This is a genomic window from Thioclava litoralis (genome assembly GCF_045278885.1).
Taxonomy (GTDB): domain Bacteria; phylum Pseudomonadota; class Alphaproteobacteria; order Rhodobacterales; family Rhodobacteraceae; genus Thioclava; species Thioclava litoralis.
Genome location: NZ_CP135443.1, coordinates 2,636,250 through 2,693,112, shown reverse-complemented (window position 1 = coordinate 2,693,112; position 56,863 = coordinate 2,636,250). Strand labels below are relative to the sequence as shown.

Sequence of the window (56,863 nt, the reverse complement as noted above, 5' to 3'; positions counted from 1 at the left end):
CCGGGCCCACAGAGACTGCGGCGCGGGGTTGAGCCAGATATGGCGCGGCCATTGCTGGCGGGCGCGCTCCAGCCAGATCTGGCCCGGCTCGTCGTTCCAATGTTCATTGGCGCCACCCGCAACCGCGATTTCATATGGCGACATGGCCGCATCGCCGACAAAGATGCAGCGGTAATCGCTGCCATACTGGTGCAGGATGTCCCATGTCGACAGCCGCTCCGTGAAGCGGCGGCGGTTCTCTGTCCAGACATATTCGTAAAGACAGTTATGGAAATAGAAGTGCCGGAACTGCCGGAACTCGGTCTTCAGGGCCGAAAACAGCTCGTCCACCAAGGTGATATGGTCATCCATCGAGCCGCCCACATCCAGAAACAGCAACAGTTTCACACCGTTGCGCCGCTCGGGACGGGTTTTGACATCAATATAGCCCGCATCGGCGGAGGCGCGGATCGTGTTGGGCAGGTCCAGCTCGGTGGTGGTGCCCTCGCGCACCCATTGCCGCAAACGACGCAACGCGATTTTCATATTGCGCGTGCCAAGATCGAGACCATCATCGAAATCCCGAAATTCCCGCTTATCCCAGACCTTTACGGCACGTCTTTCACGTGATCTATCCTGCCCGATCCGCACCCCTTCGGGATTATAGCCATAGGCCCCGAAGGGGGACCGACCCGCCGTGCCGATCCATTTGCTGCCTCCCTGATGGCGGTCTTTCTGTTCGGCCAGACGCGCGCGCAGGGTGTTCATCAGCTCTTCGAAACTCCCCGCACCCTCCATCATGGCCTTTTCCTGCGGGCTGAGCGTGGCCTCGGCAAGGGCTGTCAGCCACTCTTCAGGCAGATCGAAGGCGGTAAGGACATCGTCTAAAGAAAGCATCTCAAGCCCTTGAAAAGTGGCAGAGAAAGCTTTGTCGAACCGGTCGATATGGGCTTCGTTCTTTACCAGCGCGCTGCGGGCGAAATAATAGAACGCCTCGCTGTCATACAGACATAAACCGCGCGAGAGACCTTCCAGAAAGGCCAGATATTCCCGCAAGGATACGGGCACCTGATGCTGGCGGAGGCAAAGAAGGAAGGGACGGAACATCTCGGGTATCTTTATGGGCGGGTCGGGAGCCAGTGTGGCATATCCGGTTGCAAAAGACAGCCGTAATAGACGGGCCGCTACAGGAAAATGCAGCGGCCCCGTCGGGATCATTCCGCGAAAGCCATCATCGCGCCGCCGCTCTGTCCCAGCGTTTTTTGCGCCTGCTTGCGGATCGTTTGCAGCTCGTAGGCCAGCTTTCCGTTGCCCGAAGCGCTGGAATTCTGCAATCCGCGTGTGCTGAGGCGGATGGCCTGATCGGCGCGTCCGGACCCCAGCGCAAAGGTCGCAAGCTGCATATCGGTATGCGCTGTCTGCATATAGGCCCGTGGCGTGATCGCAAAATATTCGCTGGCTTTCAGATAGGCCTGAAGCGCCTGATTGGGATCATTGGGCGACAGCCGTCCCAGAAGATACCATGCAAACCCCATGCGGGTATCCGTCCAGCCCTGCGCCGCCGCGATCTGGATCGCCTGCCGCGCCGCCGCCTGCCGGCGACCGGCCCCGCCCGAGGCCATCGCGCGGTTCACGGCATCCTCGTAGCTGCGCGGTGTCGGGTCCGACAACACGCGGCTGAACTGCCCGCCCGAGGGATTGATCCGCGACAGCACAGCGGGCAGCGCCGCCATGACTTCGGGCTGGCTCATGCCCGAATGCAGTGCCGGATCATACCAGGCCCGCAGGATCGTCATGTCATGACGGGTGAGGGTGGAGACGAAGTTATCATCATTCCAGACCGAATCCGGAATGCGATACAGATCGTTCAGCGGCCCGAGCCCCTGACTGATTTCCTCGTTCAGGCAGTCATGCAGCTCTTGCGCGGACACATCTGCCGGAATGAACACCGCCGCACGGGTCCGCTGCTTCACGCGCGTCCAGTCCGAGACCGCGGAACGCCGCGTTTTGCGGTATTCCTCCCAGGAGGTGACATTGGGCGTCACGAAACAGGCGACACTTGGCACCAGGCTGCGCATCTCGCGTCGTGGCACAAATTCGACCGTTATCCTGTTGGAATTACCGGTTTTAGCCGAAATCGGTATGCCCGCTTCGCGTTGCAGCCGCGAGATCAGCGTGCCCAGCTCGCTGGGCGCTCGCGCGGGAACCTTGCCGGTGAGAACCACCGAAATCGGCCCCTCGAAACGCGTGAACTGTGCCAGAGGCCGCCCCGATTCAAGCTCGAACCCGAGTTCGAGGAAATCGGTGGCAAGCTGGCTGTTGCTGGCCATATTGCTGGATGACACACGCGGCGCGACCTGTCGTGACAGGTCATCATGCGAGGCCGCAAATGCGGCAGTTGAAGCCCGCGCGGATGGCGTGACTTTCGGGTGATCGACCGTGCATCCCGAAAGAAGCGCAGCCGTCGTGCCAGCGGTCAGACCCGCTAGAACACGTTTTGTAAAGTTGCTCTTGGGCATAGCCAATGAGCGCAGTGGACACGACCCCTCGTGTCTCACTGCATTACGCAGAAATTGGAACCGCATGGCAGTGCGTTCCCCCAGTTATTTTACCCCACTACACGCTAAAACGTGCATCTTCGTGAGTAAACGTTTGGTTTACGATTGTATAAACTTTAAGGCAAATTTGGACGAAATCCGTCGGTCGCATCTTCATTTTGCCGCAATGAGACCATCTTTTCCGATGATGCCCCTGAAATCGAGGGTTTTGGTCACATTCCCGCCATAAAGCCCTTTGATCCTTGGGTGAAATCTTGGCAATTCAACGGTTTGTTTCTCAAACTTAAGCTAATATTTAACGATCAGAGCCATAGATTTCCGCTTTTTCACGGGATGTAGGCTGACCGTTTTCTGAGCAAGCTCAAAATGTTCCGTTTACGTTCCTGATGGGCCTTCAGAATCAAGACGTTCATTCCCGCCCGAACAGGCTGCCATCAAGTGCGGGCGGGAATGAGAGCGCTTCGACGGATCGCGTAATGGGGTGAAGAGCGACGCCGGAACGCTTTACGTAAGGAGAAGATCGCGCATATCGGTTACGGTATTATAAACATGCTTATTGTGAGTTGATCTTTCCCGTTAAAATGCAATTAAAGGTTTAGTTTCCCTAGGGGCCGGAAGTCAAGCGGTGCCTGCGGATCGTTTGCGCAAACAAAAACGCGCCCGAAAGGGGGCGCGTTCTTTCTCACTGTGAAAGCCTGCTCAGCCGCGGCCACGATAGGGCGGAACGCCCTGATCGGGGATCCAGACGCCCTCGGGCTGGGGGCCGGTCTGGAAGAAGACGTCAATCGGAATGCCGCCGCGCGGATACCAGTAGCCACCAATGCGCAACCATTCGGGGTCCAGTGTTTCGGCAAGGCGCTTGCCGATGCCGACGGTGCAGGCTTCGTGGAAATCGCCATGATTGCGGAACGATCCCAGAAAGAGCTTGAGCGATTTCGACTCTACCAGCCAGTCGCGGGGAATATAGTCGATCACCAGATGCGCGAAATCGGGCTGCCCTGTCATCGGGCAGAGCGAGGTGAATTCGGGGGTGACAAAGCGCACGGTATAGCGCGTGCCGGGATGTGGGTTGGGCACGCGTTCCAGAACCGCCTGATCGGGCGAGAGCGGCAGCTTGGTCTCGCCGCCGAGCTGTGTGAGATGGCTATAGATGTCTTCGGTCATGTTAGATCTCCTGTTGGTCTTTTTCTACGGGATGGGCGGCTGAATGGGAATATCGCAGCGCGGCCTATTCGTGATTCGATGCGCGGACCCGCGGATCGCGCCAGAGGATCACGCAAGAGATCCGGAGCCGGACAGGCCACTGCCGCATTCGGGGCCGTAGCCAGTGTCATTTCAGGTGTGGACGGTCTGGCTATTCGCGGGGCGGATTTGCTTTGGCTCTCTTGATACTCCGGAGGGGAGTGGATAGATTGGAGGCAACTTGAAATCGGAGGGCGTGACCATGACGCCCAAGCGTCCCAGGGCTGCGGGCGCGTTCCCGAATATATCGGTAGAGCACCCCGTGCGCCCGAGTCCAGACTCCAACGAGCTTTATGCTGCGCTGGATCTGGGCACCAATAGCTGCCGCATGCTGATTGCCCGTCCGAAGGGCTCTCAGTTCCATGTGGTCGACAGCTTCTCGAAAGCTGTCCAACTCGGTCAGGGGCTGGAAGCCTCGGGTCGGCTGTCGCGCTCTGCGATGGCGCGAACGGTGCAGGCGTTGCAGATCTGCCGCCGCAAGATCGAGAAACACCGCGTCAAGCGAATGCGGTTGGTGGCCACCGAGGCCTGCCGCCGTGCCCGCAACGCGCGTGACTTCATCCGCTATGTCCGGCGCGAGACCGGCCTGCCGCTGGAGATCATTCCGGCGGAAGAAGAGGCCCGCCTTGCGGTGATTTCTTGCGGGTCTTTGGTGCGGCCCAATACCGAGCAGGTGCTGGTGGTCGATATCGGGGGCGGCTCGACGGAACTCGTGTGGATCGACCTCGAGGATGTCCCGCCCGGAGATCGGGCGCGGGCCATCATGCGGCTGGCGAACGGATTTGACCAAAGCAACATGCCGGGGCCTGCCGCGCGGGTGGTCGACTGGATTTCGGTGCCTTTGGGGGTGGCCACGCTGAAGGACCAATATGGCGATGTCGAGGATGATGCGGCGCGCTTTGCCCTTATGAGCTGGTTCTTCGAGGAAAAGCTTGCCGATTTCACGCCCTATGCCTCGGGCAGCCCGCAGGAAGGCTTCCAGATTATCGGCACCTCGGGCACGGTCACCACGGTTGCTGCTTGCCATCTGGGCCTGCGTCGCTATGACCGCAATCGGGTTGACGGGCTGATGATGAACACCTCGGAGATTGACGGGGTGATCCGGTCCTTCCTGCGGCTTGGGCCTGACGGGCGGCGGCTTGACCCGCGCATCGGGCGGGACCGTCATTCGTTGATCATGTCGGGGGCGGCAATCCTGCAGGCCCTGATGCGGGTCTGGCCCACCAACCAGCTTTCCGTGGCCGACCGTGGCCTGCGCGAGGGCCTGTTATATGCACAGATGGCCGCCGATGGCGTCCTTGAAGAACTGGAGTAGAGTATGGTCAAGACACCTACGGGCAAGAACACCTCGGGTCGGGGCCAGCGCGATCTGCGCGTGCGGGTCAAAACGGCAAAGGGCCGCAAGCTGAGTTCGACGCTCTGGCTTGAGCGCCAGTTGAACGACCCCTATGTCGCGCGGGCGCGCAAGGAAGGCTATCGCGGGCGGGCGGCGTTCAAGATCCTCGAGCTTGATGACAAATACCGCTTCCTCGTGCCGGGGGCGCGGGTGGTTGACCTTGGCTGTGCGCCGGGGGGCTGGTGTCAGGTGGCGGTCAAGCGTGTGAACGCGCTTGGCGAGAAATCGGGCAAGAAGGTGGGCACCGTTCTGGGCGTCGATCTGCAGGAGGTCGATGCGATTGCGGGGGCCGAAGTGCACCAGCTGGATTTCCTTTCCGAGGGTGCTGACGATAAGGTGAAGGCGTGGCTGGGCGGGACGGCCCATGTGGTGATGTCCGATATGGCGGCGGCTTCATCGGGGCACCAGAACACCGACCACCTGCGCATCATCGCCTTATGCGAAGCGGCCGCCTATTTTGCCTTCGATGTGCTGGAAGAGGGCGGCACCTTTGTGGCTAAGGTCTTGGCAGGTGGGGCAGAAAACGAATTGCTGACCATCTTGAAAAAGAATTTTACGAAGGTTGCCAATGTCAAACCTCCGGCGTCCCGCTCGGATAGTTCGGAGAAGTTCGTGGTGGCGCAAGGCTTCCGCGGCAAGCGCCATGAAGGCGAGGATGACGAAGACGGAGAGCTTTGATCTCCTTGACTTCGGGTCTGAGCGGCGCCCATCGCTCAGACAGCGTTTGCATTGAAAAGCGCTTCCGGCCTATCCTTCGCTTGTGCAGGGAAGAGAGGGGAGGCTTTTCAATTTGCGTATTATGCAAGAGTCCATGAAAGACCGTCATAGCGATCGTATTCAGGCTGTGATTGCGTCGAATTCTGCGGCAGGACGTTCGGGCGTCGCTGCAAGCTGGCGCCGTTCGTTTATTCACCACAAACTGGACCCTTCGGTTGCACCGGGCCGCGAGCGCCTGACATCCAACGAGATTCGTGACCGGCAGGAGATCGTCGGCCCGATGATCCGGCTGGCGGCCTCGCATCTGGACCGGCTCGCCGCGACCGTGGCCGATAGCGGTTGTAGTGTCTTTCTGTCGGATGCGCATGGTGTCGTGCTGGATGAACGTATCCGCAGCGCCGATATCGACGGGTTTCAGTCCTGCAATCTGGTCACCGGCACCGATTGGTCGGAGCAGGCCGAAGGCACCAATGGCATCGGCACCTGTGTGGCCGAGGAACGCCCCGTCACGATCTGGCGGGAGGATCATTTCCGCGAGAGCAATACCGTGCTGTGCTGTAGCGGGGCCCCGATTTTCGGACCGAGCGGGCTGCTGTCGGGGGTGATCGATGTCAGCTCCGCGCGTCTGGATCTGGATGCCTCTTATGCGCGGCTGCTGGCGGTCAGCGTTCAGGACACCGCGCAGCGAATCGAGACGGCGCTGTTCCGGTCGCAATATTCCGATGCGCGGATCGTGTCGCTGGCCGAAGAGGAAAGCGGTGGCCAGAGCGTGGCGTTGCTGGCGCTTGACCGCGATGATCTGGTGGTTGGGGCAACCCGCGCGGCACGGCGCAGGCTGAACCTGAACTGCGGTGTGCTGGGGACGATTCCCGCCGCCGATCTGCTGGATCTGGCCCCCAAACAGGGGCTGGATGCCGCCCAGCGGGCCGAGATGTCGCGTGCTCTGGCGCGCAGCGGGGGCAATGTGACCGCTGCCGCCCGTGCCTTGGGGATCGGGCGCGCAACCTTTTATCGCAAGGCAAAATTTCTGGGCCTGAAGGTCTGACGCGGCCGCGTGTCTAACCGCGTGTCTGACGGCGGGCAGAAGGCGGGCTGTCTCACCTGTGAGACATCTACGACTTTCTTCCTATGCATAGCGCCTATGCAAAGCGGTTGTTTGTTGTAAAGATACATCCAGACCGGCGCATATGCCGGAGTTCTTTGGGAGGAGACAAAAATGGCCAATGATCTGGCATCCGAATTCAAAGGCGTGATGGTTTCGCCTTTCCGTCAGCGTTATGACAACTTCATCAACGGTCAGTTCAAAGCTCCGAATGCGGGCCGTTATTTCGAGAATATCACGCCCCTCACCGGCGGTGTGATCGGCGAGATCGCCCGCTCCGACGCTTCGGACGTCGATGACGCGCTTGATGCCGCCCATGCCGCAAAAGAGGCTTGGGGTCACAAAACCTCGCCCGCACAACGCGCCGCTGTCCTGCTGGCCATCGCGGACCGCATGGAAGCCAATCTCGAACTGCTGGCAACGGCAGAGACCTGGGATAACGGCAAGCCGATCCGTGAAACCCGCGCGGCAGACGTTCCGCTGGCCATCGACCACTTCCGCTACTTCGCAGGCGTCCTGCGCAGCCAGGAAGGCACCATGTCCGAGATCGACGAGGACACCGTGGCCTATCACTTCCACGAGCCGCTGGGCGTTGTCGGCCAGATCATCCCGTGGAACTTCCCGCTGCTGATGGCGGCATGGAAAATGGCACCGGCACTGGCGGCAGGTAACTGTATCGTTCTGAAGCCGGCAGAGCAGACCCCCGCGACCATCATGGTCTTCGCGGAACTGGTCGCCGACATCCTTCCGCCGGGCGTGCTGAACATCGTCAACGGGTTCGGCCTCGAAGCCGGTAAGCCGCTGGCCTCGTCCAAGCGTATCTCGAAGATCGCCTTCACCGGTGAAACCACCACCGGCCGTCTGATCATGCAATATGCGTCGGAAAACCTCATTCCGGTGACGCTGGAGCTGGGCGGCAAATCGCCGAACATCTTCTTCTCCGACGTCTGCCGCGAAGATGACGCTTTCTTCGACAAGGCGATCGAGGGCTTCGTTCTCTTCGCGCTGAACCAAGGCGAGGTCTGCACCTGCCCGTCGCGTGCGCTGATCCAGGAAGACATCTACGAGCAGTTCATGGAGCGCGCCATCAAGCGCACCCAGGCGATCATCCAGGGCGACCCGCGTGATGCGGCGACCATGATCGGTGCGCAGGCTTCGGCCGAGCAGAAAGAGAAGATCCTGTCCTATATGGATATCGGTCGTAAGGAAGGCGCGGAAGTGCTGACCGGCGGTGCGGCGGCAGAAATGTCGGGCGAGCTGGCCAATGGCTACTACATCCAGCCGACCATTCTGCGCGGTCACAACAAGATGCGCGTCTTCCAGGAAGAGATCTTCGGGCCGGTTGTCTCGGTGACCACCTTCAAGGATGCCAATGAGGCGCTTGAAATCGCCAATGACACGCTCTTCGGTCTGGGTGCGGGCGTCTGGTCGCGCGATGCGAACACCTGCTACCGCTTCGGTCGCAACATCCAAGCGGGCCGCGTCTGGGTCAATAACTACCACGCCTATCCGGCGCATGCGGCCTTCGGTGGCTACAAGCAGTCCGGTATCGGCCGCGAGACCCACAAGATGATGCTCGACCACTACCAGCAGACCAAGAACATGCTGGTCAGCTACAACCCGAACAAGCTGGGCTTCTTCTAAGCGCCGCTTGAGGGTAAAATGTTCCGGATCGCCCGGCCCGCGAGGGTCGGGCGGTCTGCCAAGAAGGGAAAGAGCATGACACAGGTCAGCGCAACCGAACCCGCCCTGACGCTTTTGGCGGAGATCGTGGCCGAGCATGGTCCGGTTCTGTTTCACCAATCCGGCGGGTGCTGTGATGGCTCTGCGCCAATGTGCTATCCGCAGGGCGAGTTCCGGCTTGGCGAGAATGACGTGAAGCTGGGCGAGATCGGCGGAATGCCCGTTTACATGTCCGGCAGTCAATACGAGGGCTGGAAGCATACGGATCTGATCATCGATGCGATCCCCGGTCTGGGTGGCGGCCAGTTCAGCCTTGATAACGGGCGCCCGATGCGGTTTCTGACGCGCTCCGATATCTGTCGCCTGCCCGAAGAGTAGGCAGCGCGGCCCGGAAATGCACGTTTGGCGAAAGTAAGTTTTCGTTATAACGGGGTTTGGCTGAAAACTGTTAAATGCTTGTTAACTGTTTCATGTAACCTCCTGACTGTAACCAGTCGAAACTGGCTTGCAGTAGGGAGGAAGTGTGTATGTACCAGTCCCGTATCTTGTCGCGGGAGAGTGCGACAGATCCTGTCTTGGAGGATGACCGATCCTGTGTGGATCGCGAGATCCGTTCCCATGACGATCATGGCCGCGCTTTGCGCCAGATTACCCATCATACCCGCCGTATTCAGGCGACAGAGCTGCATGTCGACGCGCAGCGCCGCAAGATCAGCCTTGAGTTGGGGCTGATACAGCAGGGGCTAGGGCTGGGCATGGGCACGAAACGCTAAGTCACGCGAGACCTGCGCCCCTAGGGGCGTGGTGTTTCCGGTCCTTTCTGGAGCCATGTCTCCGTTGAACATGCCCCCCTGAAAGGGTCGGGCGGGCAGGGGAACGCCTTGGCAGAGCCTTTTTGCAAGGTGTTCACCAAAGAGAACTGCCAAGGGCGGGGGCAGCCGTTTCACTCTCTATCGCCACCGGAGTGATATCCGGTCAAGCGCGTTGAAGGGCGCAATACGTGAGGGCTGGCTCATTGCTCTGCGCTATGCCCGAGGGCAAAATGGCCGAGGTGTCAGGGCCTTGTCTGCCGGAAATGACTGGGCGTGCTCCCGGTCTGGCTATGGAAACTGCGCGCGAAATAGGTCTGGCTGCGGAACCCCAGCCGCGCGGCGATGTCCTTGATGGGCATGTCGGTATCGTGCAGCAGTTTGCGGGCCTCGTAAAGCCGCCGCTCCTGCAGCAGATCCGAAGCCGGACGGCCACAGGCATCACGGCAGGCACGCGACAGATGGGTGGGCGTGACCCGCAGCTTCATCGCGTAATCCGAAACGCTTTGGGTCGCGCGGAAGTCGCGCTCCACAAGGGCGGTGAAACGGTTGACCAGTTGCCGCGTGGCCTTACCGCGCAGATCGTCGCGCGGTGACAGCGCGATCTGACGCTCCAGCCAGACCGATAGCAGGCCGAGATAATGCTGGGCGGCGCGGGGTGCGGCGGGTCTGGTAGAGCAGGTCTCGCGCCCGAGATTGTCCAGCAGGCCCGTCAGTTCGCTCTGGTCCTGAAGGTCGCGTATACGCAGGTGGTGGGGATGCGCCGGAAAGGAGGGGTCGTGATCTTGCCCGAGAAACAGTGCAAGCCCTTGTGTTGTATTGCTGATTTCCAGCCCATGCATGATACCGGCTGGCAGATAAAGCGCGTTATGGGCCCCATAGCCTCGTTGGATGCCGCCGATTGTCACACGGCCCTGACCGCGGGTGATCCAGTAAAGGCAGGGTTCGGACAGGGCGCGCAGGGCCTCCATCCGCCAGCGTCCGGCCTGCGACAGATGCGCGATGGGCTCCAGCCGGTAGGGCGGCGGCGCAGAGGATGTGCCGGAGAGCGGGGGAGAGCGGACATCTGGGGGGGCAATCGGTAAAGAACGTCCGGTTGCAGAAAACGGCCTTGCAGAAAAAATTGCCATAACAAACTCCGAGCACTCGGATACACCCCGTCTGGAAGACTAAGACCGGTGTCGCGCTTTGACCAAGCGTTTTTTGCATTTCGCCAGGGCTGGGCGGTCAGGGGCGCGGTATCTTGTGCCAGAGCTTCATCCGGCTACGAAACCATGTGCGCTGACGTTTGGCATATTGGCGCGAGGCCGCCTGCGCCAGTGTGCGCGCCTCCTCTAGCGTCATGCGACTCAGCAGATGTTCCACCAGTTCGGGCGCACCGATGGCTTTGGCCCAGAGCGCCTGCGGGTCCCAATAGGGCAGCACGGCGCGGGCCTCGTCGATTGCGCCCTGTTCCAGCATCAGATCGAACCGGCGGTCGATCCGCTTGGCAAGCCAGTCGCGATCGGCCTCGATCACCAGACAATGGGCCTGATCACGCGGCAGCAGAGGCGGCGGGGTGTCATCCTGCCACGCGGCCAGTCCGCGCCCTGTGCTGCGCTGCACCTCCCATGCGCGCTGGATGCGCATCGGGTTGAGCGTATCGATGCGGGCGGCAGTGGCGGGGTCCAGCTCGGCCAGAAGGGCTTCGGCGCCTTCGGTTGCGCGCCGCTGGTTGGCTTCAAGCCGGATGGCCTCCGGCGTTGCGGGAATATCGGCCAGCCCCTCGGTCAGCGCGCTCAGATAAAGGCCCGTGCCGCCAACGATGATCGGGCGCGGCCCGCCCGCACGATGCGCGTCAAGGATCTGCGCCACCTCCCGCAACCAGTGCCCGACCGAGTAGTTTTCTCCCGGTGTCCTATGGCCGTAAAGCAGGTGAGGGGCCTCGGCCTCTTCTGCGGGGCTCGGGCGGGCCGATAACACGCGCCAGCAGGACCAGACCTGAAGCGCATCGGCATTCACCACCACGCCCCCTTGCGCCTTGGCAATCGCGATCGCCAGCGCCGATTTTCCGCTCGCAGTCGCGCCGCCAATCACAACGGGACGATTTTCTTCAAGATTTTCCACGATATCGCCCGTCTGCACGAAGTTACCTCAAGTCGGATGTTACCAAATATCGCCGAAACCGCCATTCGGCGCATTTCCCGAGTTGAACCCGACGCGCATTTGCGACATTTTGCGCCCCGATGACAACTGACAAATGAGGAACCCGAGATGTCTGCGGACCAACACCCGGCAGCGAAGTATAAACGTGTCCTCTTGAAAATCTCGGGGGAAGCCCTGATGGGCGACCAAGGCTACGGCCTGCACCCGCCAACCGTTGCCCGTATCGCCAGCGAAGTGAAATCCGTCCATGATCTGGGCGTCGAGATCTGCATGGTGATTGGCGGCGGCAATATTTTCCGCGGTCTGGCAGGCTCGGCCCAAGGCATGGAGCGCACCACCGCCGACTATATGGGGATGCTGGCCACCGTGATGAACGCGCTTGGCATGCAGGCGCAGCTTGAGGCGCTTGGCATCCATACCCGTGTGATCTCGGCCATCCCGATGGATGAGGTCTGCGAGCCCTATATCCGCCGCCGTGCCGTGCGCCACCTCGAGAAAAAACGCATCTGCATTTTCGCGGCAGGCACCGGCAACCCCTATTTCACCACCGATACCGCCGCGACGCTGCGCGCCAACGAGATGAACTGCGAAGCCATCTTCATGGGCAAGAACGGGGTCGACGGGGTCTATGACAAAGATCCGAAGAAATTCGACGATGCCAAGCGCTATGACCATGTGACCTATGACGAGGTGCTGCAAAAGAACCTCAAGGTGATGGATGCCTCGGCGATTGCGCTGGCACGCGACAATAACCTGCCGATTATCGTCTTCCCGCTGGACGAGCCGGGCGGCTTCAAGGGGATACTGGCAGGTCAGGGGACCTATACGCGCGTGCAGGGCTGACCCGCCCGCACCCGCGCGGCCTATACATTTGCGTGATTGCGCGCTAGATACTGTTCAAGCAAGACAAAGAAGCAGACGGAGACGACATGTCTGACGATTTCGAAATCGACACCGATGATCTGGAGCGCCGCATGGAAGGCGCAATGGGCGCGCTGAAAACCGAATTTGCCTCGCTGCGCACCGGTCGTGCGGCGGGCTCCATGCTCGACCCGATCACGGTTGATGCCTATGGTCAAATCACCCCCATCAACCAGCTTGGCACGGTCAACGTGCCCGAGCCGCGCATGGTCACCATCAATGTCTGGGACAAGGGCATGGTCGGCAAGGTTGAAAAGGCCATCCGCGAATCCGGTCTGGGCATCAACCCGCAGCTCAACGGCACCATCATCATGCTGCCGATCCCCGAGCTGAACGAGGAACGCCGCCGCGAGCTGACCAAAGTGGCCGCCTCCTATGCGGAATCCGCGCGTGTGGCCGTGCGCAACGTGCGCCGCGACGGGATGGACCAGATCAAGAAAGCCAAGGGCAATGGCATGTCGGAAGACGATGTGAAGCTCTGGGAAGGCGAAGTTCAGGAACTGACCAACAAATATACGGCGATGGTCGACAAGGCGCTTGAGGGCAAGCAAGCCGAGATTATGCAGGTCTGAGCCTCGACGGAATGCAGTGCGAAAGGCGGCCCAAATGGCGCTGAGCAAGCGAAAGCAGGGCAAGGACCTGTCGGCTTCGACGCAAGGTGGCGATATCGATTACGGTGTACGCCATGTTGCCATCATTATGGATGGCAACGGGCGTTGGGCCAAAAACCGGGGCTGGCCGCGTCTGGCCGGTCACCGGCGCGGTGCGGAACGGATCAAGGAAATCACCAAGATCTGCCCCTCGCTCGGCGTGCGCTACCTGACGGTCTATGCGTTTTCGACAGAGAACTGGAAACGCTCGACCGAGGAAGTGCTGGGCCTTATGGCCATTTTCTCGCGCTATATCGAGAAAGAGGCGGATTCGCTTTCGGCGCTTGGTGTCAGGATGCGCTTTATCGGTGCGCGCGGGCGGCTGGATGGCAAGCTGGCGCGGCTGATGGCCAGTATCGAAGACCGCACGAAACATAATGACCGCCTGACCATGACGGTGGCGATCAATTATGGCGGACGGCATGAACTGGGCCGTGCGGCAGCGCAGATGGCGCGGGATTTTGCTGCCGGTCTGATTTCCGAGGAGGCGCTGACAGCCGCCGCAGAGGCCACGCTTGAGGCCCGCCTCGATACGGCGGGGCTGCCCGATCCGGATCTGGTGATCCGCACCTCCGGCGAGACCCGTACCTCGAATTTCCTGCCTTGGCAGGCCGCTTATGCGGAATATGAATTCACCCAGACACTCTGGCCCGATTTCACACCGGCAGAGCTGGAAGGGATTTTGGCGCGGTTCGGCAATCGCGACCGGCGCTTTGGCGGGGTGAAGGCATGACCCAGACGGCTGGACGCTGGGGGGATCTGCGCAAGCGGGTCGCATCCGCGATTGTCATGGCGGCGATCGGCGCGGTCGCGGTGGGCTGGGGCGGTCTGGCCTTTGCCACCGTCTGCTGCATCGTGACGGGACTGATGATCTGGGAGCTGTCGGCGATGACGGCCCCCGACCGCACCACACGCGCCATCCTTCTGGGGCTGATCGCAGCGGGGACGCTGGCGCTGATCCTGTTCATGCATTCGCCCTTCTACCTGCCGCTTCTGATCCTGCCGCCCATCGCGGGGCTCTGGCGTCCGCGCCGCGACCGGCGCTTTTTCACCAGCTATGCGCTGGCGATCATGCTGACGGGCTACGGGCTTGTGGCTCTGCGTGAAGGGCAGGGTGTGGGGGCGATCACCTGGATCATCTGTGTGGTCGTGGTTTCCGACGTGTTGGGCTATTTCGTGGGCCGCATGGTTGGCGGGCCGAAATTCTGGCCCAAGATCAGCCCCAAGAAAACATGGTCCGGCACCGTGGCAGGCTGGGTCGGGGCGCTGGTTCTCGGCTTCGGCTTTGTGCAGCTGGGCGGAGGCGCCGCACTGATCTGGATGTCCCCGCTTCTGGCCTTTGCCGGTCAGCTGGGCGATATTTTCGAGAGCTGGCTGAAGCGGCGCTCGGCGGTCAAGGACAGCTCGTCGCTGATCCCCGGTCACGGGGGGGTGCTGGACCGTTTCGACGCGCTGATCGGCGTGGTGCTGGTGCTTCTTCTTCTTGCACAATTCGGAGAGCTGCCGCTGACGGCAGCCGGTTAAACAATGCGCATTTCAGTTTTCGGGTCGACGGGGTCTATTGGCGAAAGCACTTTCGATCTCTTGCAGCGATCCGATCATCAGGTCGTGGCGCTGACGGGCGGGCGCAATGTGCGGCGTCTGGCCGAACAGGCCATCGCGCTGAAGGCCGAACTGGCGGTGACCGCCTATGACGACTGTCTTCCCGCGCTGCGCGAGGCGCTTGCAGGCACCGGCATCGAGACCGCCGCAGGTACACAGGCCCTGATCGAGGCTGCCGAGCGCCCTGCCGACTGGGTGATGTCGGCGATCGTGGGGGCTGCGGGTCTTGCACCGGGGTTCCGCGCCCTGAAACAGGGGGCCACGCTTGCGCTGGCCAATAAGGAAAGCCTGGTGACCGCAGGGCCTTTGCTTCTGGCCGAGGCCGAGCGTCACGGTGCGCGCATCCTGCCTGTCGATAGCGAGCATTCTGCCGTGTTTCAGGCGCTGGTGGGCGAGGATATCTCGGCGGTCGAGCGCATTATCATCACCGCTTCGGGCGGGGCGTTCCGTGACTGGCCGATGGAAAAGCTGGCCACCGCGACGGTGGCGCAGGCCTCCAGCCATCCGAACTGGAATATGGGGCAGCGGATCACCATCGATTCCGCCTCGATGTTCAACAAGGCCCTGGAAATCATCGAAACGCGCGAGTTTTTCCGCGTGGCTCCCGAGAAGATCGAGGTGCTTGTCCATCCCGAAAGTATGGTGCACGCGCTGGTCGGGTTTCGCGACGGGGCGCTGATGGCGCATATGGGCGCGCCCGATATGCGCCATGCCATCGGCTATGCGCTCAACTGGCCCGAACGGGCCGAGCTGCCTGTCGAGCGTCTGGATCTGGCCAAGCTCGGTGCGCTGACCTTCCGTGCGCCCGATGCCGCGCGCTATCCGGCGCTGCGGCTGGCCTATGAGGTCATGGAGATCGGCGGCACGGCGGGGGCGGCCTTCAACGCCGCCAAAGAGATCGCGCTTGACGGGTTTATCGATGGCCGGATCGGTTTTCTGGATATGGCCACCGTGGTCGAAGAGGTGCTGGACGAGATGTCGGCACGTCAGGGGCTTTGCAATTCGGCGCTAAGTCTGGATACCATCGCTTATACCGATGCCGAGGCCCGTGCGCTGGCGTCGCATTACCTGACCAAAGTCACCAACTGACGTAAAGCAAGGAATTGATCGCGTGGATTTGCTGCCGGATCTGGGGAATTTCGTCTTTACGATCGTGAGCTTCGTGGTCGCCCTGTCGATCATCGTCACGATCCATGAATTCGGGCATTATATCATCGGACGCTGGTCGGGGATCAAAGCCGAGGTGTTCTCGCTGGGCTTCGGGCCGCGTCTGATCTCGCGCACCGACAAGCATGGCACACGCTGGCAGATCGCGGCGCTTCCCTTTGGCGGCTATGTCAAGTTTCTGGGCGATGCCAATGCGGCCTCGGCCAAGGCCAATGACGCGGAAATGGCGCAGCTCAGCCCCGAAGAGCGCCGTCACACCATGCATGGCGCGCCGCTCTGGGCGCGGGCGGCGACGGTGATCGCGGGGCCGCTGTTCAACTTCATCCTGTCCATCGCGGTGATTGCGGGGCTGATGCTTTACACCGGCACCGCCACCGATAAGCCGGTGATCGGGACGCTGTTCGAGCTGCCTGAAGGCACGGGCGATCTGCAAAGCGGCGACCAGATCCTGTCGGTTGCGGGCAAGGCCACGCCCGATTACCCCGCATTCAGCGAGGCGCTGGATACGGCGCCCACCGGTCCGGTGCTGCCGATGCAGGTAGACCGTAACGGCCAGACGATCGATCTCGACGGGCCGCAGCTTTTCCCGCCGCGCTTTACCGGCGTGACCCCCAAATCCGCCTCTTATGCGGCAGGGCTGGGCGAGGGCGATGTGGTTACCTCGATTGACGGCACGCCGGTCTGGACCTTCGAGGATCTGCGGCAGGCGGTCGCGGGTTCGAATGGCCGGACACTGAAGCTGACGGTCTGGCATCCGGAAACGAAAGAGACCACCGAGGTGGCCCTGACCCCCAAACGCACCGATATTCCCGCGCCCGATGGCGGCTTCGAGACGCGCTGGATGATTGGCGCGACCGGCGGGTTTGTCTTTGCCCCCGAAACCCGCCCGACGCGGCTGGGCGAGGCGCTGAACGGAGCGGTAAGCCAGACATGGGGCATCGTCACGCAATCGGTCTCGGGGCTGGCCAATATGGTGGCGGGCAATATTTCCTCGTGCAACCTGCAAGGGGCCATCGGCATCGCGCAGGGCTCTGCGGCGGCGGCCAAATCGGGGCTGGAGAATTTCATCTGGTTCATTGCGGTGCTCTCGACCGCCGTGGGCTTTCTGAACCTCTTCCCGATCCCCGCCCTGGATGGGGGGCATCTGATGTTCTATTGCTATGAGGCGATCGTCGGCAAACCGCCCTCAGACCGCATTATGAACGTGCTGATGTCGATCGGGATCGCCGCTGTGCTGAGCCTGATGGTCTTCGGTCTGTCCAACGACATTTTCTGCCCCTGATTGACGGGAACCGGCCAAGGCTCGGGCGCTGGGGCAGCCGAAGCGCCGAATTGATGAAAACCGTCTGGACAAAGGGGTTCTTCGCTTTGACAACCCCTCACAGACTCGGTATCGACAGATTAACAAAGAAGGCTGCCGAAAGGGTGGAGAGGGCGATGTTGAACAGGCAAGAAGGCCGGCAAGGTCTTGGACAAATTTCCGGTATTCTCGCACCAGCGGCCCTGTCGCTTGCTGTGGCACTGACAAGCGTGGCACTGCCGGACTCGGTTCTGGCGCAAAGCTACAGCTTCTCGTCGGTGTCGATCTCGGGCAACGAGCGCGTGGACAACGCCACCGTTCTGGGCACCGCAGGCATCAAGGCGGGCGAAAGCCTCAGCGCGGGCCAGCTCAATGAAGCCTATCAGAAGCTGCAATCCTCGGGTCTGTTCGAGAAGGTCGATCTGGAGCCGCAAGGCAGCACGCTGAAGATCACTGTGCAGGAATATCCGACGATCAACGTGATCAGCTTCGAGGGCAACCAGCGGATGAAGGACGAGGCGCTTGCCAAGATCGTCCAGTCGCAAAGCCGCCGTGTGTATAGCCCCGCCACCGTCGAGGCCGATGCCCAGCTGATCGCCGAAGCCTATGCTCAGGGCGGTCGCGTCAATGCCCGCGTCGAGCCCAAGGTCATCCGCCGCTCCAATAACCGCGTGGATATCGCCTTCGAGATCAAGGAAGGCAAGGTCACCGAGATCGAGCGGATCTCCTTCACCGGCAACCATGCCTTCTCGGATCGCCGTCTGCGTCAGGTCCTGCAAACCAAACAGGCGGGCATCCTGCGGGCGTTCATCCAGCGCGATACGTTCGTGGCCGACCGCGTCAATGTGGATCGCCAGCTGCTGACCGATTTCTACCGCTCGCGCGGCTATCCGGATGTGCAGGTCAATGGTGTCTCCTCCGAGATGACCCGCGAACGCGACGCCTTCTTCATGACTTTCAATATCAGCGAAGGCCAGCAGTTCAAATTCGGCAAGATCTCGACCGTCTCCGAAGTGAACGGGGTAAGCGCGGACGAGTATTCCAAGCTGAGCAAGATCCGCGCGGGCGCGATCTACACGCCCACCGCCATCGATCTGGCCGTGACGCGGATGGAAGAGAAAGCCCGTCAGGCCGGTCTGAACTTCGTTCGGGTCGATCCGCGTGTGACCCGCAACCCGCGCACCGGCACGCTGGATGTGCAGTTCGCGCTGGTCAAGGGCCCGCGTATCTTTATCGAGCGCATCGATATCGAGGGCAATACCGCGACGCTGGACCGTGTGATCCGTCGTGAATTCCACTCGGTCGAAGGCGACCCCTATAACCCGCGCGAGATCAAGCGCTCCGCCGAGCGTATCCGCGCCTTGGGCTATTTCTCGAATGCCGATGTGAACACCCGCAAGGGCACCAATGATGATCAGGTCATCGTTGACGTGAACGTGACCGAGCAGCCGACCGGCTCGCTGACCTTCGGTGCAAGCTATGGCGCCTCTGCCGGTTTCGGGATCAATGCCTCGCTGAACGAGCGCAACTTCCTCGGGCGTGGACAGCAGCTTTCGATCGGCATCGGGACGACCTCGGATAACCAGACCTCGGTGATCAGCTTCACCGAACCCTATCTCTTCGGGCGCGATCTGGCGGCAACGGGGCGGCTGTTCTATAGCACCACCGATAACGACAACTCCGATTACTCGACCATGCGTGCGGGCATCCAGCCCTCGATCGAGTTCCCCGTGGCCGAGAATGCGCGCCTGAAACTGCGCTACGAGTTCAGCCGCGAAGAGCTGTCCGATGTGGACACCTATGATGCAAGCGAGGCAACCGGCTCGTCGCCGATCCTGTCGCGCGAAGAGGGGGCCCGCTACAAATCGGCGGTGGGATATACCTATACCTTCGACACCACGGAGACCAATATCGACCCGCGCTACAGCTATCTGCTGCGCTTCGATCAGGAATTCGCGGGTCTGGGCGGCGATGTCGAGGCGGTAACGACCACGGTTCTGGGCCGCGCACAGCGCAAGGTCTGGAATGACGAGGTGACGCTGCGTGCCGAGCTGGAAGGCGGCGCGATCATTGCCTCCTCCGGTAACACCACCATTCTGGACCGCTTCACCGGAAACGGCAAAATCCGCGGCTTCGAATCCAACGGGATCGGCCCGCGCGATACGGCCGCGCCCAACGAAGACGCGCTTGGCGGTAAATATTTCGCAGTCGCCCGCCTCGAGGCGCAGTTCCCGCTGGGTCTGCCCGAGGAATATAAGCTGGGGGGCGCGGTCTTCCTTGATGCCGGCTCTGTCTGGGGTCTGGACGATACCGATGGTGTCGAAGAGGTCGATGACGGGTTCCACCTGCGCTCGGCCATCGGTGTCTCGCTCCTGTGGGACAGCTTCATCGGCCCGCTGCGTCTGAACTTCTCCAAGGCCATCGTCAAAGAGGATTACGACGAAGAGCAGAACTTCGACCTGACCGTGTCGACGAAGTTCTGATCCGATGCGATGGGCGTGGTATAGGGCGGGTGCTTCGCGGATGATCGGTGCTGCGGCGCTGTTTGTCCTGCCCGCCTGTATCCTGCCGGTTGCTGTCATGGCGCAGGACGCCAAAGGGGTCACCGTCTCGCGCGATGGGGCGGTGGCGGCCAATATGCCGATCCTGACGCTTGACTGGGAAGAGCTTTACCAGAAATCGGCCTGGGCGCGGCGCGTGAAGCAGCAGCTTGCGCAAGAATCGACGCGGCTCGCGGCCGAAAACAAGCGCATCGCCGATGATCTGATCGAGGAAGAGAAGACGCTGACGCGGCGGCGTGCCACCATGACCCCCGAGGCTTTCCGAAGTGCGGCCGATGCATTTGACGAAAAGGCCACCGGCATCCGCGCGGCACAAAAGGCCAAGGCCGAGGCGCTGGCCCGTCAGGTCGAGGCCGAGCAACAGGCCTTCCTGAAGGCGGCGCTGCCATTGCTGGATGATCTGCTGCAGCAGAAGGGCGCGCAGATCGTCATCGACCGGCGGGTGATCATCCGTGGCCTTGCGCAGATCGACGTGACCGATGACATGCTGGAAATCGTCGATAGCAAGCTGGGCACCGGAGAGCCGCAGCCCGTGCCGAAAGAGCTGGGCGGGGATGCGCCCGATCCGCCTGCACAGCCTGCGCCGGCGCCAAATTCCGGCACCGCGCCCGATCTTCTGGAGGAAGAGCCGCTGCCATCCGGTCCGAGCGCGCCATAAACGGCCGACCACCCGCAATCTGGAGGCGGGTATCGCTTTCGCTTTTCTTGCAAAGTTCTGATTGGCTTGCTAATCCATGCTCCCGGCCTCATTGGCTAACTATGTCGTCGGCAAAAGATAAAAGGGACAGAAAATGACCGAAGCCGCCCCCTATACCGAGGCCGATCTGGCGCTCATCAAACGCATGCTGCCGCATCGCTATCCGTTCCTGTTGGTGGACAAGGTCATTGACATTGTCCCGATGGAAAGCGGCGTTGGCATCAAATGCGTCACGTCCAACGAACCGCATTTCGAAGGCCATTTCCCGCAAGAGCCGGTGATGCCCGGGGTGCTGATCGTGGAAGCGATGGCACAGACCGCTGCTGTGATCACGGGCATTTCGAAGAACCTGATCGACAAGGATATGTCGGTGTATTTCATGTCGATGGATGGTGTGAAATTCCGCCGCAAGGTCGTGCCCGGTGATGTGCTGCGCATGGAGCTGACGCTCAAGCGTGGCGGTGGCAAGGTCTGGAAGTTCGAGGGCCGCGCGCTGGTTGATGGCGAGCTGGCCTGCGAGGCGCAGCTGACCGCCATGATGGCGACGGCGAAGTAAGGAGACAGGCATGGCGATCGATCCTACCGCCGAGATCCACGCATCTTCCATCGTGGAAGAGGGGGCCGTCATCGGCCCGGGCTGCAAGATCGGTCCTTTCTGTCTTATCGGCTCCGAAGTGGTTCTTGCGGCCAATGTCACGCTCAAGAGCCATATCGTGGTCACAGGTGCGACCGAGATCGGCGAGGGGACAGAAGTGTTTCCTTTCGCCTCTCTGGGACAGATCCCGCAGGATCTGAAATTCAAGGGCGAGAAAACGCGGCTGGTTATCGGCAAGCGGAACCGCATCCGTGAATATGTGACGATGAATACCGGCACCGAAGGCGGTGGCGGTCTGACCAAGGTGGGCGATGACGGGCTGTTCATGTCGTCCTGCCATGTCGGCCATGACTGCATCATCGGTGACCGGGTGATCTTGGTCAATTCGGTCGCTGTGGCGGGGCATTGCCATATTGATGACGATGCGATTGTCGGCGGGCTTTCGGGGGTGCACCAATGGGTGCGGATCGGGCGCGGTGCCATGATCGGGGCGCTGTCGATGGTGGCCGCCGATGTCATGCCCAATGCGCTGGTTGCCGGTCCACGGGCACAGGTCGAGGGGATGAACCTTGTCGGACTGCGCCGCCGTGGCACGGACCGCACCGAAATCAATGCCTTGCGCGATCTTTATAAGGCGTTGGGCGAGGGCAATTTCCGCGAGGTGGCCCGCGAACATAACGAGGCCGGACCGGAGAGTGAACTTGTGCGTGAAGTGCTTGATTTTATTCTGGGACCGTCGGATCGTTCGTTCCTGACGCCGCAACATAAATAAGGCCCGAAAGAGGATGGACGGACAGATGAACCCCAAGACGATTGCGCTGATCGCCGGTCAGGGAGCCGCACCGAAGCTGCTGGCGCAGGCTGTGCCGGGGCTGACAGTCTGCGAGATGGACGGGTTCCCCTGCGAGATCGGCGGCGAAGAGGTGATCCGCTTCCGCTTCGAGCGGCTGGTGCCCTTTCTCGACGAGCTTGTCGGGCGCGGGATCACCCATGTGGTCTTCGCGGGCGCGCTGAGCCGTCCGAAGATCGAACCCGAGATGTTCGATCTGAAAACCGCGCAACTTGTGCCGCGGATGCTGGGGGCTATGCAGCAGGGCGATGATGCCACGCTGCGCGCGGTCATCGAGCTGTTTGCCGAATGGGACATCCAGACGCTGGGCATTCACGAACTTCTGCCGCAGCTTCTGCCGCCTGCCGGATTGCGCCTCGGCGCGATTTCCGAACGCGACGAGAAAGACGCCGCGCGGGCGGCGGCGATTGTCGCGGCGATGGGCGCTGTGGATGTGGGGCAGGGTTGCGTTGTGTCGAACGGGCTCTGTCTTGCGGTTGAGGCCCAGCCGGGCACCGATGCGATGCTGGATTTTGTCAGCCTGCACAAGGCACTGAACCCCGGTGGCGGGGTCTTCTACAAGGCGCCGAAGCCGGGTCAGGACCGCCGGATCGACCTGCCGGTGATCGGTCCGCAAACCGTGGCGCGGGTCGCCAATGCGGGGCTTGCGGGGATTGTCATCGAAGCCGGCGGTGTGATGGTGCTGGATCAGGCCGCCACGGCGGATGCCGCGACCAAAGCCGGAATCTTCCTCTGGGTGCGCCCCTGATGCGGGTGTTCGTCATCGCGGGCGAACCGTCGGGCGACAAGCTTGGCGGCGCGTTGATGGCAGGGTTGAAATCGCTGGTGCCCGAGATTTCTTTCACGGGGATCGGCGGGGTGCATATGGAAGAAGAGGGGCTCGGGAGCCGCTTCCCGATGGAAGAGCTTTCGGTGATGGGGATCGCCGAAATCCTGCCCAAATACCGCGAACTCAAGCGCCGGATCCGCGAGACCGCCGAGGCCATTCTGGCGGAGGCGCCGGATGTGGTGATTTCGATCGACAGTCCCGATTTCTGCCTGCGCGTCCACAAGATCGTCAAAGCGACGCGTCCCGCGCAGAAGGTCGTGCATTATGTCGCGCCCTCGGTCTGGGCATGGCGGGCAGGGCGCGCGGCCAAGATGGCGAAGACCGTCGATCATGTTCTGGCGCTTTTACCGTTCGAGCCGCCCTATATGGAAGCGGCGGGGATGAGCTGCGATTTTGTCGGGCATCCGGTGGTGACCGAACCGCGTGCCACCGCCGAAGAGGCCGCAGCCTTCCGCGAAACCCATATGATCGGCCCGAACCAGCCCTTGGTGCTGTGTCTGCCCGGATCGCGCAAATCCGAAGTTGCGCGTCTGGGGGCACGGTTTGACGAGGCGCTGATGCAGCTACGCGACCGCGAGCCGGGCCTGCGGGTGGTGGTGCCGACGGTGCGGGGGGTCTCGAAATTCGTGCGGCAGATGACGGCCCGCTGGCCGGTTGCGCCCATCGTTGTCGAAGCCAGCGAGGACAAGCGCGCGGCTTTTGCCGCGGCCGATCTGGCGCTGGCGGCCTCGGGCACGGTCTCGTTGGAACTGGCCGCCAACCGCACGCCGATGGTGATTGCCTATGATGCCTCGCGCATCACATGGCATATCGTCTGGAATATGATGAAAATCGACACGGTAACCTTGGTCAATCTGGTCTCTGACACCCGTCAGGTGCCCGAATTTCTTGGCCCCAACTGTCAGCCGCGTCTGATTTCGGAAAAGCTGTTGCAGCTGCTGGAAGATCGCGAGGCCCGCGCCGGTCAGATCGCGGCGATGGAGCTGACCATGCAGCGTCTGGGCGAGGGGGGCGATCCTCCCGGTCTGCGCGCGGCGCGCTCGGTGCTGGGCTTTCTGGACCGCGCCTGAACGGATCCGGGTTTGATTGGGCCATAGACCTGCCAAACGGGAAAGGTCTCGGCCCCTGAACGTCCTCGGCTTTGCCCGCATCCCTCTTCCCTATGGGCGCGGGATCACATCGACCGCTTGCGTGGTCGTGGCCCCGCCCATAGACCGTAGCGCGCCGCGCACGGGGGCCACATCGGCATAATCGCGCCCGTAGCCCACCACGATATAATCGGTTCCCGCGAACTGGTTATTGGTCGGGTCGAACTCGACCCAGCCCATTTCCGATCCCGCCCATGCCCGCACCCAGGCATGCATCGCATCGGCCCCTTCCAGCCGCTCCTGTCCGGGCGGGGGATTGGTGCGCAGAAACCCCGACACATAGCCTGCCGGAATGCCGACCCCGCGCAGCGCGGTGATCATGATATGGGCGAAATCCTGACAGACCCCGCGCCGTGCGGTGAAGGCTTCGGTAGCGGATGTGTCGACGGTGGTGGCGCTTGCATCAAATTCCATCTCGCGGTGCAGCGCATGGCCGATCGCCTCGATGGCCTCAAGGGTGCTCATCTCGCGGATCAGGCAGTCCTGCCCGAAAGCGGTAATGGCGGGGCTGCGCAGGATACGCGCCGACGGTTGGGTGAAATGATGCGGCGCGACGGGGGCAAGGCTCGCCTGCTGCGCCAGCTCGCGCGGGAGGGTCTGCAGGCTTGCCGAGACATCCATCGCGCGCGGATCCTCTTTGCGCTCGACCTTGGCTGTGACCTCGAACCGCAGCGCCGAGACAGGGCGCGCCCATGCCACCTGACTGGCGGATGTGCCGAAATAATCGGTGAGATCATGGCGCTCGTCAGGGCGGGGCGTAACGACAAGGGCGGCGGTCTGCACCTCTTGCAGACCCGCCAGCCGCGCAGGCATCAGCCGCAGCATATTGCGGGCGCGATCCGTGGGGTAATCGTAATGGTATTCGATGACAAGTTTCAGATCATAGAACATCGGTCATCTCAGATAGGCGGTGGTCAGAAGGTCGGAGACCTGTCCCAATTCATGGCGCAGGTGGCGCAGGCGCTCGGGGGTCAGATCGTCGGGTTCGGCACAGCTGAATTCGGTTTCAAGCTGCATCAGCGCCCGCATCAGCGCATTGGGGCGGCCATGATCCATCGCATAGGGCATCCGCCGCGCCAGATCGCACATGCGCGTCATCAGAAAGGCCAGCGCGCGCGGGTTGTCGCCATCCAGCGCCAGCAGGTCCAGCACGGTGTCGCGGCTGGTTTCCACGCGGAAGCGCCGTTGATGGGTGATCACGCTGTCACAGACCTCGACCGCCAGATCCAGCCCGCCTTCGGGGCTGTCGGGGGCGGCGTAGAGTTCCAGCAGGGTGGTCGTGGCATCAGCGCGTTCCAGCGCCCGCCCGAAGGACAGGAAATGCCATGCGGAAAAGCGATACATATTCTCGTGCACCAGCCCCGAAAAACCGGTGATCTTGCGCAGGAAAACCGACATGGCGCGGGCGGCATCATCGCCCGGCTTTGCGGTTTTCTGCAAGCGCCGCGCCGTGGACAGAAGATCGCCAAGCGCGTTCCAGCCATCGGTGGAGAACCGGTCTCGCACCTTGGCCGCACAGCCCTGCGCCATCTCGAAACGTCCCAGAAGCGTGTCGGGGATCGCTTTCTCGAATGTATAGCCCACCGAGGCAAGGTAGCTGCGCATCAGCTTGAGCCGCGGATCGGCACTGTTTCCGGTGGCCGCCAGCCGCAGATGATAGGCGCGAAGCAGGCGGATCGCGTCCTCGGTCCGTTCGATATAGCGGCCCAGCCAATAAAGGTTGTCGGCAGCGCGTGCCGGCAGAATGCCCGGATCGCTGCGCAGGAAACGGCCGGTCTTTTCGGGGGCAAGGCTCTCTTGCGAGACCGGATGATCGGCCACGATCCAGACATCGGCCACCGAGCCGCCCCGCTGCATGGCCAGCGCCGTGGGGTCTTCGGAGCGTCCGATACGGGCATAGCCGCCATGCAGGAAGCGCCAGCCGGTTTCGGTGCGCGCGGCAAAGACCCGCACGGTCATCGGGCGGGGGGTGATCTGCGCCTCTCCTGCGGCATTGCGCGACCATGCAGGCGTGGTCGACAGCGTCACGGCTTCCTGTCCCACAAGGCTGCGGCCTTCCTCTTCAAGCCATTTTGTCACCGACTCACGGGCCGAGCCGCGAAACTGCCCGCCCAGAGCCGTGGTGGCATTCAGGTCAAAGGGCAGGTTCACCGCATAGGCGGAGCCGATCATCATCCGCTTGGCATTGGCGTTGACATAGGCACGGGCATCGGCGGCCCCGCACCACCATGTCGCGATATTGGGCAGGGTCAGCGGTTTGCCGGTCAGCACCTCGCAGATGCGCGGCAGGAAGGCCAGCATGGCGCGCATCTCCAGAATGCCCGATCCCAGCGCATTGGCCATGCCAAGATGGCCCTGCCGGATGGCCTCCATCAGCCCCGGCGTGCCGATCTGGCTGGTCTCGTCCAATTCGATCGGATCGGCAAATCCGGCATCGATCCGCCGCCAGAGCGCCCCGAGCGGCTGTGGCCCCGAGATGGTGCGCACTTTGGCCCGCCCGTCCTCGACGACAATATCTTCCCCCTCCAGCAGCGGGATGCCCAGATAGCGGGCGATATAGGTATGTTCGTAATAGGCTTCGTTCGAGGGGCCGGGGGTCAGGATTGCCGGTGTCGCGCGCAGGTGCTCGCGATCTTCGGCCAGCCGTTCGGACGCTTGCAGAAAGGCCCCGAAAAATCCGGCATGACGATGGATATAGGCGCGCGGGAACCGTTCGGGAAAGGCGCGCCCCGTGGCCATGCGGTTTTCCAGCGCGAACCCCGCCCCCGAGGTCGCCTGTGTCCGATCGCCCAGCACAAACCACGACCCGTCCGGCGAGCGCCCGATCTCGAAGGCCAGAAAATGCAGGTAATGCCCGCCCTTGGGCTTTACCCCCACCATCGGGCGCAGGAATTGCCTGGACCCCGCGATCAGTTCTGCGGGCAGGTGGCCTTGCGTCACCAGATCGGCAGGCCCGTAAAGATCGGCCATCACCTGTTCCAGAAGATCGGCACGCTGGGTCAGCCCCTCGCAGATACCGCGCCATTCCGCCTCGTGCAGGATAACCGGAATATGGCTGAGCGGCCAGCTACGTTCGGTCAGCGGGTCATTGGAATATTGCCGGTAGAACACACCCGCATCGCGCAGATACAGATCGGCGCGTTCGAAACGGGCCTCGATCTCCTCGGGCGAGAGCCGCAGGAACCGCTCGACAAAGCGGCGCCAGACCGGTCGCATCCGGCCTGTCGCGTCGAAAAGCTCGTCCGCCACTCCCTTTACGGGTGCATACCCTGCCAGCAGCGGGCTGGCAGGCGGGTTTGGTCTATCGGCCATCGCTTCGCCCTAAATGTTCTGCGCCTAGATCAGCCCGACTGGGCGGCGCAGGTCAAGCGTGAGCGGAAATTCGGGGTGGGGCTGTTCCACCTTTGGCACATAGGTGCCGGGTGTGTGGCCGAAGGGCTGGAAGCGCGCGAGACGCCGCGCCTCGGCCTCATTGGCATTGACGGGGAAGGTGTCATAATTGCGCCCGCCCGGATGGGCCACGTTATAGGTGCAGCCGCCAATCGCACGGTTCGACCAAGTGTCATAGATGTCAAAGACCAGAGGCGCATTGGTGGGCAGCGTCGGATGCAGCGATTCCGGCGGTTTCCACGCCTTATAGCGCACCCCCGCGACCGACGTTCCCGAGGTGCCCGTGGGGGTCATCGGCAGGAAGCGCCCGTTACAGGTGACCTTATAGCGGTCTTGGTGCAGAGAGGTCATCTTGACCTGCATCCGCTCGACCGAACTATCGGTATAGCGCACAGTGCCGCCAATCGCGCCGGTCTCGCCCAGCACATGCCACGGCTCCAGCGCCTGTTTGAGTTCCAGATGCACGCCCTCGACGGTGATCTGCCCGCAGAAGGGGAAGCGGAATTCTTCCTGCGCCACAAACCACGCGGGGTCGAAGTCATAGCCATGCAGGCTGAGGTCTTCCAGAAGCGAGAGGAAGTCCTGCCAGATAAAATGCGGCAGCATAAAGCGGTCATGCAGCACGGTGCCCCAGCGGACAGGGCGGCCCTCGATGGGCGATTTCCACGCGCGGGCAATGATCGCGCGGATCAGAAGCTGCTGGGCCAGCGACATGCGCGGATGGGGCGGCATTTCGAAGCCGCGGAACTCGACCAGCCCCAGACGCCCCGTGGGGCCATCGGGGGAGTAAAGCTTGTCGATGCAGATCTCGGCGCGGTGGGTATTGCCTGTCACATCAATCAGGATATTGCGCAAGAGGCGGTCGGTCAGCCAAGGCGGCACCGACATATGCGGCTGGATCTGGTGGAGCGCGATCTCAAGCTCGTAAAGACTGTCATGGCGGGCCTCGTCGATCCGTGGCGCCTGCGAGGTCGGGCCGATGAACATGCCCGAGAAGAGATAGCTGAGCGAGGGATGGCGCTGCCACGTCAGGATCAGCGATTTCAACAGATCGGGGCGACGCAGGAAGGGGCTGTCATTGGGGGTCTCGCCCCCGACCACCACATGGTTGCCGCCACCCGTGCCGGTATGACGCCCGTCGATCATGAACTTGTCAGCGCCCAGACGCGAGAGGCGGGCCTCTTCATAGATCGCTTCGGTCGTGGCCACGCAATCCTCCCATGAATGGGCGGGATGGATATTGACCTCGATCACGCCCGGATCGGGGGCCACGCGGATCACATTGAGACGCGGGTCATTTGGCGGCGCATAGCCCTCGATATGGACCTTCAGCCCCAGATTGGCGGCGGCGGCTTCGGCGGCCCGCAGAAGGTCCAGGTAATCCTCCAGCCAGACCACAGGCGGCATGAAGACACATAGCCGCCCGTCGCGCGGCTCGACCGAAAGGGCGGTGCGCACGAAACCGTCGATCTCGGGCGAGCCCTGCGGAACAAAGCCCTGCGTCACAGGCTCGGACGGGATGAAAGAGGCCATCGGCTGGCTGAGCCGTTCCGCCGGTTTCACCGGATCGCGCTTGGGCAGGGGCGGGCGCGGAATCGTCGGATCGGCGGGGTTGTGATAGGGGTATTGCGCGGCACTCAGATGTGGCAGCGAGGCCAGCGGCAGGCGGTAGCCTGCGGGGCTGTCACCGGGGGCCAGCAGCATCGCACCGCGCCGCAGCTTCCACTGCTCAGAGCGCCAGCCCGCACCGCCCGCCTTGGCCTGCCAACGCTGCACCGGCAGCACAAAGGCGGTGGGCGTGGTCAAGCCGCGATCAAAGACGCGGGCAATCCGATGGCGCGCCTCGGCATCTTCCAGTTTCGAATTCTTGGGCGTCACATTCTCGGGCAGCTGGGCTTCTTTCACCAGCCATTCGGCAGGGTCCTCATAGGCGGGGATGACATAGTTTTCATCGACATCCAGCTGATGGGCGATCTCGCGCATCAGCTCTTGCGCCTGATGGGGCGTGGCATCCTGCGAGGTGCCTTCGGGGGCGATCAGGTCATTATTGGACCAGACCGGCTGGCCATCATGGCGCCAATACAGCGAAAACGTCCAGCGCGGCAGGGTCTCGCCCGGATACCATTTGCCCTGACCGTAATGCAGGAAGCCACCGGGGGCAAAACGCGATTGTAGCTTGCGGATCAGCACATCGGCGCGGTCGCGTTTTTGCGGGCCGACGGCGGCGGTATTCCATTCCTCGGACTGGAAGTCATCAATCGACACAAAGGTCGGCTCGCCGCCCATCGTCAGGCGCACATCGCTTGCGACAAGATCGCGGTCAACCTGTTTGCCCAGATCATTCAGCGCGTCCCAAGCCTCGTCGGAAAACGGCTTGGTGATACGGGGATGTTCGGCCACGCGCGTGACCTGCATGTCGAAATCGAACGCGACCTTGGGCGTGCCATCGGCGGTGAAGCCCCCCGCAATCGGCGCGGCGGTGCGGTAATGAGGGGTGGCCGCCAGCGGGATATGGCTTTCGCCCGTCATCAACCCCGAGGTCGGGTCCAGCCCGATCCAGCCCGCGCCGGGCAGATAGACCTCGACCCAAGCATGCAGATCGGTGAAATCATGCTCGGTCCCCGAGGGGCCATCCAGCGCCTTCACATCGGGTTTCAACTGGATCAGATAGCCCGAGACAAAGCGCGCCGCAAAGCCCAGCTGACGCAGCACCTGCACCAGAAGCCAACTGCTATCACGACAGGAGCCCGACTTCAGCGTCAGCGTTTCCTCGGGCGTCTGCACGCCCGGTTCCAGCCGGATGGTGTAATCGACAAGGCCGGAAATCTGCGTATTCAGCCCGACCAGAAAATCCACCGTGCGGGTCTTCTGGCGCGGAATGCTAGCGACGAAAGCGTCCAGCAGTTTGGTGCTTTTTTCGGGCGTGCGATAGACTGCCAGATCGGCGGCATAATCGGCGGGGTAGTCGAACGGCCAATGCTCGGCGGATTCCTCGACGAAGAAATCGAAAGGGTTATAGACCGTCATATCGGCCACAAGATCGACCTCGATCTTGAATTCGCGCACGGGCTCAGGGAAGACGAAACGCGCCAGCCAATTGCCATAGGGGTCCTGCTGGAGGTTCACGAAATGCTCGGCAGGCGTCACTTTGAGCGAATGCGAAATCACCTTGGTACGCGAATGGGGCGCAGGCCGCAGCCGGATGATCTGTGGCCCAAGCATGACATTTCTGTCGTATTTGTAATGGGTAAGGTGATGAATGGATGCATAGATCGCCATGACGCGCTGTCCTTCCAAGGCTGTTAAGACAACCTAGGCAAGCCATGCGCGCAAGGGCCAGCGATTTCGGCGGGCCGCTGGAAGTTTCCCGCCGCCCGCCGGTGTGCGATTATTTTTTAGGCAGATTCAGATCAGTGCCATAAGGCCGATCCAGCCCATGATTTCGGCCACCTGCTGGCTGGCCCCCAAGACGTCGCCGGTCTGGCCGCTGATCTGGCGCCGCGCCAAAATGGCGACAGCCCCGCCGCCTGCCAGAACGCATAGCGCCACAACCGGTGCCATCCAGCCGGTCAGGCTCAGCCCCAGCGCGCCATAGAGCAGCGCCAGTGTCAGTGCCGACCGTGGCACCCCATGCGCGGCATGGCCCATCCCGTCCGTGCGGGCAACCGGCATGACATGCTGCCACAGCGCGATCTGTGCCCGCGAGGCCATCGACAGCGCGATCAGGGCTGCCGCCGCCAGATGCGGCCCGTGGGTGTAAAGCGTGGCAATCCCGCAGGCGCGCAGACCATAGGCCAGCACCAGCGCGGTCACCCCGTAGCTGCCGATCCGGCTGTCACGCATGATCTCCAGCTTCTTCTCGCGGTCGCGCCCGCCGCCCAACCCGTCGGCCAGATCGGCCAGCCCGTCCTCATGCAGCGCCCCTGTAAGAAAGGTCAGCGCAACCAGACAAATCAGCGCGGCGGCAAAGGCGGGCAGCCCCAGAAGGGCCGATAGCCAGAGGCTGAGCGCACCGCCAACCCCGATGACCAGACCGGCAATCGGATAGGCCCAGACCGTATGTCCCAGACTGATCCGTTCTTCGGGCAGGCGCCCTGCGGGCAGGCGCGACAACAGCATGATGGCAAGTTGCAGCTCGGCCAGACGTGCGCGGATCATTGTGCGGACACCGCCGGTTCTTCCGCCCCGTCGACCCCCGCTTCGGCAAAGGTGGCCATTCCGTTATGGCATTCCAGCGCCGAGCGCAGGATCCCCAGCGAAAGGGCCGCGCCCGTGCCCTCGCCAAGGCGCATGTCGAAATTGAGGATCGGTTGTTTATCAAGCGCCGCCAGCAGCTTGCGATGGCCCGGCTCGACGCTGACATGCCCCACAAGGCAATGCGCCAGAAGGGCGGGGTCTACGCCGTGAAGCGGGGCCGCCGACGCGGTGCAGATAAACCCGTCCAGCAGCACGGGGATACGATACATCCGCGCCGCCAGCACCGCACCGCAGATCGCGGCCTGTTCACGCCCGCCCAGTGCCGCCAGAATATGTTTGGCAGACAGTCCCTTATGGCGCTCCAGCCCGCGGCTGATGGCCGAGATCTTGCGCATCACGCCCGCATCATCCGATCCGGTGCCGCGCCCGACCCAATCACCGACCTCACCGCCAAACAGGGCCGCCGCCAGCGCCGCGGCAATGGTCGAGTTGCCGATCCCCATCTCGCCCAGAATCAGCACATCCGCTTCGGGGTCCACCGCCGCCGCCCCGCGATTGAGCGCGTCCAGCGTTTCGGCCTCGGTCATGGCGGGCGCTTGCGTAAAATCCGCCGTGGGCGTGTCCAGATCCAGCGCCACAGCCGAAAGTTCGGCCCCGTTGGCACGGCAAAGCTGGTTGATCGCCGCCCCGCCATGTTCGTAATTGGCCACCATCTGCGCGGTCACCGATTGCGGGAAGGGATTCACCCCTTGGGCACAAACCCCATGATTTCCGGCAAAAACAAGGGCCTGCGCCTTGCGGATATGCGGGCGCTCGCGGCGTTGCCAGCCCGCCATGAAGATCGCCAGATCCTCCAGCCGCCCCAAAGACCCCGGCGGCTTGGTCAGCTGGTCCTGACGGGACTTGGCCAGATCGGCCGCAGCATGATCGAAGACCGGCAGCTTGTCGGCCAGAACGTCCAGTTCGGACAGGGCGGAAAGAGGAAAGAGGCTCATTGCGGTTTGACCTTTAACGCATAGCCGCAGGTGACCAGATAGACCTCGTCTGCTAGCGCGGCTATTTTTTGATTAACGTGCCCCTGCGCGTCTCTGAAACGGCGCGCAAGAGCGTTTTCGGGGACGATTCCCATACCAACCTCGTTGGTGACAAAAACCACCGGAGATGTCAGGCGAGACAAAGTGGCAAGAAGCGTGTCCAGCTCCTGCGCCAGATCGCGGTCTTCCATCATCAGATTGGTCAGCCACATGGTCAGGCAATCGACAAGGCGCGGGGCGGTGCCATCTGTCTCGCGCAGGGCTCGGGCAAGATCGATCGGGGCTTCGATATCGCGCCAGCCCGTCACGCGGCGGGCACGGTGTTCATCGACACGCTCCTGTGTCTCGTCGTCCCAGATTCGGGCGGTGGCAATATAGATCGCGGGGGAGCCAAGGCGCTGTGCCTGCTCCTCTGCAAGGCGGGATTTGCCCGAACGGGCCCCGCCGGTCATTAGTATGATCTTGCTCATCGAGCGATGACAAAGCAGAAAAGGGCTGAAAAGCAAAGAGGAAGATTCATGTCGATCACGCCCGCGTCAGAGGCGACCGAGCTGGTTCTGATCCGGCACGCGCCTGTTATCGGGGATGGCTGCGTCTATGGGCGGCGCGATCTGGCAGCCTGCCTGCCCGCGCCCGAGCAGCTGGCGCGGATCGCCCTGACGGTGGGGGCGGTGGACCGGATCGTGGCCAGTCCCGCGCTGCGCTGCCAGCAGACAGCCAAAGCGCTTTGGCCCACAGAACCGATCACCCTGAACGCCGATCTGTGGGAGCAGGATCTGGGGGCATGGGAAGGGCGCGCCTATGCCGAGCTGCCCGATCTGGGGCCGCTGCCGCTAAAGGATCTGGCGGCGCATCGCCCCCCTGACGGGGAAAGCTTTCTGGATCTGGGGCAGCGGGTCATCCGCGCGATCGACACGCTCGCGGCGTCACCGGGGCGGATTGCGGTGGTCGCCCATGCGGGCAGTATCCGTGCTGTTCTGGGCTGGGCCACAGGCGCGCTGCAGGGTGGATTGCGCTTTGGCATCGACCCTTTGTCGCTCAGCCATGTGACAGTCCTGCGGCCCGAGGGGGCGGTGATTACCGCCGTGAACCGATGCGTCTGAGCGACCGCCCGATGGCGCGCCACGCCGCCGTTCGGGTCAGTGGCCATTTCGGGGAATTCCTGCAGGGGCGGCTCGGGCCTTCAGGGCCGGTGGCGCTGGTGTCGGTGCCTTGCGCGCCACTACAGGCGGTGCTTTCGGTGCAGCCGTCCCGCGTCTTCGGGCTGCATGATCCGATGCGGCTTTTGCCACGTGACGCGCTGCACCGGCTTGGACAGTTGCTGCGCCCGTTACGGGGTGGCCCGCTACGGGGGGGGGCGCTACGGGGGGGGGCGCTACGGGGGGGCAGGCTTCGGGGGCGGCTTAGGCTGGCCACCAATATGCTGCCCGGCGCGGGGACGGGGGCCTCGACTGCGGCCTTGGTGGCGGTGATTCGCTATCTGGCCCCCTGGCTGGCCCCGCAGGAGGTCATGCGGATCTGCTGGCAGATAGAGGGGGCAACCGACCCGCTGGCCTTTGTCGAACCCGCAGCGCAGCTTTGGGCCTCGCGCTTAGGGCAGGGGCTGGTGCCGCTTCCGGCCCCGCCGCCGATGCGCATCATTGGCGGGCTCTGGGGTGGGCCCGAACGGACCGATCCGGCAGATAGCCACTTTGCCGATCTCTGCGATCTGGTGCCACAATGGCACGGCGCGGCGCAGCGGGGCGACTTGCCGGAGATTGCCCGTCTGGCATCGTTGAGTGCGGCGCGCACGGCAGCCATCCGGGGCCCGACCGCCGATCCTACCGCACAGATTGCAAGCCAGCTTTCCTGCCTCGGCTATCTGCGCGCGCATACCGGTTCTGCCCGTGGGCTGATCCTCGAGCGGACGGCGCCGCCTGCGCAACGTCAGGCGGCACATGACAAATTGCGTGCGGCAGGATATGGGCGGGTGATGGAATTCACCCTTGGGGCCATGTCGCCGCAAGACGGGCGGAGAGAATGATGACAGGCGCGCTTTTGATGGTGATCGGGCTGGTGGCGGATGGCCTCTTTGGCTGGCCGCAGGCCGTGTTCCGCCGCATCGGTCATCCGGTCACATGGATCGGGGCCCTGATCAGCGCGCTCGAGCCGCGTCTGAACCGGTGCCACTGGTCCGACCGGCAGCGGTTCTGGGGCGGGGTGACGACCTCTGCTCTGGTGATCGGGGTCACCACGGGCATGGCCTGTCTGGTGCAATGGATGCTGCCCGAGACGTGGATCGGCACGCTTTTGCTGGGGCTATGCGCGTGGCCGCTGATCGCGGCGCGTTCGATGTATAGCCATGTGGCCGCTGTGGCGCGCCCGCTTTGTGCGGGCGATCTGCCGCAGGCACGGATTGCGGTGTCGATGATCGTCGGGCGCGATCCCTCCCGTCTGGACAGGGCGGGGGTCGCCCGTGCCGCCCTCGAGAGCCTCGCCGAGAACACCTCCGACGGGATTGTGGCACCGGTCTTCTGGGGTGTCGTGCTGGGCCTGCCGGGGATTGCGGCCTATAAGGCGATCAATACGCTGGATTCCATGATCGGCCATCGCAACGCGCGGTATGAGTGGTTTGGCAAATTTGCGGCACGGCTGGATGATCTGGTCAATCTTGCGCCTGCACGGCTGAGCGGGGGGCTTTTTGCGCTGGTTTCCGTGCCGATGCGCGCGCTGCGGGTGATGCGCCGTGATGCGGGGCTGCACCGTTCGCCCAATGCGGGCTGGCCCGAAGCCGCTTTGGCCGCAGGGCTTCAGGTGCGCCTGTCCGGTCCGCGCATCTATGGCACCCATATGGCCGACGAGCCTTTCGTGAATGCCGCGGCCCCCGATCCCGTGCCGCAGGATCTGCAACGCGGATTGCGGCTTTATCTGCGGGCGATGGGGCTTATGGGGCTCTGTCTTCTTGCTCTGGCCTTTGTCTGAAACGGCCCCTGTTCTGAAAGGTATCCTATGCGCGATCACGGCGGAAATCTCGATCAGGCGATGGCCATATTCGGGGGCGATGACTGGATCGATCTCTCGACCGGCATCAATCGCGTGCCTTATCCCGTGCCCGCGCTGCCGTCGCGGGCCTATACCGATCTGCCGACGCGCAGCGCGATGGAGGGCCTTCTGGCCGTGGCGCGCCGGACCTATGGCCTGAAAGACGCCGCGATTGCCGCGCTGGCCGGTGCGCAGGCCGCCATCCAGACCCTGCCGCATATCATCGGCGGGCCGAAACGGGCGCGGGTGCTTGGCCCGACCTATAACGAACATGCTGCCAGCCTGCGACAGGCGGGCTGGGAGGTGCAGGAGGTCACCACGATCGCAGAGCTGCGCGGGGCCGATCTGGCGGTTGTGGTCAACCCCAACAACCCCGACGGGCAGAGCCATCCCGCCACGACATTGCTGGCGCTGCGTCAGGAGGTCGGCGCGCTGGTGGTCGATGAAAGCTTTGCCGATCCGCGCCCCGATCTGTCAGTGGTGGCCCATCTTGGTGCGCCGGATCTGTTCGTGCTGCGGTCCTTCGGGAAATTCTACGGTCTGGCTGGGCTGCGCCTGGGCTTTGTGCTGGGGGCAGAGGCCCAGATTGCGCAGATCCGGCAGATGGCGGGTCCTTGGCCGGTTTGCGGTGCGGCGCTGGCGATCGGGCAGCAGGCGCTGGCCGATACCCGCTGGCAGCAACAGACCTGCGCGCGGCTGCATGAGGATGTCATCCGTATGGACAGCCTCGCACAGCGCGCGGGCTGGCAACGGGCGGGCGGGGCCGAACTGTTCCGGCTATACGAGACCCCCGATGCCACAGGCGCGCAGACCCGCCTTGCACGCGCGCGCATCTGGAGCCGGATTTTCCCGTGGCATCCGCGCTGGATCAGGCTGGGCCTGCCCGGTTCCGCGCAGGAATGGGCACGGCTGGAGGCGGTCCTAACGGGCGAGGGCCAGTAGCCCCGCCACATCCAGATGCGCTTCCAGATGGTCGGCAAGCCGGTCAAGCGTCGCCTCGACCAGCGCGCCGTGATTCATGCCGCTAGACTGTGCCCCCAGCGCGCGCAGCCATGCGCTGCGGAACCCGTCATCACCGAACATCCCGTGCAGATAGCTGCCGCTGACCCGTCCATCCGCCGATATCGCCCCCTCGGGCGTGCCCTCGACATAGGCAAAGGGGCGCGCCCTGTCGGGGCCATCACTGCGCCCGATATGGATTTCATAGCCGGAAAACATCGCGCCCGAGGTGGCATGACGGGCGCTGACGCGGGTCAGGCGCTTTTGCGCCACCATCTGCGTATCGACCTCCAGAAAGCCCAGCCCCGCCTCGGTGCCCGCAGGCCCTTCCAGCCCGTGCGGGTCCTGAATGCTGCGGCCAAGCATCTGGTATCCCCCGCAAATCCCCAGAATATGCCCGCCGCGCCGCAGATGGGCCTGCAGGTCGATATCCCAGCCTTGCGCGCGCAGGAAGGCCAGATCGCCGCGCGTCGATTTCGATCCGGGCAGAATCACCAGATCGGTGTCTCCGGGCAGGGCCTGACCGGCCCGCAGGATCGAGACCTGAACCGAAGGCTCCTGCATCAGGGGGTCGAGATCATCGAAATTGGCAATGCGCGACAGCCCCAGACAGACCACTTTCAGCCCCGCCCCTTGCGAGACTTTCGGCAGGTCCAGCGCATCCTCGGCAGGGAGGCGACCGGCCTCGGCAAACCACGGCAGAACGCCGAACCCGCGCCATCCGGTACGTGTCTCGATTAGCCGGTAGCCCTCATCGAAAAGCCGTGGATCTCCGCGGAACTTGTTGATCAGGAAGCCGGCAATCTGCGCCGCATCCTGCGCGGACAGAACGGCCTGCGTGCCCACGATCTGCGCGATGACCCCGCCGCGGTCAATATCGCCCGCCAGCACCACCGGCACATCCGCGGCACAAGCAAAGCCCATATTGGCAATGTCATTGGCGCGCAGATTGACCTCGGCAGGGCTGCCCGCGCCCTCGACGATCACCAGATCATGGCGGGCGCGCAAACGGTTGAAACTGTCCAGAACCGCGCCCATCAGGGACGGTTTCAGCGCGGCATAGTCCCGCGCGCGCACGGTGGTCAGGCGCTGGCCCTGCACCACGACCTGCGATCCCGTCTCGCTTTCGGGCTTGAGCAGGACAGGGTTCATATCGGTGACGGGCTCCAGCCCGCAGGCCAGTGCCTGAAGCGCCTGCGCCCGACCGATTTCGCCACCATCCGCCGTGACCGCTGCGTTATTGGACATGTTCTGCGGCTTGAACGGGGCCACCGTCAGCCCGCGCCGCCGTGCGGCCCTGCAAAGCCCTGCCACCAGCATCGATTTGCCGACATTGGAGCCCGCGCCCTGAATCATCAGCGCCACCATCACGCAGCCCTCCGGCCTGTCACGTCACGCTGCGCCGCGCCAGGGCAGCCCCGTCCCCAAGCCGCCGAGCACGGGCGGGACTGCACCGCATCTCGACCAAGACAGTGGCAGCTGGCTTCGGGAAATGCGGTGCGCCCACCTTCTGCCAGCTTCGGGACCCTGCCGAATGTGGCAGGAGCATCATGGCGTAACATCGTTAAAATAACCTTGTTTTCCCTCATCCCGAAAGCCCCGCATGTAAACTGGTCCGGCAGGGCTTCCCAAGGACGATGCGTCAAGCAAGCCTTTTCGCAAAAACGGCCCGCGATCGTTCAGAATTCCACGCCTTTCTGGCCCTTGATCCCCGAGCGGAACGGGTGCTTGACCAAGGTCATCTCGGTGACCAGATCGGCGACCTCGATCAGCGCGTCCTTGGCATTGCGCCCCGTCAGCGCCACATGGGTCATCGGCGGTTTCTCGTCGCGCAGGAAGGTCACGACCTCGTCGATATCCAGATAGTCATAGCGCAGCGCGATATTGATCTCGTCCAGCAGCACGAAACGGATTTCCGGATTGCGGATCAGCTCTTTCGCTTTTTCCCACCCGCGCTTGGCCATCGCGACATCTCGGGCGCGGTCCTGCGTTTCCCAAGTGAAACCTTCCCCCATCGCGTAGAACTGGCAGATATTGGAGAAATGCTCTTCGATCAGACGACGTTCGCCCGTATCCCATGCGCCCTTGATGAACTGCACGACAGCGCAGGGCATTTCATGGGCGATACAGCGCAAGATCATCCCGAAACCGGCAGAGGATTTGCCCTTACCTGCGCCGGTATTGACGATGATCAGACCTTTTTCGCCTTCCTTGGTGGCCATGATCTTGTCACGGGCGGCCTTCTTCTTGGCCATCTTGCTGGCATGGCGGTCGGCCATATCTTCGGGCGAGTGGGTCGTTTGCGATGTCTCGGGCATCGGGATCTCCTTCCTTGACAAAGGCGGGGCACTCACGTCTTTTAGCCCTGCGTTCAGGTTCCTGTCTATGACAGGTGAAAAGGGAATGCGATAGGGACGGTGCGACACGGTCCCAAGCGCAGCCGCCCCCGCGACCGTGACCGAAGAGGCCGCATGCCACTGGAGCCATCCGGGAAGGCGCGACCGGCAGGAGGAGACTCTCTTCCTGACTTCGCAAGCCGGGAGACCTGCCTGAGACGCGGATGAGAACGGGCGATCGGGGTGTGTCGTGGCCGGACGGAAGGGGAAACCGGTGGTTTCGGCTTTCGGCCAGTGCTATGCGCCCTGTAAGGGAGAGCATATGACAGATGTAACCGTGACAATCTGCACCACCTGCCGCCGCGCAGGGGACGAGGCCGATCCGCGTCCGGGAACGCGGTTGCATCAGGCGCTGCAGCACGCCGACCTGCCGCAGGGCGTAAAGGTGCGGGCTGCCGAATGTCTTTCGGCCTGCACGCGGTCCTGTTCGATGGTTCTGGCCGGAGGGGCGCAGCGTTGGACCTATGTCTATGGCGATCTCGATCCCGATCTGCATCTTGAGGATATCCTTAGCGGGATCCGCGCCTATAAGGACACCACCGATGGTCTGGTGCCTTGGCGCGCACGCCCGGTAATCTTTCGCAAACAATCCATTGCGCGTATTCCGCCGCAAAATGATCCGCAGGAGTGATCAATGACCAATCTCGCAAAGGTTCCGGTAACGGTTGTCACAGGGTTTCTGGGCGCGGGCAAAACCACGCTGATCCGCCATCTGATGCAAAACCCGCAAGGCCGCCGTCTGGCCGTGCTGGTCAATGAATTCGGCACCGCAGGGGTGGATGGGGATATCCTCAAATCCTGCGCCGATGAAAACTGCCCCGAGAATAACATCCTCGAACTGGCCAATGGCTGCATCTGCTGCACCGTGGCCGATGAATTCATTCCCACCATCGAACGCCTACTGGCGCTGCCTGAAACCCCCGACCATATCCTGATCGAGACCTCGGGGTTGGCGCTGCCCAAACCGCTTCTGAAAGCCTTCGACTGGCCTGCGATCCGTTCGCGGATCACGGTGGACGGGGTGATCGCGCTGGCGGATGCCGAGGCTGTCGCCTCCGGCCAGTTCGCGCCCGATCTGGGAGCGGTCGATGCACAGCGCGCCGCCGATCCCTCGCTTGATCATGAAACGCCGCTGTCGGAGGTCTTCGAGGACCAGATCGCCTGCGCCGATATCGTGCTTCTGTCCAAAGCCGATCTGGCGGGCGAAGAGGGGCTGGCAAAAGCCCGTGCCGTCATCGAGGCCGAGGCCCCGCGCAAGCTGCCGATCCTGCCGATGACCGAAGGCGAAATCGACCCGCAGGTTATCTTGGGGCTGAATGCGGCGGCGGAAGACGACCTTGAGGCGCGCCCGTCCCATCATGACGGCCACCACGACCATGAACATGACGATTTCGACACGATTGTCGTGGATCTGGGCGAGATCGAGGATATCGCAGGGCTTGAGGCACGCATGATCGCGATGGCGGGGGATCTCAATATCCTGCGGATGAAAGGCTATCTGGCGGTGAAGGGCAAGCCGATGCGCTATCTGGTGCAGGCGGTGGGCACCCGCCTGCGCGGCCAGTTCGACCAGCCTTGGGGCAGCCGTCCGCGTGCCTCGCAGCTGGTGGTGATTGCCGAGCATGATCATATCGACCGTGCGGCGATCGAAACCGCTTTGGGACTGGTATCGGCCTAAATCATGCATGTCGTCTTTCGCGAAACTCACGGGCTTGATCAATCCGATCAGCCGCAGGATCTGGCGCAGGCCCCTGCGGATCTGGTGGTGCTGTCCTTTTCCGATAGTGATCTGGGCGCGTTCGCGGCAGGCTGGAAACGTGCGCAGGGGGGCAGCCCGCTGCCCTCTTGCCGACTGGCCAATCTGGTCGCGCTGAAACATCCGCTTTCGGTCGATACCTATGTCGAACAGACCCTTTCGGGGGCGAAGGGCGTGCTTGTGCGGTTGATTGGTGGCGAAAGCTACTGGCCTTACGGGCTGGCCTGCCTGCAGGATCTGGCGCGGCGCAAGGGCATCGCACTGGCGGTCCTGCCTGCGGATGGGCGCGAGGATGCGCGCCTTGATGCGCTTTCCACGCTGCCGGTCTCGACATTGCGGCGCTTGCAGGCGCTGTGCGATGCGGGCGGGGCGGTGGCCGCACAGGCCGCGCTGGCCCAGCTTGCTCTGGCTGCGGGGCTGTATGCGGGGCCGGTGGCGGGGCTGAAATCGGTGCCCGATTACGGGTTCTACCTGCCCGAAAAGGGCGTTATTGCGCCGCCCGAGGACACCGGGCCGGTGGCCTTTGTGACCTTCTACCGGTCCTATCTGACGGCGGCCGATACCGCCCCTGTCGATGCCTTGATCGAAGCGCTTCGGGCGCGGGGGTTTGCAGCTTTCGGGGTCTTTGTGCCCTCCCTGAAAGCGGCGGGTGTGCCGGATTGGCTGCGCGGTGAGATTGCGCGGCTCAAACCGGTTGCAATCGTCAATGCCACCGCGTTTTCGGCGCAGGGTGCCGAAGGTGGCTCGCCCTTGGATCAGGCCGATGTGCCGGTGGTGCAGGTGGCGCTTTCCACCGCGCAGCGCCGCGATTGGGCCGCCTCCGAGCGCGGTCTCGCCCCTTCGGATCTGGCGATGCATGTTGTGCTGCCCGAGGTGGATGGCCGCCTGTTTGGTGGCGTGATCTCGTTCAAAAGCCCCGGCAAACGCGATCCGGATCTGCAATATTCCCGTTTCGCCCATCGCCCCGATCTGGGGCGGGTCGCGCAGGTTGCCGAACGGGTTCTGGCGCTGTATCGGCTCGGTCAGATGCCTGCCGCGCAAAAACGTCTGGCCTTCGTGCTTTCGACCTATCCGGGCAAGAGCTACCAGATTGCCCATGCGGTGGGGCTGGATGCCTTGGCCTCGGTGGAACATCTGGTGGCGACGCTTGCGGAAGAGGGATATCCCCTGACCAAAGTCAGCGATCTGGGCGCCGTCTTGCAGCATGCCGTGCTGCACTATTCGCTGGATGACTACCGGCTGGCGCTGGCCAACCTGCCCGACAGTCTGCGCGATGATCTGGCCGAGGCATGGGGTGCCCCCGAGGACGACCCCGCCTGCCGCAACGGGCAGTTCCAGTTTCCGGCGATCCACTGTGGTAAGGGGGTCGTGGCTTTGCAGCCCGAACGCGCCGATCGTGCCTCGCGCGAGACGGATTATCACGATCTGTCACGCGTGCCACGTCATGCCTATGTGGCCTTCTATCTCTGGCTGCGTGGCCAGACCGATGCGGTCCTCCACATGGGCGCACATGGCACGGTTGAATGGCTCCCCGGTAAATCTGTTGCCCTATCAGATACTTGCTGGCCAGAGGCCCTGCTGGCCGCCTGTCCTGTCATCTATCCGTTTATCGTGAATGATCCGGGCGAGGCCGCACAGGCCAAGCGTCGCATCGGCGCTGTAACGATTGGCCATGTGCCGCCGCCCTTGGCGCAGACCGCGATGCCTGAAAGCCTGATGCGGCTGGAGGCGTTGATGGATGAATATTCCACCGCCGACGGGTTGGACCCCGCCCGCCGCGACCGCCTTATTGCCGATATCCGTGCCGAGGCACAGGGGCGCGGGGTAGAGGCCGATCTGGGGATCGCAGAGGCCGCCTCGGCCGCCGAGGCGATCACCCGTCTGGATGCGTTCGTCTGCGACATCAAGGAAAGCCAATATGCCGAAGGGCTGCATGTGTTTGGCACCGGTGCCTGCGGCACCGCGGAGACGCAAGGGGTGATCCGCGCGCTGGCGGGGCGTTTCGTGCCGCCCGGTCCTTCGGGTAGTCCGCATCGGGGGCGGGCGGATGTGCTGCCGACGGGGCGCAATCTCTTTACCACCGATCCGCGCGCAGTACCGTCGCGGGCGGCCTATACCCAAGGGGTCAAGCTGGCCGAAGAGCTGATCCGCCGTCACCTGCAGGATCACGGGGATTGGCCACAGGGGCTGGTTGTCGATCTGTGGGGGTCGGCCACGATGCGCACCGCAGGCGAAGAATTTGCGATGGCGCTGCATCTTGCCGGTATCAAACCGGTTTGGGATAGCAATTCCGAACGGGTTTCGGGGTTCGAGCTGGTGCCGCTGGCCTTGCTCAACCGTCCGCGGATCGATGTGACCTTGCGGGTGTCAGGGTTGTTCCGCGACGTGTTTCCGGGGCTGGCGCAGCTTTTCGAACTGGCGGCAGAGGCTTTGGCACAGCGCGAGGAAGCGGCAGAAGACAATCCCTATCGGGCCAGAACCCCGCGCGTTTTCGGCCCCAAACCCGGTCTTTACGGGTTGAATATGGGAGAGGCGCTTGAGGATTATTCCGATGAAGGGCGTGTGATGGCGGGGGAGGCATGGCTGAATGCTTCGTCCCATGCGATTGATGCCAAAGGAAATATCATGCCCGCCCGTGCGGCACTCGAGATGCGGCTGGCAGAGGCGGATACATTCGTGCATCTGCAGGATCTGCCCGAGACGGATCTTCTTGTGGCTTCGGATTATGCCGCGCATGAGGCGGGGTTTGCGGCGGCAATGGCGCGTCTGGGGCAGGCGGCCCCGAAATCCTACCATCTGGATGCCACCCGTCCCGATCAGCCCCGTGCCCGTGCCTTGACGGAAGAAATCGCCCGTGTGGTGCGGGCGCGCGCCGCCAATCCGGATTGGGTCGATAGCATGATGCAGCACGGCTTTCGTGGCGGGGCTGAAATTGCCGCGACACTGGATCATCTTGCCGCGTTCGCGCATCTGTCACGCGCTGTGCCGAGCCATCTGTTCGACCTCTATTTCGAGGCCACTCTGGGCCGCAGCGAGGTGGTCGATTTCCTTGAAAAGGACAATCCGCAGGCACTGGCGGCGATGTGGGATAGGTTTCGGGCCTTGTCTGATGCTAACCTCTGGGTTACGCGGCGCAATTCGATTCAGGATGCGCTGGCTCAAACCGCTTTGGGAGCAGATGAATGACACAGGCCACAGGGCAGCCGCAGGCCCCGCAAGGCAATGCAGCGCAGATCAGGGGGTGGTGCCCCGGTGCCCATAGACCGATGCTGTCTGGCGACGGGCTGGTGGTGCGGGTCCGGCCTTGGTACGGGCGGCTGACGAAAGGGCAGGCAGGGGCGCTGGCGGGCCTGTCCGCGCAATTCGGCAACGGTCTCATCGACCTGTCCTCGCGCGGCAATCTGCAACTGCGGGGGATCCAGCCCGAAGATCACGAGGCCGTGCTGAAGGCGCTGGCACCGTTGGGGCTGCTTGATCATTCGCTGGCTGCCGAGACGCGGCGCAATGTCATCACCCAGCCCTTCTGGCAGATGGGCGATCTGACCCAGCGGCTTGGCGATGCGCTGAGCGCGGCGCTGGCCGGTGAGGACGGCCCCGCGCTTCCGGCGAAATTCGGCTTTGCGGTGGATTGCGGCGAGGTGCCCCTGTTGCAGGACGCCTCTGCCGATATCCGGCTCGAACGCGGGCAGGCGGGGTTGATCTGCCGTGCGGACGGGGCCAGCGCCGGACGTCCCGTGACCGCGCAAACGGCTGTGGCGGCCTGTCTGGAGATGGCCGAATGGTTTCTGTCCAGCGGCGGCATGACCGAAGGGCGTGGCCGGATGCACCGGCATCTGGCGCAGGGGGCGGATCTGCCGCCTGCATGGCGCGAAAGCCCCAAACAGAAGGGGGCGGCGCCCCCCGCTCCGGAGCTTTTGCCACAGGGTGCGTTTTTTGGCGTGGCCTTCGGGCAGATCAGGGCCGAGGAACTGGCCGAGATTGCCAGCTATGGCAAGCTGCGTCTGACGCCGTGGCGCATGGTTCTTGTCGAGCAGGCCCGTGAATTTCCGCATATTGCCAGTGCTGTGACCAGGGCCGATGATCCGCGCCTGCGGATGTCTGCCTGCACGGGCGCGCCTGCCTGCCCGCAAGGTCTCAGCCCGACGCGGCCTCTGGCACAGAAGATCGCCAGACAGGGCCTGCCGGCTGGCGGGCACCTGCATATCTCGGGCTGCACCAAGGGCTGTGCCCACCCGCAAGACTGCGACATGGTGGCGGTGGCGACCGCCAGCGGATGGGCCTTTGGCCGGAACTGCCGGAGTTCGGCGCTGGCTGCGGGGCATTTGAGTGAAACCGAATTGACCAAAGAAATCAGAGAAGGCGCGGGGGACTAATGCCGCATTTATACGAAACCGACGGGGCCAAAATCTACGCGGAGAGCTTTGCGACGATCCGTGCCGAGGCCGATCTGGCACGGTTTGACACGGATGAAGAACCGGTTGTGGTGCGGATGATCCACGCCGCGGGGCTGGTGGGGCTGGAACGCGATGTGATATTTTCGCCGGGCATGGCCAGCATTGCCCGCGCCGCCCTTCAGGCGGGGGCCCCGATCCTGTGTGATGCGCGGATGGTCTCGGAAGGCATCACCCGCGCGCGGTTGCCTGCGCAAAACGAGGTGATCTGCACCTTGCACAGCCCCGATATCGTCGAGCGTGCGAAGGCGATGGGCAATACGCGTTCGGCGGCGGCGCTGGAGCTGTGGCGCCCGCATCTGGCCGGTGCGGTGGTGGCCATCGGCAATGCGCCCACGGCCCTGTTCCATCTGCTCAATATGCTGGAAGACCCCGACTGCCCGCGTCCGGCGGCGATTATCGGCTGCCCTGTCGGCTTTGTGGGGGCGGCGGAATCCAAAGAGGCATTGATGCAGGATCTGCCCGTGCCCTCGGTCATCGTGCGCGGACGCTTGGGAGGCTCGGCGATTACCGTGGCGGCAGTCAACGCGCTGGCCAGCCGGAAGGAATAAGATGGGCAAGCTTGTCTGTGTGGGGCTGGGCCCCGGCGATCCCGATCTGATGTCGGTTCGGGCGCATCGTCTGGTGGGGGCGGCCCGTCATGTCGCCTATTTCCGCAAGAAGGGGCGGATGGGGCAGGCGCGCCGCATCGTCGAGGGCCTGTTGCCGGACGGGGTCACCGAATATCCGATGGATTATCCGGTGACGGTCGAGATCCCTTTTACCGACCCCGAATATAACCGCCTGCTTTCGGAATTTTACGACGATTGGGCCGAGCGCCTTGCCATGCTGTGTCAGGGGCAGGATGTGATCGTGCTCTGCGAGGGCGACCCCTTCTTCTACGGCTCGTTCATGCATCTCTATACCCGCCTCAAGGACCGTATTCCCGTTGAGGTCGTGCCCGGAATTACGGGGATGTCGGGCTGTTGGACGGCGACCGGCGCGCCGATCACATGGGGCGATGATGTGTTGACCGTTGCGATGGCGACCCTGCCCGAGGCCGATCTGGCGGCACGGATCGCGCAGACCGACGCGCTTGTGGTGATGAAGATCGGACGCAATCTGCCGAAGCTGACCCGCGCGTTGCAGAGCGCCGGTAAATTCGGGGATGCGTGGATCGTCACGCATGGCACGATGGACAACCAGACCGTGCGACGGCTTGACGAGGTCACCGGCGAGGTGCCCTATTTCTCGATTGTTGTGGTGCATGGGCAGGGGCGCAGACCATGAGCGGCTGGTTGCAAGTGGCGGGGCTTGGCCCCGGTGACGAGGATCTGGTGACGCCGCAAGTGCAGGCCGCGCTGTCCGGGGCCACCGATATCATCGGCTATATTCCCTATGTCCGCCGCGTGCCCGACCGTGCGGGGCTCACCAAGCATGAAAGCGACAATCGGGTCGAGCTGGACCGCGCCCGCCATGCGCTGGAACTGGCCGCCAAGGGCGCGCGGGTGGTGATTGTCTCCTCCGGCGATCCGGGGGTGTTTGCAATGGCTTCGGCGCTGTTCGAGGCCCTTGAGGCGGGGCCGCAGGGCTGGCAGGATCTCGATATCCGTATCCTGCCGGGCATTACAGCGATGCTGGCGGCCAGTGCGCGGATCGGGGCACCGATGGGGCATGATTTCTGCGCCATCAACCTGTCGGATAACCTCAAACCGTGGCCGATCATCGAGAAGCGGCTGCGGCTTGCGGCACAGGCCGGATTTTCGATGGGCTTCTACAATCCGCGTTCGGCCTCGCGCCCGCACCAGTTCGGTCAGGCTTTGGCGATCCTGCGCGAAGAGTTGCCCGCAACGGTGCCGGTTTCGTTTGCGCGCAATGTCTCGCGCCCTGACGAACGGATTGTGACGGTGCCTCTGGGGCAGGCCCGTGAAGACATGGCCGATATGCGCACCGTCGTGATTCTGGGCACCGCCGAAACACGGCAGGTCGGGCGGTTCACCTATACGCCGCGCTCCTATCCCGAGGCATCCTGAACGCCATGATCTCCCGCGGCCCCTGCACCGGTGCTTTCAAGCCAGCCCAGAACGTCATCGGCGTGATGGAAGATCCGGCGCCCTGTAAGTATGGGGCGTTCGATCATGATCACCGGAATCTGCAACTGCCGGGCCGCCTCGATTTTGGCTTCCGCCCCGCGTCCTCCGGCGTTTTTGGCCACCACAAGCGTGATGCGATGCTTGGACATCAGGGCCAGATCCTGCGCCGTCTCGAACGGTCCGCGTGCCAGCACGACCTGCGCATCGGGCAGTGGCAGCGGATCGGTGGGCGGATCGACAAGACGCAGCAGGTAATGATGCTGGGGCGCCCCAGCGAAAGCCGCAAGGTTCTGCCGTCCGATCGCCAGAAAAATGCTGCCGGGCGTGGCGGGCAGCGCGGCGGCGGCGGCTTCCATATCGGGCACGGATCGCCAGCGGTCGCGCGGCCCCGCCTGCCAGGGCAGCCGCTCGAAGCTGCACAGTTGCACAGATTCTGCCGCACAGGCATGCAGGGCGTGGCGGCTCATCTGCGCGGCAAAAGGATGGGTCGCGTCGATGACATGGGTGATGGTCTCGCGCCGCAGATAGTGGCGCAGCCCTTCGATACCGCCAAATCCGCCCACCCGAAGCGGCAGCGGCTGCGCCACCGGCGCGCGGGTGCGACCGGCATAGGAATATACCGCGCTCTGGCCCGAAACAGCCAGAAGGCGCGCCATTTCAGCGGCTTCGGTGGTGCCACCCAGAAGAAGGATACGGGACATGGGTAAGCCTTGGCTGCACATAATCGGTTTGGGCGAGGATGGACCAGCGGGACTGTCGGATGCAAGCCGCGAAATTCTGGCACGCGCGGACGTCATTTTCGGCGGGCCGCGCCATCTGGAGTTGGTGGGGGCGGGGGCGCGCGGGCGCGCGTGGCCGATCCCCTTCGATCTGGCCCCCGTTCTGGCGCTGCGCGAGGGACGGCCTGCAGATCTGGAGGTGGTGGTTCTGGCGTCGGGCGATCCGTTCTGGCACGGGGCGGGCGGATCTCTGGTGCGCCATCTGTCGCCGCAGGACTGGATCTGCCATCCGGCGGTCTCGTCGGTGTCATGGGCTGCGGCGCGGCTGGGCTGGCGGCTGGAAGAGGTGACAAGCTTCGGTCTGCATGCCGCCCCGCTGGCCCGCATGCGGGCGGATTTGCAGCAGGGCGCGAAGCTGGTCGTGACGTTGCGCGGCGGTGCACAGGTGCCCGACCTCGGGGCCTATCTGACGGGCTTGGGCTTCGGGGCGTCGGAGCTGACGGTCTTCGAGGCGCTGGGGGGGCCGAGAGAGCGCCGTCACCGGATGCGCGCCGATCAGGTGGCAGGTCATTTCGGCGCACCGGTTCTGGTGGCGATTGCCGTTGCGGGCGGGCAGGGCCTGCCGCGTGGCTTCGGCCTGCCCGATGATCTTTTTACCCATCACGGCCAGATCACCAAACGCCCCGTTCGAGCGCTGACGCTTTCGGCGCTGGCCCCGCGTATGGGCGAAAGGCTCTGGGATCTGGGGGCGGGATGCGGCTCTATCTCGGTGGAATGGGCTTTGGCAGGCGGGCGGGCCAGCGCGCTGGAGCCGCGCCCAGACAGGCTGGCGCAGATCGGACAGAACGCCGCGCAATTCGGTGTCGAGCACCGTATCGATATCCATGAAGGGCAGTGGCCCCAGACCCTGCCATCTGCCGCCCCCGATGCCGTTTTTATCGGTGGCGGGCTGTCGCGCGAAGGGTTCGAAGCGCTTTGGGCGCGGATACCCGCAGGCACACGTCTGGTGGGCAATGCGGTGACGCTGGAAAGCGAAGCGCTGTATCTGGCGCTTCAGGCCGAATGTGGCGGGCATCTGCTGCGGGTCGAACTGGCCGAAGAGGCCCCGCTGGGGCGCATGCGTGGCTGGAACAGGGCACGACCGATCCTGCAATGGAGTGCCATCAGATGACGCGGGTGCTGGGAGTGGGGCTGCAATCGCGTGCCGAAAGCGCGGCCCTCGCGGCGCTTCTTGATGCCGCCCGCGAAGTTGCGCCCGACATGCTGGCGATCCTTGCGGATAAGGCCGATCATCCCGCGCTTCAGACCGTGCAAGCCGCTGGTTTGCCGGTCTGCCTGATTGCGCGCAGCCGTTTGAACGGGGTTGCGACCCCCACATATTCGGCCCGCGTGGCCGAGAGGTTCGGCACCGGCTCGGTGGCCGAGGCACTGGCGCTTGTGGCGGCAGGGCCGGAGGCGCGGATCGTGCAGCCAAGGGCCATCTCGCCCTGCGGCACAATGACGACCGCCCTTGCCGACAGCCTGAAGGGAGAGAAGAAGGAATGACCGTTTATTTCATCGGCGCGGGCCCGGGGGCCGCCGACCTGATTACCTTGCGCGGGCGCGATCTGATTGCCGCCTGTCCGGTCTGCCTCTATGCCGGATCGCTGGTGCCCGAGGCGCTGCTTGCGCATTGCCCGAGCGGCGCGCGGATCATCAATACCGCTCCGCTGTCACTGGACGAGATCATCGCCGAACTCCGTAAGGCGCATCAGGCCGGGCAGGATGTGGCGCGGCTTCATTCGGGGGATCTGTCGATCTGGTCGGCGATGGGCGAACAGCTGCGCCGTCTGCGTGCCGAGGCCATCCCCTACGAGATCTGCCCCGGCGTGCCCAGCTTTGCGGCGGCGGCGGCGGCACTTGAAACCGAACTGACCCTGCCCGGTGTCGCGCAATCGCTGGTGCTGACGCGCACCTCGGGCCGCGCCTCGCCCATGCCGGAAAACGAGACGCTGGAGACCTTTGCACGCAGCGGCGCGACCTTGGCGATCCATCTGTCGGTGCATGTGCTTGACGAGGTCGTCGCGCGGCTGACCCCGTTTTACGGGGCGGATTGTCCGGTGGCCGTGGTCTGGCGCGCAAGCTGGCCCGACCAGCAGATCCTGCGCTCGCATCTGGGCGAGGTGATTGCCGCCAGCGACGGGCTGCGCGGGCGCACGGCACTTATTCTGGTGGGGCGGAGCCTTGCGCAGGAAGGCTTTGCCGAGAGCTGCCTTTACGCGGGCGATTACGACCGCCGCTACCGCCCCGTGGGCACCGCGCCGCGCTTTCCGGAGGGGCAGGAATGATCCCCGACGGGCTGATCGTCTCGGCCACCGGATCGGGCACTGGCAAAACCACGCTGACATTGGGCTTACTCCGCGCCTTCCGGCGGGCGGGCGTGGTGGTCCGCCCGTTCAAGGCGGGGCCGGATTACATCGATCCGGGCTTTCATCATGCGGCCTCAGGCATGGCCTCGGCCAATCTTGACAGCTGGGCGATGCCGGCGGGGCTGATGGGGCAGATCATCGCCACTGCGCAGGGGGCCGATCTGGTGATCGCGGAAGGCGCGATGGGGTTGTTTGACGGGGTCGCCGCAATCGGGGCTACGGCGCGCGGGACGGCGGCGGATCTGTCGGCGCTGACAGGCTGGCCCGTGGTGCTGGTGATCGATGCATCCGGTCAGGCACAATCGGTCGGCGCGGTGGCCTTGGGCTTTGCACGGCTGCGCGCCGATGTGCGGGTGGCGGGCGTGGTGGTCAACCGCGTGGCCAGCCCGCGTCACGAGGCGATGGTGCGCGAGGGTCTGGCCGCAGCGGCTGTGCCCTGTCTGGGCTGCCTGCCGCGGGTAAGGGGGCTTGAAATGCCCTCGCGCCATCTGGGGCTGGTTCAGGCCAGCGAGCGCTCCGAGCTTGAGACACAGATTGACGCGATGGCTGATCTGGTGACCGCCCATCTGGATCTGGCGCAGATCCGTGAACTGGCCGCACCGACGCAATGTCCCGCAGGGGACGGACGCCCCGTTCCCCCGCCCGGACAACGCATCGCGCTTGCGCAAGATCAGGCATTTTCCTTTCTCTATCCGCATCTTGTAACAGGATGGCGCGCCGCAGGGGCCGAGATCATGCCCTTCTCGCCGCTGGCGGATGAGGCCCCCGACCCAAGCGCCGATTGCGTCTGGCTGCCCGGTGGCTATCCCGAATTGCATGCAGGGCGTCTGGCTGCGAACGGGCGTTTTCTGGCGGGTCTGACGGCTTTGGCCGGAACCCGCCCCGTGCATGGAGAATGCGGCGGCTATATGGTGTTGGGGCAAGGGCTTGTCGATAAGGACGGGCACCGCCACCAGATGGCAGGATTGCTGGGGCTCGAGACATCCTATGCGGCGCGCAAGATGCATCTGGGCTACCGGCTGGCCACCTTGGCCGCGCCCATCCCCGGTCTGGCGGCAGGCCAGAAGCTGCGCGGGCACGAGTTCCATTTCTCGACCATCCTCGCGCAACCCGATCTGCCTTTGGCCGAGGTGGTGGATGCGGCGGGTGCATCGGTGGTGGAAACCGGCTCGCGCAGGGGCTATGTCAGCGGGACATTCTTTCACCTGATTTCGGAGGTCGCATGAGCGGTTTCGTCAGTTTCGTCTCGTCGGGTCCGGGGGATCCGGAGCTTTTGACCCTGCGCGCCGCCGACCGTATCCGGCAGGCCGACGCCATCCTGTTCGATGATCTCTCTGCCGGACCGATCCTTGATCTTGCACGCCCCGATTGTGACCTGATCGGCGTTGGCAAGCGGGCAGGGCGCCCCTCACCGAAACAGGACCATGTCAGCCGCCTTCTGGTCGACCATGCCCGCAGCGGCGGCAAGGTGGTGCGGCTGAAATCCGGCGATTGCGGTATTTTCGGGCGGCTGGAAGAAGAACTGGCCGCCTGCCGTGCGGCGGGGATCGCCTTCGAGATCGTTCCCGGGGTGACGGCGGCCTCTTCGGCGGCGGCGGCGGCGCAAATCCCGCTGACACGGCGGTTGACGGCGCGGCGGTTGCAATTTGTCACCGGCCATGATGTCACGGGGGCGCTGCCCGACGAGATGAATATGGCCGCGCTGGCCGATCCGCAGGCCGTTACGGCGGTCTATATGGCACGCCGGACCTTTGTTGCGCTGTCCGAGCGGCTGGCCGAGGCGGGGCTGGATCTGGACACTCCGGCGCTGATGGCCGAATCGATTTCCCATCCCGACGAGGTGATCTGGCGCGGCACGATGCGCGCGCTGGCGGCCAAGATAACGGCGGAACTATCCGCCGGAGCCGTGTCGCAAAAACCGGCATTGATCTTTTACGGGGCGCTTGCCCCCGGCTGAGACGCGAATCCGAGACAGCTACAGAGAAAAACTTCCGCTCGGGGCTTAGGTCTTATTGACCTGAGCCCTTCGCTTATTCAAAACCGGAGAGACGGTTTCCGGCAGCCAAGAGGTGTTGCCGGATGAAAAGGGAATCCGGTGCGGTGTAGCCATCAGGCGCCAAATCCGGAACTGCCCCCGCAACTGTAAGCGGCGAGTCCGCGCCTGACAGCCACTCCGGTCCGAAATCGGGGGAAGGCGGCGCGATGGCGATGAACCGCAAGTCAGGAGACCTGCCGTGCGTCGGGGCGCAAGCCCTGTCTGTTCCATCAATCACGCCGTCGGGGTCGACGGCAGGGAGATACCGCTATGCATATCGAACCGGGCGTCGTTACGGGCGCCAAACTGTTTCTGAGCTATGCCACCGCCGCAGGCGCGGCCACCTATGTCACCCGCGAGGCGATCAAAACCCTCCATCTTGGCGATCTGCCGGTCACGCTTGCACGCGCCGTTGCGGCCACCGCTGCCGTTTTCGTATTTTTCGAAGTTTTTCCGCATCACGCGGTCGGCGTGTCCGAAGTCCACCTGATTCTGGGCTCGACGCTGTTTTTGACTTTGGGCCTTGTGCCGGCGGCCATCGGTCTGGCAATGGGGCTGCTGCTGCAGGGGCTGTTCTTTGCCCCCTTCGATCTGCCGCAATATTTCATGAACGTTACCACGCTGCTGGTCCCGCTTTTTGCGCTTTCGGCACTGGCCAAACGTCTCATCGCGCCTCACACGGCCTATGCCGATATCACCTATCGTCAGGCACTGGTACTTTCGACCGCCTATCAGGGGGGCGTTGTCGCCTGGGTCGCGTTCTGGGTCCTTTATGGCGAGGGCGTCTCGGCGGCGTCTTTGGTAAATGTGGCGACCTTCGGCATTGCCTATATGTCGGTGATCCTGCTGGAGCCGCTGATCGATCTGGCCGTTCTGGCCGGTGCCAAGGCGATCGGGCGCAACCGTTTCGTGCTTTCGCGGGTCTATACCGCCTGAGGCCGCGCGACGGTTTCGCGGAAGAAACGGGGCGAAGAACTGGTGAGCCCCGTTCCAACCTGTTAAAGACAAGGCGCGTTCCGCAAGGGGCGCGCTTTTCATCTTTCGGGGGAGTAGGATGTTCCATCTGTCGCTGATCGGGATCGGGGCCGGTAATCCTGACCATCTGACCTTGCAGGCCATTGACGCGATCAGGGCCTGCGATGTGATCCTGATCCCGCTCAAGGGCCCCGGGAAAGACGATCTGGCCGAAGCGCGCCGCGCGATCTGTGCTAGGGTCATCGGCACGCAGGGGCCACAGCTGCGCGAATTCCGGTTGCCGGTGCGCGACCCCGCCCAACCCGATTACCGTCGCAGGGTCGATGACTGGCATGACGACATTGCCCGCATCTGGGAGCGCGAATTGCACGCGGCCTTGCCAAAAGGCGGGCGCGCGGGGTTTCTGGTCTGGGGCGATCCGTCGCTTTACGACAGCACCCTGCGCATTGCCGAAAGGGTGGCGCGCGCTACCCCGCTCGAACTGAGCGTTGTGCCCGGGATCACCGCGATACAGGCGATGACTGCGGGCCACGCGATCCCGCTGAACGAAATCGGTGCGGCCGTGGCCATCACCACCGGACGCAAACTGCGCCAGGAGGGCTGGCCCGAAGGCATCGGGACGGTTGTCGTGATGCTGGATCAGGGCGGAGCCTTCGAGGCTCTCGACCCGGAAGGTCTCGAGATTTGGTGGTCCGCCTATGCCGGTATGAAAGAAGAAATCCGCTTGAGCGGCCCGCTCTCGCGCATGGCACCGCAGATCATGAAGACCCGCGCCGCGGCCCGCAGAACCCACGGCTGGATCATGGATATCTATCTGATGCGCAAAACACGGCACAGCGCCTGAGGCAGAAAGGCGGGAAACTATCGCCCCCGGGCGATAGGCGCATGGTCCCTGCCTGGCATGGGCCACGCTCGAACCGCGCTCGACACCGCATATCTGAAGGACGCATATCGGAAGGATCAGGAAAAGGTCGATACCGCGGACCGACTGGCCCAACGGTACGAACCCTGAGAACCTGCACTCGTAAAACACGCCACTGTGCTTGGCCGCGTCATCGAAAGGGCATCCACTTCTGGAACGAGCGGAGCCGATCCCGAAGCCAAGCAACCGGATTTTCGAACAGTATCCGGATTAAAAGGAAACTCGTTACGCTTTCAGCCTACTTTCGTAAGCTAGGCCGTTTTATAAATTGATCTGCCTAACGCACAATCCGCATTTGCGCGCAGGCGATATGCGGAGATATCATAAGACAATTACACATATTTGTGCTAAGGGGATAAATAGACCCAATATACTGATCAAAACATATTGGATTTCTTTTTCTAACCATAACAGGGCCGATCCCCCGCCTTCTGCTAGTGCAGGTCCCGCCGTCCTTTGCGCTCTGACCGCCGAGGGCGAACATCCGCTTTGAGCCCGTTCGGCTTCCGAGCTCCTCGACGGCGGTTTGTGCGCTTCCCCGAATTGCCCCAATCCCCCTTAAGAAGCCCCCCGTAAAATTCATCCTCGCAAAGACCGTACACTACTGGTGGCCTGTCAGTACAAGGTGATGTCTGTCGGTGACAGTTTCACGGGCGGGTGTACGACGGATGGCAGCGGGGTGTCCACTTTCGGGCCTATCAACGCTTTGCCGAGGTCAATGAAGGCGAGAATTTCACAAACGCTAGATTTGGCCGCCGCTTGAACGGTATGGGCATTGTTAAAGTTCCAGAACTGTCCAAGAAGCACATCCATCGCCGTGGGGCCTGCCTGAACGAGGTCGGCAAAGCCTATCTAAACGGGACGCGCGGCCTGATTGAACTCAAAGCGAAGGACCGAGCTGAACATCTGCGCGTCGTGTGACAGATTACCGGTATGGGTTACTACGGGTGGGAGGCGACTGGCCGGGCCGTCTCCCTACTCTCAGTCCAACTAGACGATATAATCAAAGTGATCGCTCAACCATTCGTCTCAGTCTCTTTGACCTATTTGCGTCTATGACTTGCGCCAACTGTCTGCCAAAATCAGATGTCCATCCCCAAAGTCGAGATACCAATCGTTCCAGCCATTCCGACTTGTCCGTGTAATGGTCCGCGATGCACCGGAAAATGTGCTGAACGGAGTGATCTGTCCCTCGACAACAAGCTGACCGTTCTTGATGATCCCTCTAAACACCTCACCGCTGTAAGTAAATTCACACAGAGTTCCATCTTCCGGTAAACCAGATCGTGAACCGCTGTTGTTTACTTCAACTGTTTTGGAGAAACCTTCATCGCGGATTGGAGAAATCCAGATACGTTTGGCCGATTTAAAGAGTATCTCAGCGCGCTGCTCTATCGTTTCCTCATCCCAATGATTCCATTCGTTCAAATCCCGATTCAAAGCCAAACTTGAATGAGCGCGAATGGCAGGCATCTTGGTCGCATACGGCCCATTGGAAACACTAGAATTGAGCTTTTGCGTTAAAAGCGTCAGATTCCCAATCGTATCAACTACCTTACCTCGGCGGAGCGTCTTAGATCGGAATTCCATATCGAAATCGTCAATCGAATCCGCATCTTCGTAGCCCGGAAGCGGCCATTTTTCCTGCCATTTTCGAGGCATGATATGCTCGATTGTCAAAGCAGACTTTATTTCTATGTTCTCATTCCGGTCGCTTCGCAGCTCAGTTTCGATTAACTCAAAGAGGTAGTTCAAACGATTCTGACGGACAGGACTATACTGATCGCGCGTCATCCAAGCGATGTTCCATTCCTCATCATCTGGCCATCTATCGATGTCGCTTTCACGCTCTGACAGGCTTTCGAACAGGGACTTGATTTGATCCCCAGGTGCCTCGCGCAGTTTGGGGATTAGGCCGACAAAAAGTTTATTGTAGTTTTTCGTTGTAAGGCGGCAGATGTCGCGTCGCAAAATATAGCTTTTTAGAATGGACAGGGCCTCGGGCAGACGATCACCAAGGTTCGCCTCGGTGGCCAAATACAGCACTAGCGGCAAAACGGTTGAAACATCAAATGCTTGCGCGAAGCGACCGAAGTCGCCAAGCGGGTCTGACTTACCCTGTCGGAACAAGTGTTCTTCTACTCTGGCAGATGCGGAAATCACTTCAAGCTCTGGAACAACGCTGGAAAATGGCCTCTGGTTCAAGATCCAGCGCCGATAGCTATCGTAAAGGTTCTCGATGGACACAAGACTTCCGATGTTCATCGACAGGTGATCGGTGAGCAACCAATCAAGCCTTGCGCTTGACTGTCGGCCTCTGGATGCAACCTGAGTCCAGAACGGCCTGTCCAGCGGCAACCAGTGTTGTTCATAAAGCTTGTCAACATTGAGCGACCCTTCCACTTGGCCCATACCTTTCGCGCGCTGGAAGATGAAGTTGCGCATCAGGTCACCCGGAGAAAGCTCCACCCCCCGACTGTTTAACGTTTCGAATATGGTCTGAGGGTCGTCACCACCTTCAAGCTCGATTGACACAA

Annotated in this window: 51 protein-coding genes and 2 riboswitches (2 of these 53 only partly in view); of the genes, 36 read left to right on the top strand and 15 right to left on the bottom strand. The window is 62.9% G+C overall.

Annotated features, from left to right (window positions below; genetic code table 11):
- The 3 genes from RPE78_RS13255 to queF all read right to left on the bottom strand — a co-directional run.
- Positions 1 to 1,086 carry the 5' portion of a vWA domain-containing protein gene (locus RPE78_RS13255; RefSeq protein ID WP_406720820.1) on the bottom strand. The gene continues 96 nt to the left of window position 1, outside the view, so 1,086 of the gene's 1,182 nt are visible here — the first part of the coding sequence; the start codon lies at positions 1,084 to 1,086; its stop codon lies off the left edge, out of view.
- Between the two features lie 107 nt (positions 1,087 to 1,193).
- Positions 1,194 to 2,498: a DUF2927 domain-containing protein gene (locus tag RPE78_RS13250; RefSeq protein ID WP_339107390.1), complete on the bottom strand. Its 1,305-nt coding sequence runs from the start codon at positions 2,496 to 2,498 to the stop codon at positions 1,194 to 1,196.
- Positions 2,499 to 3,236: 738 nt separating this feature from the next.
- Positions 3,237 to 3,701 carry a preQ(1) synthase gene (queF, locus tag RPE78_RS13245; protein ID WP_406720819.1) on the bottom strand — a complete coding sequence of 155 codons (465 nt, stop codon included), beginning with the start codon at positions 3,699 to 3,701 and terminating at the stop codon, positions 3,237 to 3,239.
- 280 nt (positions 3,702 to 3,981) lie between these two features.
- Here queF and RPE78_RS13240 point away from each other — a divergent pair, with 280 nt between their 5' ends.
- The 6 genes from RPE78_RS13240 (at position 3,982) to RPE78_RS13215 (ending at position 9,450) form a co-directional block, all read left to right on the top strand.
- The gene (locus RPE78_RS13240; RefSeq protein WP_339107388.1) at positions 3,982 to 5,094 is read left to right on the top strand and encodes a Ppx/GppA phosphatase family protein; all 1,113 of its coding nucleotides are present in this window, start codon (positions 3,982 to 3,984) and stop codon (positions 5,092 to 5,094) included.
- Positions 5,095 to 5,097: 3 nt separating this feature from the next.
- Positions 5,098 to 5,853: an RlmE family RNA methyltransferase gene (locus RPE78_RS13235; RefSeq protein ID WP_339107387.1), complete on the top strand. Its 756-nt coding sequence runs from the start codon at positions 5,098 to 5,100 to the stop codon at positions 5,851 to 5,853.
- 133 nt (positions 5,854 to 5,986) lie between these two features.
- Positions 5,987 to 6,937, top strand: a complete 951-nt coding sequence (locus RPE78_RS13230; RefSeq protein WP_406720818.1) for a helix-turn-helix domain-containing protein — start codon at positions 5,987 to 5,989, stop codon at positions 6,935 to 6,937.
- A 171-nt stretch (positions 6,938 to 7,108) separates the two neighbouring features.
- A complete protein-coding gene (gene adh, locus RPE78_RS13225; protein ID WP_339107385.1) occupies positions 7,109 to 8,638 on the top strand; it encodes an aldehyde dehydrogenase in 1,530 nt (509 codons plus the stop codon).
- Between the two features lie 75 nt (positions 8,639 to 8,713).
- Positions 8,714 to 9,055, top strand: coding sequence for a DUF779 domain-containing protein (locus RPE78_RS13220; protein ID WP_339107384.1), 342 nt, complete (start codon positions 8,714 to 8,716; stop codon positions 9,053 to 9,055).
- Positions 9,056 to 9,252: 197 nt separating this feature from the next.
- Positions 9,253 to 9,450 (top strand): hypothetical protein, encoded by a 198-nt coding sequence (locus RPE78_RS13215; protein WP_406720817.1) that lies wholly within the window; start codon positions 9,253 to 9,255, stop codon positions 9,448 to 9,450.
- A 281-nt stretch (positions 9,451 to 9,731) separates the two neighbouring features.
- Here RPE78_RS13215 and RPE78_RS13210 read toward each other — a convergent pair whose 3' ends face one another.
- A complete protein-coding gene (locus RPE78_RS13210) occupies positions 9,732 to 10,616 on the bottom strand; it encodes an AraC family transcriptional regulator (RefSeq protein WP_406720816.1) in 885 nt (294 codons plus the stop codon).
- 97 nt (positions 10,617 to 10,713) lie between these two features.
- Positions 10,714 to 11,595, bottom strand: coding sequence for a tRNA (adenosine(37)-N6)-dimethylallyltransferase MiaA (gene miaA / locus RPE78_RS13205; protein ID WP_406721664.1), 882 nt, complete (start codon positions 11,593 to 11,595; stop codon positions 10,714 to 10,716).
- 144 nt (positions 11,596 to 11,739) lie between these two features.
- On the opposite strand from miaA, the gene pyrH reads away from it, so the two are divergent.
- The 12 genes from pyrH (at position 11,740) to lpxB (ending at position 23,873) form a co-directional block, all read left to right on the top strand.
- Complete coding sequence (pyrH, locus tag RPE78_RS13200) at positions 11,740 to 12,474, top strand: UMP kinase (RefSeq protein WP_339107381.1); 735 nt, start codon at positions 11,740 to 11,742, stop codon at positions 12,472 to 12,474.
- Positions 12,475 to 12,560: 86 nt separating this feature from the next.
- The gene (frr, locus tag RPE78_RS13195; protein ID WP_406720815.1) at positions 12,561 to 13,124 is read left to right on the top strand and encodes a ribosome recycling factor; all 564 of its coding nucleotides are present in this window, start codon (positions 12,561 to 12,563) and stop codon (positions 13,122 to 13,124) included.
- Between the two features lie 34 nt (positions 13,125 to 13,158).
- On the top strand, positions 13,159 to 13,935 hold the full coding sequence (gene uppS / locus RPE78_RS13190) for a polyprenyl diphosphate synthase (RefSeq protein WP_406720814.1): 777 nt from the start codon (positions 13,159 to 13,161) through the stop codon (positions 13,933 to 13,935).
- Positions 13,932 to 14,726, top strand: coding sequence for a phosphatidate cytidylyltransferase (locus RPE78_RS13185; protein ID WP_339107378.1), 795 nt, complete (start codon positions 13,932 to 13,934; stop codon positions 14,724 to 14,726). The genes uppS and RPE78_RS13185 overlap by 4 nt, the downstream gene beginning before the upstream one ends.
- A gap of 3 nt (positions 14,727 to 14,729) precedes the next feature.
- Complete coding sequence (gene dxr / locus RPE78_RS13180; protein ID WP_339107377.1) at positions 14,730 to 15,893, top strand: 1-deoxy-D-xylulose-5-phosphate reductoisomerase; 1,164 nt, start codon at positions 14,730 to 14,732, stop codon at positions 15,891 to 15,893.
- 13 nt (positions 15,894 to 15,906) lie between these two features.
- On the top strand, positions 15,907 to 17,253 hold the full coding sequence (gene rseP, locus RPE78_RS13175) for an RIP metalloprotease RseP (protein WP_406721663.1): 1,347 nt from the start codon (positions 15,907 to 15,909) through the stop codon (positions 17,251 to 17,253).
- 155 nt (positions 17,254 to 17,408) lie between these two features.
- Positions 17,409 to 19,754 (top strand): outer membrane protein assembly factor BamA, encoded by a 2,346-nt coding sequence (gene bamA / locus RPE78_RS13170; RefSeq protein WP_339107376.1) that lies wholly within the window; start codon positions 17,409 to 17,411, stop codon positions 19,752 to 19,754.
- A 40-nt stretch (positions 19,755 to 19,794) separates the two neighbouring features.
- Positions 19,795 to 20,490, top strand: coding sequence for an OmpH family outer membrane protein (locus tag RPE78_RS13165; protein ID WP_406720813.1), 696 nt, complete (start codon positions 19,795 to 19,797; stop codon positions 20,488 to 20,490).
- Positions 20,491 to 20,623: 133 nt separating this feature from the next.
- Entirely contained in the window at positions 20,624 to 21,085 is a 462-nt protein-coding gene (fabZ, locus tag RPE78_RS13160; RefSeq protein WP_339107374.1) for a 3-hydroxyacyl-ACP dehydratase FabZ, read from the top strand.
- A 10-nt stretch (positions 21,086 to 21,095) separates the two neighbouring features.
- The gene (gene lpxA / locus RPE78_RS13155; RefSeq protein WP_339107373.1) at positions 21,096 to 21,896 is read left to right on the top strand and encodes an acyl-ACP--UDP-N-acetylglucosamine O-acyltransferase; all 801 of its coding nucleotides are present in this window, start codon (positions 21,096 to 21,098) and stop codon (positions 21,894 to 21,896) included.
- A gap of 25 nt (positions 21,897 to 21,921) precedes the next feature.
- Positions 21,922 to 22,722, top strand: a complete 801-nt coding sequence (locus tag RPE78_RS13150) for a UDP-2,3-diacylglucosamine diphosphatase LpxI domain-containing protein (protein WP_339107372.1) — start codon at positions 21,922 to 21,924, stop codon at positions 22,720 to 22,722.
- Positions 22,722 to 23,873: a lipid-A-disaccharide synthase gene (gene lpxB, locus RPE78_RS13145; RefSeq protein ID WP_339107371.1), complete on the top strand. Its 1,152-nt coding sequence runs from the start codon at positions 22,722 to 22,724 to the stop codon at positions 23,871 to 23,873. Before RPE78_RS13150 ends, lpxB begins: the two co-directional genes overlap by 1 nt.
- 90 nt (positions 23,874 to 23,963) lie before the next feature.
- Here the strand turns inward: lpxB and RPE78_RS13140 are convergent, their stop codons facing one another.
- The 6 genes from RPE78_RS13140 to cobU all read right to left on the bottom strand — a co-directional run bounded on the left by RPE78_RS13140 (position 23,964) and on the right by cobU (position 33,042).
- Entirely contained in the window at positions 23,964 to 24,842 is an 879-nt protein-coding gene (locus RPE78_RS13140) for a transglutaminase domain-containing protein (protein ID WP_406720812.1), read from the bottom strand.
- Positions 24,843 to 24,845: 3 nt separating this feature from the next.
- Positions 24,846 to 27,263: a circularly permuted type 2 ATP-grasp protein gene (locus RPE78_RS13135; protein ID WP_406720811.1), complete on the bottom strand. Its 2,418-nt coding sequence runs from the start codon at positions 27,261 to 27,263 to the stop codon at positions 24,846 to 24,848.
- A gap of 24 nt (positions 27,264 to 27,287) precedes the next feature.
- Positions 27,288 to 30,620, bottom strand: a complete 3,333-nt coding sequence (locus tag RPE78_RS13130) for a DUF2126 domain-containing protein (RefSeq protein ID WP_406720810.1) — start codon at positions 30,618 to 30,620, stop codon at positions 27,288 to 27,290.
- A gap of 126 nt (positions 30,621 to 30,746) precedes the next feature.
- Entirely contained in the window at positions 30,747 to 31,499 is a 753-nt protein-coding gene (locus RPE78_RS13125; RefSeq protein WP_406720809.1) for an adenosylcobinamide-GDP ribazoletransferase, read from the bottom strand.
- Entirely contained in the window at positions 31,496 to 32,533 is a 1,038-nt protein-coding gene (cobT, locus tag RPE78_RS13120) for a nicotinate-nucleotide--dimethylbenzimidazole phosphoribosyltransferase (protein ID WP_339107366.1), read from the bottom strand. The genes RPE78_RS13125 and cobT overlap by 4 nt, the downstream gene beginning before the upstream one ends.
- Complete coding sequence (gene cobU / locus RPE78_RS13115; protein ID WP_406720808.1) at positions 32,530 to 33,042, bottom strand: bifunctional adenosylcobinamide kinase/adenosylcobinamide-phosphate guanylyltransferase; 513 nt, start codon at positions 33,040 to 33,042, stop codon at positions 32,530 to 32,532. Before cobU ends, cobT begins: the two co-directional genes overlap by 4 nt.
- Positions 33,043 to 33,090: 48 nt before the next feature.
- Here cobU and RPE78_RS13110 point away from each other — a divergent pair, with 48 nt between their 5' ends.
- From RPE78_RS13110 to cobD, 4 genes are read left to right on the top strand one after another with little or no spacing between them, the layout of a single operon-like run.
- Positions 33,091 to 33,675, top strand: coding sequence for a histidine phosphatase family protein (locus RPE78_RS13110; RefSeq protein ID WP_339107364.1), 585 nt, complete (start codon positions 33,091 to 33,093; stop codon positions 33,673 to 33,675).
- Positions 33,676 to 33,686: 11 nt separating this feature from the next.
- The gene (locus tag RPE78_RS13105; RefSeq protein WP_406720807.1) at positions 33,687 to 34,595 is read left to right on the top strand and encodes a propanediol utilization protein; all 909 of its coding nucleotides are present in this window, start codon (positions 33,687 to 33,689) and stop codon (positions 34,593 to 34,595) included.
- Positions 34,595 to 35,533, top strand: coding sequence for an adenosylcobinamide-phosphate synthase CbiB (gene cbiB, locus RPE78_RS13100; protein WP_406720806.1), 939 nt, complete (start codon positions 34,595 to 34,597; stop codon positions 35,531 to 35,533). The genes RPE78_RS13105 and cbiB overlap by 1 nt, the downstream gene beginning before the upstream one ends.
- 27 nt (positions 35,534 to 35,560) lie before the next feature.
- Positions 35,561 to 36,535, top strand: a complete 975-nt coding sequence (gene cobD, locus RPE78_RS13095; RefSeq protein WP_406720805.1) for a threonine-phosphate decarboxylase CobD — start codon at positions 35,561 to 35,563, stop codon at positions 36,533 to 36,535.
- On the opposite strand, the gene RPE78_RS13090 is transcribed toward cobD, so the two are convergent.
- Positions 36,515 to 37,960 (bottom strand): cobyric acid synthase, encoded by a 1,446-nt coding sequence (locus tag RPE78_RS13090; protein ID WP_406721662.1) that lies wholly within the window; start codon positions 37,958 to 37,960, stop codon positions 36,515 to 36,517. The two genes, cobD and RPE78_RS13090, sit on opposite strands and share 21 nt — an antisense overlap.
- Before the next feature lie 311 nt (positions 37,961 to 38,271).
- Entirely contained in the window at positions 38,272 to 38,910 is a 639-nt protein-coding gene (gene cobO, locus RPE78_RS13085) for a cob(I)yrinic acid a,c-diamide adenosyltransferase (RefSeq protein WP_339107360.1), read from the bottom strand.
- A 38-nt stretch (positions 38,911 to 38,948) separates the two neighbouring features.
- Positions 38,949 to 39,160, top strand: a riboswitch (cobalamin riboswitch).
- 90 nt (positions 39,161 to 39,250) lie between these two features.
- Between cobO and RPE78_RS13080 the strand changes: the two genes are divergently transcribed.
- Genes RPE78_RS13080 through cobJ form a run of 7 tightly spaced genes read left to right on the top strand, consistent with a single transcriptional unit; the run spans position 39,251 to position 47,207 of the window.
- Entirely contained in the window at positions 39,251 to 39,619 is a 369-nt protein-coding gene (locus tag RPE78_RS13080; protein ID WP_339107359.1) for a DUF1636 domain-containing protein, read from the top strand.
- A 3-nt stretch (positions 39,620 to 39,622) separates the two neighbouring features.
- Complete coding sequence (gene cobW, locus RPE78_RS13075) at positions 39,623 to 40,666, top strand: cobalamin biosynthesis protein CobW (RefSeq protein ID WP_339107358.1); 1,044 nt, start codon at positions 39,623 to 39,625, stop codon at positions 40,664 to 40,666.
- A 3-nt stretch (positions 40,667 to 40,669) separates the two neighbouring features.
- On the top strand, positions 40,670 to 43,930 hold the full coding sequence (cobN, locus tag RPE78_RS13070) for a cobaltochelatase subunit CobN (RefSeq protein ID WP_406720804.1): 3,261 nt from the start codon (positions 40,670 to 40,672) through the stop codon (positions 43,928 to 43,930).
- Positions 43,927 to 45,117, top strand: a complete 1,191-nt coding sequence (locus RPE78_RS13065; RefSeq protein WP_406720803.1) for a precorrin-3B synthase — start codon at positions 43,927 to 43,929, stop codon at positions 45,115 to 45,117. The genes cobN and RPE78_RS13065 overlap by 4 nt, the downstream gene beginning before the upstream one ends.
- Positions 45,117 to 45,746 (top strand): precorrin-8X methylmutase, encoded by a 630-nt coding sequence (locus RPE78_RS13060; protein ID WP_339107355.1) that lies wholly within the window; start codon positions 45,117 to 45,119, stop codon positions 45,744 to 45,746. The genes RPE78_RS13065 and RPE78_RS13060 overlap by 1 nt, the downstream gene beginning before the upstream one ends.
- 1 nt (position 45,747) lies before the next feature.
- On the top strand, positions 45,748 to 46,464 hold the full coding sequence (locus RPE78_RS13055) for a precorrin-2 C(20)-methyltransferase (RefSeq protein WP_339107354.1): 717 nt from the start codon (positions 45,748 to 45,750) through the stop codon (positions 46,462 to 46,464).
- On the top strand, positions 46,461 to 47,207 hold the full coding sequence (gene cobJ, locus RPE78_RS13050) for a precorrin-3B C(17)-methyltransferase (protein ID WP_406720802.1): 747 nt from the start codon (positions 46,461 to 46,463) through the stop codon (positions 47,205 to 47,207). The genes RPE78_RS13055 and cobJ overlap by 4 nt, the downstream gene beginning before the upstream one ends.
- Here cobJ and RPE78_RS13045 read toward each other — a convergent pair.
- A complete protein-coding gene (locus RPE78_RS13045) occupies positions 47,189 to 47,968 on the bottom strand; it encodes a cobalt-precorrin-6A reductase (protein ID WP_406720801.1) in 780 nt (259 codons plus the stop codon). The two genes, cobJ and RPE78_RS13045, sit on opposite strands and share 19 nt — an antisense overlap.
- On the opposite strand from RPE78_RS13045, the gene cbiE reads away from it, so the two are divergent.
- The 7 genes from cbiE to cobF all read left to right on the top strand — a co-directional run bounded on the left by cbiE (position 47,967) and on the right by cobF (position 54,248).
- On the top strand, positions 47,967 to 49,157 hold the full coding sequence (cbiE, locus tag RPE78_RS13040) for a precorrin-6y C5,15-methyltransferase (decarboxylating) subunit CbiE (RefSeq protein ID WP_406720800.1): 1,191 nt from the start codon (positions 47,967 to 47,969) through the stop codon (positions 49,155 to 49,157). The two genes, RPE78_RS13045 and cbiE, sit on opposite strands and share 2 nt — an antisense overlap.
- Positions 49,154 to 49,531: a cobalamin biosynthesis protein gene (locus RPE78_RS13035; RefSeq protein WP_406720799.1), complete on the top strand. Its 378-nt coding sequence runs from the start codon at positions 49,154 to 49,156 to the stop codon at positions 49,529 to 49,531. Before cbiE ends, RPE78_RS13035 begins: the two co-directional genes overlap by 4 nt.
- Entirely contained in the window at positions 49,528 to 50,313 is a 786-nt protein-coding gene (gene cobM / locus RPE78_RS13030) for a precorrin-4 C(11)-methyltransferase (protein WP_339107349.1), read from the top strand. Before RPE78_RS13035 ends, cobM begins: the two co-directional genes overlap by 4 nt.
- Positions 50,310 to 51,620 (top strand): cobyrinate a,c-diamide synthase, encoded by a 1,311-nt coding sequence (locus RPE78_RS13025; RefSeq protein ID WP_406720798.1) that lies wholly within the window; start codon positions 50,310 to 50,312, stop codon positions 51,618 to 51,620. The genes cobM and RPE78_RS13025 overlap by 4 nt, the downstream gene beginning before the upstream one ends.
- A complete protein-coding gene (gene cobA / locus RPE78_RS13020) occupies positions 51,617 to 52,351 on the top strand; it encodes a uroporphyrinogen-III C-methyltransferase (RefSeq protein ID WP_406720797.1) in 735 nt (244 codons plus the stop codon). Before RPE78_RS13025 ends, cobA begins: the two co-directional genes overlap by 4 nt.
- 75 nt (positions 52,352 to 52,426) lie before the next feature.
- Positions 52,427 to 52,646: riboswitch (cobalamin riboswitch) on the top strand.
- A gap of 53 nt (positions 52,647 to 52,699) precedes the next feature.
- A complete protein-coding gene (locus RPE78_RS13015) occupies positions 52,700 to 53,365 on the top strand; it encodes an energy-coupling factor ABC transporter permease (RefSeq protein ID WP_406720796.1) in 666 nt (221 codons plus the stop codon).
- A 118-nt stretch (positions 53,366 to 53,483) separates the two neighbouring features.
- Positions 53,484 to 54,248, top strand: a complete 765-nt coding sequence (gene cobF / locus RPE78_RS13010; RefSeq protein WP_406720795.1) for a precorrin-6A synthase (deacetylating) — start codon at positions 53,484 to 53,486, stop codon at positions 54,246 to 54,248.
- Positions 54,249 to 55,379: 1,131 nt separating this feature from the next.
- On the opposite strand, the gene RPE78_RS13005 is transcribed toward cobF, so the two are convergent.
- Positions 55,380 to 56,863, bottom strand: partial view of a DUF262 domain-containing protein gene (locus RPE78_RS13005; protein WP_406721661.1) — the 3' portion only. The gene runs 520 nt beyond the window's last position; the window shows 1,484 of its 2,004 coding nt (coding positions 521-2,004); the start codon falls outside the window, past its right edge — the gene reads right to left on this strand; the stop codon is at positions 55,380 to 55,382.

Coding starts and splice junctions, on each gene's coding strand:
- cobT (WP_339107366.1), bottom strand. CDS start 32,533: ATGAGCCTCTTTCCTCTTTCCGCCCTGTCCGAACTGGACGTTCTGGCC.
- RPE78_RS13140 (WP_406720812.1), bottom strand. CDS start 24,842: ATGTTCTATGATCTGAAACTTGTCATCGAATACCATTACGATTACCCC.
- cobM (WP_339107349.1), top strand. CDS start 49,528: ATGACCGTTTATTTCATCGGCGCGGGCCCGGGGGCCGCCGACCTGATT.
- RPE78_RS13230 (WP_406720818.1), top strand. CDS start 5,987: ATGAAAGACCGTCATAGCGATCGTATTCAGGCTGTGATTGCGTCGAAT.
- RPE78_RS13045 (WP_406720801.1), bottom strand. CDS start 47,968: ATGTCCCGTATCCTTCTTCTGGGTGGCACCACCGAAGCCGCTGAAATG.
- bamA (WP_339107376.1), top strand. CDS start 17,409: ATGTTGAACAGGCAAGAAGGCCGGCAAGGTCTTGGACAAATTTCCGGT.
- cobF (WP_406720795.1), top strand. CDS start 53,484: ATGTTCCATCTGTCGCTGATCGGGATCGGGGCCGGTAATCCTGACCAT.
- cobJ (WP_406720802.1), top strand. CDS start 46,461: ATGAGCGGCTGGTTGCAAGTGGCGGGGCTTGGCCCCGGTGACGAGGAT.
- RPE78_RS13210 (WP_406720816.1), bottom strand. CDS start 10,616: ATGGCAATTTTTTCTGCAAGGCCGTTTTCTGCAACCGGACGTTCTTTA.
- RPE78_RS13035 (WP_406720799.1), top strand. CDS start 49,154: ATGACGCGGGTGCTGGGAGTGGGGCTGCAATCGCGTGCCGAAAGCGCG.
- RPE78_RS13015 (WP_406720796.1), top strand. CDS start 52,700: ATGCATATCGAACCGGGCGTCGTTACGGGCGCCAAACTGTTTCTGAGC.
- lpxA (WP_339107373.1), top strand. CDS start 21,096: ATGGCGATCGATCCTACCGCCGAGATCCACGCATCTTCCATCGTGGAA.
- uppS (WP_406720814.1), top strand. CDS start 13,159: ATGGCGCTGAGCAAGCGAAAGCAGGGCAAGGACCTGTCGGCTTCGACG.
- RPE78_RS13110 (WP_339107364.1), top strand. CDS start 33,091: ATGTCGATCACGCCCGCGTCAGAGGCGACCGAGCTGGTTCTGATCCGG.
- RPE78_RS13250 (WP_339107390.1), bottom strand. CDS start 2,498: ATGCCCAAGAGCAACTTTACAAAACGTGTTCTAGCGGGTCTGACCGCT.
- RPE78_RS13130 (WP_406720810.1), bottom strand. CDS start 30,620: ATGGCGATCTATGCATCCATTCATCACCTTACCCATTACAAATACGAC.
- cobW (WP_339107358.1), top strand. CDS start 39,623: ATGACCAATCTCGCAAAGGTTCCGGTAACGGTTGTCACAGGGTTTCTG.
- RPE78_RS13025 (WP_406720798.1), top strand. CDS start 50,310: ATGATCCCCGACGGGCTGATCGTCTCGGCCACCGGATCGGGCACTGGC.
- RPE78_RS13220 (WP_339107384.1), top strand. CDS start 8,714: ATGACACAGGTCAGCGCAACCGAACCCGCCCTGACGCTTTTGGCGGAG.
- RPE78_RS13240 (WP_339107388.1), top strand. CDS start 3,982: ATGACGCCCAAGCGTCCCAGGGCTGCGGGCGCGTTCCCGAATATATCG.
- dxr (WP_339107377.1), top strand. CDS start 14,730: ATGCGCATTTCAGTTTTCGGGTCGACGGGGTCTATTGGCGAAAGCACT.
- fabZ (WP_339107374.1), top strand. CDS start 20,624: ATGACCGAAGCCGCCCCCTATACCGAGGCCGATCTGGCGCTCATCAAA.
- frr (WP_406720815.1), top strand. CDS start 12,561: ATGTCTGACGATTTCGAAATCGACACCGATGATCTGGAGCGCCGCATG.
- RPE78_RS13055 (WP_339107354.1), top strand. CDS start 45,748: ATGGGCAAGCTTGTCTGTGTGGGGCTGGGCCCCGGCGATCCCGATCTG.
- cobO (WP_339107360.1), bottom strand. CDS start 38,910: ATGCCCGAGACATCGCAAACGACCCACTCGCCCGAAGATATGGCCGAC.
- pyrH (WP_339107381.1), top strand. CDS start 11,740: ATGTCTGCGGACCAACACCCGGCAGCGAAGTATAAACGTGTCCTCTTG.
- RPE78_RS13165 (WP_406720813.1), top strand. CDS start 19,795: ATGATCGGTGCTGCGGCGCTGTTTGTCCTGCCCGCCTGTATCCTGCCG.
- cobA (WP_406720797.1), top strand. CDS start 51,617: ATGAGCGGTTTCGTCAGTTTCGTCTCGTCGGGTCCGGGGGATCCGGAG.
- adh (WP_339107385.1), top strand. CDS start 7,109: ATGGCCAATGATCTGGCATCCGAATTCAAAGGCGTGATGGTTTCGCCT.
- lpxB (WP_339107371.1), top strand. CDS start 22,722: ATGCGGGTGTTCGTCATCGCGGGCGAACCGTCGGGCGACAAGCTTGGC.
- queF (WP_406720819.1), bottom strand. CDS start 3,701: ATGACCGAAGACATCTATAGCCATCTCACACAGCTCGGCGGCGAGACC.
- cbiB (WP_406720806.1), top strand. CDS start 34,595: ATGACAGGCGCGCTTTTGATGGTGATCGGGCTGGTGGCGGATGGCCTC.
- cbiE (WP_406720800.1), top strand. CDS start 47,967: ATGGGTAAGCCTTGGCTGCACATAATCGGTTTGGGCGAGGATGGACCA.
- RPE78_RS13235 (WP_339107387.1), top strand. CDS start 5,098: ATGGTCAAGACACCTACGGGCAAGAACACCTCGGGTCGGGGCCAGCGC.
- RPE78_RS13080 (WP_339107359.1), top strand. CDS start 39,251: ATGACAGATGTAACCGTGACAATCTGCACCACCTGCCGCCGCGCAGGG.
- RPE78_RS13125 (WP_406720809.1), bottom strand. CDS start 31,499: ATGATCCGCGCACGTCTGGCCGAGCTGCAACTTGCCATCATGCTGTTG.
- RPE78_RS13065 (WP_406720803.1), top strand. CDS start 43,927: ATGACACAGGCCACAGGGCAGCCGCAGGCCCCGCAAGGCAATGCAGCG.
- RPE78_RS13090 (WP_406721662.1), bottom strand. CDS start 37,960: ATGGTGGCGCTGATGATTCAGGGCGCGGGCTCCAATGTCGGCAAATCG.
- cobD (WP_406720805.1), top strand. CDS start 35,561: ATGCGCGATCACGGCGGAAATCTCGATCAGGCGATGGCCATATTCGGG.
- RPE78_RS13185 (WP_339107378.1), top strand. CDS start 13,932: ATGACCCAGACGGCTGGACGCTGGGGGGATCTGCGCAAGCGGGTCGCA.
- RPE78_RS13135 (WP_406720811.1), bottom strand. CDS start 27,263: ATGGCCGATAGACCAAACCCGCCTGCCAGCCCGCTGCTGGCAGGGTAT.
- RPE78_RS13105 (WP_406720807.1), top strand. CDS start 33,687: ATGGCGCGCCACGCCGCCGTTCGGGTCAGTGGCCATTTCGGGGAATTC.
- cobN (WP_406720804.1), top strand. CDS start 40,670: ATGCATGTCGTCTTTCGCGAAACTCACGGGCTTGATCAATCCGATCAG.
- RPE78_RS13150 (WP_339107372.1), top strand. CDS start 21,922: ATGAACCCCAAGACGATTGCGCTGATCGCCGGTCAGGGAGCCGCACCG.
- cobU (WP_406720808.1), bottom strand. CDS start 33,042: ATGAGCAAGATCATACTAATGACCGGCGGGGCCCGTTCGGGCAAATCC.
- RPE78_RS13060 (WP_339107355.1), top strand. CDS start 45,117: ATGCCGCATTTATACGAAACCGACGGGGCCAAAATCTACGCGGAGAGC.